The following is a 46,656-nucleotide window of genomic DNA, read 5'->3' as shown; positions in this document are numbered from 1 at the left end:
GGCTCGGCACCGGCAAAGTAGCCACCGCCCAGGTCGCCGCCGAGCAGGCGCAGCGCGGCGGCCGCCAGCGCCGTGCCCAGCGCAATGCCGGCGGCGCTGCCCACCAGGCCCAGCAGCAGCGACTCGGCCAGCACCAGCTGCAAACGCTGGCGCGGCGTGGCGCCGAGCACCGCCAGCAGCGCGAACTGCGGCGCGCGCTGGGCCACGCTCAGCGCCAGCACCGAAAACACCAGATACGCGCCCGTGAACAGCGCCACCAGCGCCAGCACCGTGAGGTTGACGCGGTAGGCGCGCGAGAGGTTGCCCACGCTCTGCGCGGCATCGCCGGGCTCGGCCCAGACCAGGCCGGCAGGCCAGCCGGGGGTGGCCTCGAGCGCCTGGCGGAAAGCGCTGCGCACGGTGCCCTGCCGCAGCTGCAGGTCGATGCGGCTGAGTTCGCCGCCGCGGCCCCACAGGTCTTGCGCAGCGCCGATGTCCATCACCGCCAGTGGTGCGCCGCCGGCCGCCACGCTGCCGGCCACGCGCACCGCCACGCGCTGCAGGCCCGATTGCAGTTCCAGCCGGGGGGCCGTGCCGGGCTGGCTGGGCAGGCCGAGCGCCTGCAGCGCGGCGGCATTGAGGAACACGGTGGCAGGCGCAAACAGCGCAAAGCGGTCGGGCGGCAGGCTCGCAAAAGGACGCGGCATGAGCGCGGGCGCCATGGCCGGCAGCAGCAGCGCATCGGCACCGACCACGCGCAGCGCCACAGGCCGCGCCGCGCTGGCCGCCGCGCCGGCGGCCGCGGGTAGCGCCAGCACCGACTGCTCGAGCACCGGGCCGGCGCGCGCCACCTCGGGCCGCGTGGCCAGGCGCTCGAAGAGCGCTTCGTTGAAGCCGCCCTGCACGGCGCGCAGCTCCAGATCGGGCTGGCCGTTGATGCTGCGCACCGCCTGCGCAAACTCGTCCAGCGCCGAGGCGTTGATGGTGTGCACGGCAAAGGCCAGCGCCACGCCCAGCATCACGGCGCAGGCGGCGGCCGCGCTGCGCCAGGGGTGGTGGCGCAGTTCCTGCAGGGACCAGGTGCGAAGCAAGGCGAGCATGGGGCCATTGTGGCGCTGCAGCACGGCGGCAGCGCGCACGGCTCGCACGCCGCCCGGTTTGCGCTGCATCAACGCCACGGCACGCCACGGCTTGAACTCGCGCGGCGCGGCCTTACGTAAGAAAAAGGGGCTGGTGGCTAGCGGTCCTCGCCAATTTTTTCTTTGTTTCTAGCCATTACTGGAAGGAGCACTGTCATGAACGCATTGGTCGGCCGTGGTGGCCTGTTTGACGAATTTTTCAAGGACGTGAACCCGGGCTTCTATGTGCGCCCGCTGCACGGCGATCCGCTGCCCACGCCGGGCCAGATGAAGGTCGACGTGAAGGAAAACGACAGCGGATACACGGTCTGCGCCGAGGTGCCGGGCGTTCCCAAGGAGGACATCCAGGTCTCAGTCGAGGGCAACGTGGTCAGCCTGCGCGCCGAGGTGCGCCAGCAGGACCAGCAGACCGAGGGCGAGAAGGTGCTGCGTTCGGAGCGCTACTTCGGCGCCGTCGCGCGCAGCTTCCAGCTGCCGGCCGACATCGACGCCGCGCAGTGCAAGGCCAAGTACGACAACGGCGTGCTCACGCTGACGCTGCCCAAGAAGCAGGGCGGCAACGCGCAGCGCCTGTCCATCGAGTAAGGCGGCAGCGGGCGCGGCTTGCTAATTTGATAGCTGCCAGCGCAGGCTGGAAAAGCGTTTGAAGCACTTTTGACGTGATACAAGCGCCCCGGTGCGGCCATCGCCCCCGGGGCGTTTACGCGCCTGCAGCGCGGCCGCGTCAGGCCGGCGCAATGCCCTGGGCCGTGAGCCGCAGCACGCGGTCGGCGCGCGCTGCGGCCGCGTCCGAGTGCGTGACCAGCACCAGCGCGGCGCCGTGTTCGCGCGTCTGCGCCAGCAGCAGGTCGAGCGTGCGCCGCGCCGTGCCGGGGTCGAGGTTGCCGGTCGGCTCGTCGGCCAGCAGCAGGGCCGGGCGGTGCACCAGGGCGCGCGCAATGGCCACGCGCTGCAGCTGCCCGCCGCTGAGCTGCTGCGGCAGCCGCGCGCCCAGGTCGCCCAGGCCGACGGCGGCCAGCATCTGCTGCACGCGCGCCGCGTCGTTCTGGCCCAGCAGCATCAGCGGCAGGGCCACGTTCTGCGCCACGTCCAGGTGCGGCAGCACATGGAAGGCCTGGAACACGAAGCCGACGTGCGCGCGGCGCCACAGTGCGCGCGCGGTGCCGTCGAGCTGGGCCAGATCGGTGCTGCCGTGCACGATGCGCCCGCTGTCCCAGTTGTCGAGCCCGGCCAGGCAGTTGAGCACGGTGGACTTGCCCACGCCCGAGTCGCCGACGATGGCGACGAACTCGCCGGGCTGCACCGCAAAGCTCACGTCGGCAAACACCGGCGTGGCGCCGTAGTGCTTGGCCAGCGCCTGCACCTGCAGCACGGCCGGCGCCGCGCTCATGCGGGTCGCTCCAGCCGCTGCAGCACCGCCTGCACCAGCTGCGCCGTGGCGCCGGGCGCGTCGCAGGCCACCACGTGGCGCTGCGGCATGCTGCGCAGCCAGGTGACCTGGCGCTTGGCCAGCTGGCGCGTGGCGGCCAGGCCGCGTTCGCGCAGCCGAGCGAGGTCGAGTGCGGCGCCGGCCGGGCCGCTGGCCTGGGCCTCGAGCTCTTCCCACGCCTGGCGGTAGCCGACGCAGCGCATCGCGGGCAGGTCGGGGTGCAGGTCGCCGCGTGCGCGCAGGCCCTGCACCTCGTCGACAAAGCCTTCGGCCAGCATCGCGTCAAAGCGCAGCGCGATGCGCGCGTGCAGCCAGGCGCGGTCTTGCGGTTCCAATGAAAATAACGCTCCAGCGCTGATGGAGATTTCGCTGTTAGCTATGGTTTTTGAAGTGTGAAAGCTCGACAGCGGCCGGCCCGACACCTGCCATACCTCGAGCGCACGCTGGATGCGCTGGCTGTCGGCGGGCGCCAGGCGCGCGGCGGTCGCGGGGTCGACGCGCGCCAGCTCGGCGTGCAGCGCGGGCCAGCCGAGCTCGGCGGCGCGCGCTTCGAGCGTGGCGCGCACGGCAGGGTCGGCAGCGGGCATGTCGTCGATGCCATCGATCAGCGCCTTGAAATACAGCATGGTGCCACCGACCAGCAGCGGCAGCGCACCGCGCGCCCGGATCTCGGCGATCAGCCGCGTCGCGTCGTGCACGAATTCAGCGGCGCTGTAGGCCTGCAGCGGGTCGCGGATGTCGATCAGGTGGTGCGGCGCGGCAGCGCGCTCGGCCGGCGTGGGCTTGGCCGTGCCGATGTCCATGCCGCGGTACACCAGGGCCGAGTCGACGCTGACGATCTCGACCGGCAGGCGGGGCGCCAGCGCCGCGGCCACGGCCAATGCACCGGCGGTCTTGCCCGAGGCCGTGGGGCCGGCGATGGCAATGCAGGGCGGGGGCGGCGGCGTCATGGAGCGGCCACCGCAGCGGTGAGCGCCGAGAGGCCGGCAACGGAAACATCAGCCGCGAGCGCGGCACGAAAGGCGGTGAAAAAAGGCATGGCCGTTCGAGCGTAGCAGATGGCCCGCCGCCGCCAGCGTGCGCCCGCGCCGCCGCTTCAGCCGAGCTTTTTCAGCAGCGCATGGGCGGCAGGCTCCGACGAGGCAGGGTTCTGCCCGGTGATGAGCAGGCCATCGGTCAGCACATGCGGCTGCCAATCGCCGGCCTTCGAATAGTGCGCGCCCTGGCCCTTGAGCATGTCTTCGACCAGGAACGGAACGATGTGGGTCAGGCCGGCCGCTTCTTCCTCGGTGTTGGTGAAGCCCGTGACGTTCTTGCCGCGCACCACGGGCTGGCCTTCGGCCGTCTGGGCGTGGCGCAGCACGGCGGGCGCATGGCAGACGGCGGCGACCGGTTTGCCGGCGGCCAGCAGCTGCTCGATCAGCGCGATCGAGGCGCGGTCCTCAGCCAGGTCCCACAGCGGGCCGTGGCCGCCGGGGTAGAACACGGCGTCGAAGCCACCGGCCGAGACGTCGGCAAGCTTGAGCGTATGGGCAAGGGCCTTCTGGGCGGCAGCGTCGGCCTTGAAACGGCGCGTGGCCTCGGTCTGCGCGCCCGGGTCGTCGCTCTTGGGGTCGAGCGGCGGTTGGCCGCCCTGGGGCGAGGCCAGCGTGACCTCGGCGCCCGCGTCCTGGAACACGTAATAGGGCGCGGCAAATTCTTCGAGCCAGAAGCCGGTCTTGTGGCCGGTGTTGCCCAGCGCACTGTGCGAGGTCAAAACCATCAGGATCTTTTTTGCCATGGTGCGGTGCCTTTCTGAAGCGGTGGGGGAAGTGGGAACGACGCCAAGATGGTGCGCCTGGCGCGGGCCGCACGCCGTAAGACAAACCGCCGAACGCATGCATGCCATGGCAGCGACACCGGCACAAAAAAAGGAGCCGAAGCTCCTTTTTGTGGCACGGCCGCAGGGCTGGCTCAGACCACGCCCTGCGCCAGCATGGCGTCGGCGACCTTGACGAAGCCGGCTACGTTGGCGCCGTCGATGTAGCTCACGCTGCCGTCGGCGCGCTGGCCGTGCTGGAGGCAGGCCGCGTGGATGCCCTGCATGATCATCAGCAGGCGCGCATCGACTTCCTCGGCGGTCCAGGAGAGGCGCATGGCGTTCTGGCTCATTTCCAGGCCCGAGGTGGCCACACCGCCGGCGTTGCTGGCCTTGCCGGGCGCGTAGAGCACGCCCGCGGCCTCGAAGGCCTTGGCCGCTTCGTTGGTCGAGGGCATGTTGGCGCCTTCGGCCACGCAGAGCACGCCATTGCGGATCAGCGTGGCGGCGTCTTTCTCGTCCAGCTCGTTCTGCGTGGCGCAGGGCAGGGCGACGTCGACCGGCACGTGCCAGGGACGCACGCCGGCTTCGAAGCGCGTGCCGGTGCGCTCGGCGTAGTCGCTGACGCGGCCGTACAGGTGGTTCTTGACTTCCATCAGGATGGCGAGTTTCTCGGGTGTGAAGCCCTCTTCGTCGATCACCGTGCCGCTCGAATCGGACACCGTCACCACCTTGGCGCCCATGGCCATGGCCTTTTCAATCGCGTACTGCGCGACGTTGCCGGCGCCCGAGACCGACACGCGCAGGCCGTCGAAGCTGCGGCCCTTTTGCTTGAGCATCTCCTGCGCGAAGTAGACCGTGCCGTAGCCCGTGGCCTCGGGGCGGATCAGCGAGCCGCCGAACGAGAGGCCCTTGCCGGTGAAGACGCAGTCGGCGCGGTTGCTGAGCTTCTTGTACATGCCGGCGATGAAGCCGACTTCGCGGCCACCCACGCCAATGTCGCCGGCCGGAACGTCGGTGTCGGCGCCGATGTGGCGGAAGAGTTCAGACGCAAAGGCCTGGCAGAAGCGCATCACTTCGCCGGGGCTCTTGCCCTTGGGATCGAAGTCCGAGCCGCCCTTGCCGCCGCCCATGGGCAGCGTGGTGAGCGCGTTCTTGAAGGTCTGCTCGAACGCCAGGAACTTCAGCACCGACAGGTTGACCGAGGGGTGGAAGCGCAGGCCGCCCTTGTAGGGGCCGATGGCCATGCTGTGCTGGATGCGGTAGCCACGGTTGACCTGCACGCTGCCGTGGTCGTCGGTCCAGCAGACGCGGAACATGACGGTGCGCTCGGGTTCGATCAGGCGCTCGAGCAGGCCGTGGTCGGCGTATTTTGGGTGCTTTTCAATGAAGGGCCACAGGCTTTCCATCACTTCGGTCACGGCTTGCAGGAACTCGGGCTGGCCGGGGTTGCGCTGGGCAACCTGTTCAAGGAATTGGCCTACGGACGCGTACTTCATAACAACGGGCTTTCTTCAAAAAATCGGGATCGGGGGCACTGCAGCGCGAGATTATGCCAAAAAGTTATGCATTCATGCATAAGGCAGATTGTGCCGTTGCATTGCCGCAGCGCCGGAGGCAGCGGGAGCGCGGCCCTGCCGGCGCGGCGCCGATGGCGTGCCTGTGGGCCCGACCGGGCCACGGCTGCCCCAGGCAGTGGGTCTGCACGGCACGCGCCCATGAAAAAACCCGCACGCAGCGGGTTTCTGGGGGAGCCACCGGGGCACTCAGCGCCCGCGCAGGAACAGCGCGTCGAGTTCGCGCATGCCCATCTGGCGCCAGGTGGGCCGGCCGTGGTTGCACTGGTCCGAGCGCTCGGTCACCTCCATCTGGCGCAACAGGGCGTTCATCTCGTCGAGCGTCAGGCGCCGGTTGGCGCGCACCGCGCCGTGGCAGGCCATGGTGCCCAGGATCTCGCTCTGCGCGCGCTGCACCACGGTGCTGGCGTCGTGCACGGCCAGCTCGGCCAGCACGCTGCGCGCCAGTTCGACCGCGTCGCCCTGGGCCAGGGTGGTCGGCACGGCGCGCACGGCCAGGGTCTTGGGCGAGAACGGCACGATTTCCAGGCCCAGCAGGGCCAGCGTGTCGGCGCAGGCCTCGGCGCAGGCCACTTCCTCGGCGGTGGCGGCAAAGGTCGCCGGAATCAGCAGCGGCTGGCTGGCGATGCGCGCGTTTTGATCGACCTGGGCCTTGAGCCGCTCGTACACGATGCGCTCGTGCGCAGCGTGCATGTCGACCAGCACCAGGCCCTGGGCGTTCTCGGCCAAGATGTAGACACCATGCAGCTGCGCCAGCGCACGGCCCAGAGGCCAGGTGGGGGCTGGAGCGGTGTTGTCTGGGGTTCCTGGCGCGGCGTCGGGTGCGGCGCTGGCCACGGCGGCACGAGGCTGCGCCGTGCCGGTGCTTTCGGGGGCGGCGCCGCCGCTGCCCGCGGCTGCGCGCCACAGCGGCGGCGCTGCGCTGGACGCGGCCGGGCTGCCCCACAGGGCCTGCAGGTCGTTCACGCGGTGGCCGCTGTTCTCATCAAAATGCATAGCTTCTTGCGCTTGCCAGACGGGCGTTTGAGGTCGATTTGACGCATATTCTGGCGTGGCAGACGGGGCGGCGGCGGGGCTGTGTTCTGCGGCCAGGGCCGCGGCCGCCAGCGCGGCAGCGCGCGGCGCCGCCAGGGCGTTTTCGACCGCGTGGCGCACGGCCTGGTGCACTTCGCGGCTGTCGCGAAAGCGCACCTCGATCTTGGTCGGGTGCACGTTCACGTCCACGCGCGCCGGGTCGATCTGCACATACAGCGCATACACCGGCTGGCGCTGGCCGTGCAGCACATCCTCGTAGGCGCTGCGCGCGGCGTGCGTGAGCACCTTGTCGCGCACGAAGCGGCCATTGACGTAGCTGTACTGCTGGTCGGCGCGCGAGCGCGCGGCGTCGGGCACGCCGGCACGCCCGGTCACGCTGACGCGGCCCACGCTGTACTGCACGGCCACCGACTGCGCGACGAAGTCTTCGCCCAGCACGTCGGCCAGGCGCCGCGCAAGTGCTTCCGCCAGGTCGCCGCCCGCGGCCAGCGTGGCGCGCCACTGCTCGACTAGCTTGCCCTCGTGCCAGATGGCAAAGCCGACGTCGGGGCGCGCCAGCGCATGGCGGCGCACCGATTCGATGCAGTGCGCCAGTTCGGTGGCATCGGACTTGAGGAACTTGCGCCGCGCCGGGGTGGAGAAGAACAGCTCTTTGACCTCGACCGTGGTGCCGGTGCTGCGCGCCACCGGGCGCAGCTCGCCGCTGCGCGCGTCGAGCAAAAAGGCGCTGGCCTGGTCGGCCGGGCGCGAGAGCAGCGCCATCTCCGAGACCGAGGCAATGGCCGCCAGGGCCTCGCCGCGAAAGCCCATCGTGGCCACGGTCTCCAGGTCGTGCAGGTCGGTGATCTTGCTGGTGGCGTGGCGGCGCAGCGCCACCGGCAGCTCGGCCTGGGCAATGCCGCCGCCATCGTCTTCGACCGCGATCAGGCGCACGCCGCCGGCCGACAGGCGCACGGTGACCTGGGTGGCGCCGGCGTCGAGCGCGTTGTCGACCAGTTCGCGCACGACGGAGGCGGGGCGCTCGACCACTTCGCCCGCCGCGATCTGGCTGATGAGTTCGTCGGGCAGGTCGCGGATGGGGCGGCGTGCGGGCGGGGCAGGGGCGGGTACGGGAGGGGTGGCGTTCACCGGGCCGATTTTAGGCGGGGCGTCGGCCGTGCCCGCCGCCGTCGCGGTGGCAGCAGGCCGCCGGCCCACAAAAAAGGCTGCCCGTGGGCAGCCTGGGTGAGCGAGGCGGCGCAGACCGTGCCGGTCAGCGCGGCAGCCGCATCAGCGGCGGCCGCGCCGGTTGTTGCGGTCGCTGTTCTTGCCCATCTCGTTGCCGATGAGCGCCCCGGCGGCTGCGCCGCCGACTGTGCCCAGGGTCGAGCCAAACAGGGCGTCGCCCACCACGCCACCGGCGACCGCGCCGACGCCGGTGCCAATCTGTGCGTTGGTCGGGTGGCTGGCGCAGCCGCCCAGGGCGAAGGCGGCGGTGACTGCGCAGACGGTGCTGAGAATTTTGTGTTTCATATTGATTCCTCTTGGTATGGATGGAACTGCATGCCGTGCGGGTCGCATGGCTTGGGGCATACCTGGGCGTTGCCCCTGCAGTCCATGACCAGACTATTGCTGAAAATCCGGCGGTCCCCTGTGTGGTGTGTGTAGATATTTATAGCTATATGTAACAAACACGCGGCGATCGCGAGCCCGTGTAGCTATCGGAAAGGGCATGTATCCGGTGGCGCGCCCGGGCCCGCTGCCGCCCGGGTGTGCTCGCGCTGCTCCAGCGCCTGGCCCATGGCGGCGCGCATTACATTACGGGCCTTGCCCAGCGCGGCGATCGGTGCCGCGTCGGAGCCGATTCGGAAGGACCTTCTCTTGGAAATCATTGCGTTTTTGATCGACTTCATCCTGCATGTCGACAAGCACCTGGAGGCCTTCGTCGTGGCCTACGGGCCCTGGGTCTATGCGCTGCTGTTTGCGATCGTGTTCGTGGAGACCGGCCTGGTGGTGATGCCGTTTTTGCCGGGCGATTCGCTGCTGTTCATCGTGGGGGCGCTCAGCGGCGCGGGGCTGATGAGCTTTCCGGTCGCCTGTGCGGTGCTGCTGGTGGCGGCGGTGCTCGGCGACCAGTGCAACTACAGCATCGGCCGCTATTTCGGGCCCAAGGTGTTCCAGTGGGAGAGTTCGCGCTGGTTCAACCGCCGCGCCTTCGATCAGGCGCATGCGTTTTACGAGCGCTATGGCGGCATCACCATCGTGCTGGCGCGCTTCATGCCGTTCATCCGCACCTTTGCGCCCTTCGTGGCCGGCGTGGCGGCCATGGACAGGGGCAAGTTCACGGCCTTCAATGTCGGCGGCGCCGTGCTGTGGGTGCTCGGGATCTGCAGCGCCGGCTATTTCTTTGGCAACTTCGCCTGGGTCCAGCGCCATCTGGACAAGGTCATCTGGGCGATGATCTTTATCCCGGGTTTCATTGCGATCCTTGGCGCCTGGCGCGCGGGCCGCGCCGAGCGCATCGGCCGCACACGCTGACAGGCGCAGGGCGCACCGGTCCGGTGTCGTCCTGCGCCTAAAGGCATCCGGGGGTTCAGCGACGACGGTCGCGGTCCTTGCCCAGCTCGTTGCCGATGAGCGCCCCGGCGGCCGCACCGCCCACGGTGCCCAGCGTGCTGCCGCCGCCGATGGCATTGCCGGCCACGCCGCCGATCACGGCGCCCGCGCCGGTGCCGATCTGTGCATTGGTGGGGTTCGATGAGCAGGCGCCCAGGGCGAGTGCCGCTGCGCAGCTGCCTGCAATCAGAAAATGTCGGATGGTCATGGCAAAAGTCCTTTCAGTGGTCTGTGCAAGGCCGGTGGTGCGGAGCGCACCGTGGCTTGGCGTGTGAACTCCACTGTGCCTGCGGCGCCCGGCGGGAGGCGTAGTCCGGTGGGGGCAAGGCCTGTCAGACAAGGCCGCCCACGGCGCCAGGGTCTGCTGCTAGCGACCCGGCCAGGCAGAGGGTGGACCGCAGTGCTGCGTCTTTCCCGAGCGCGTGGGTGCATGGCCTGGCAGGTGCACGACATCGCCAGTGCGCGCAGCTTGCCATCCGGCGATATCCTTCCCGTGGCGCTAAAGCGAGCGGCTGCGCGCCAGCGGCGGGTTCTTGGCAAAGTAGCGCGTGATGCCGCGCATCAGCGCATCGGCCAGCTGCTCCTGGTAGGCGCTGCTGCGCAGCTTCGCCTCTTCCTCGGGGTTGCTGATGAAGGCGGTCTCGACCAGCACGCTGGGGATGTCGGGCGCCTTGAGCACCGCAAAGCCGGCCTGCTCGACGCGCGGCTTGTGCAGCTTGGCCATGCCGCCGATCTCGCCCAGCAGCACGCTGCCGAGCTTGAGGCTGTCGTTGATCTGCGCCGTGGTGCTCATGTCGAGCAGGGCGCGCTGCACATGCTGGTCCTTGGCGCGCACATTGATGCCGCCGACCAGATCGGCCTGGTTTTCCTTGTTCGCAAGCCAGCGCGCGGCGGTGCTCGAGGCGCCGCTCTGGCTGAGCGCGAACACGCTGGCGCCGCGCGCGCTGGGCGTGGTGAACGCGTCGGCGTGGATGCTGACGAACAGGTCGGCCTGCACGCGCTGGGCCTTTTGCACGCGCGTGCCCAGCGGCACGAAATAGTCGCCATCGCGCGTGAGGTAGGCGCGCATGGGGTTGCCGCCCACGGTGGTGGCATTGATGCGATCGCGCAGCAGGTGGGCCACCTTGAGCACCACGTCTTTCTCGCGCGTGCCGCTGGGGCCGATGGCGCCGGGGTCTTCGCCGCCGTGCCCGGGGTCGAGCGCAACGATGATGATCCGGTCGGTGCGCTGGGAGGTCGCGGCGAGGGCGGGCTGGAGGGGCGCGGCGGGCGCTGCCGCTGTTTGCGTGGGCGGCGCTGCGGGTGCCGCCGGCGCAGCGGCGGGGCGCGCCGTTTGCCGTGCGATCAGTTCGCCCAGCGGGTCGGGGGCGCCGGGCGTGGCCGGTGCAGCAGTGCCCGCGTGCGCCATCGCCACGCCCGGGGGGGCTGCGGGCTCGCGTAACCGCTCGGCGATCAGCGCTTCGAGCGGGTCCACGGGCTCGGCCGGGTACAGGTCGAACACCAGGCGGTGCTGGTAGGCGGCCACCGGCGGCAGCGTGAACACCTGGGGCAGGGCGGCGCGTTTGAGGTCGATTACCAGCCGCACCACGCCGGGAGCGTTCTGGCCGACGCGGATGCCCGCGATGTTGGGGTCGTCCGAGCGCAGTTGGGCCACCAGCTCGCGCAGCGCGGGGTTGAGCTCGATGCCCTCGATGTCCACGGCCAGGCGCGGCGGCGTGGCGACGAAGAACTGCTTGGCACTGAGGGCGCCGTCGGACTCGATGGTCACGCGCGAATACTCGGGCGCAGGCCAGATGCGCACGGCCATGATGGTGGCACCGCGCGCAATCTGCTGCGCACCGAGCAGCAGCACCAGGCTGCCGGCCTGCAGCATGGCGCGGCGCGACGGCGTGCGCAGCGGGGTCTGTGAAGGAGGAAAGGGGAGGGTCATGCGTCCATTCCGTGCAACAGTTGGCGCCCGCGGGCGGTGTGCGCTTGCAGCGTCACGCACCGCTCGTGGTCGTCCAGTGCTTCAATGTGGATAGCAATATCCGCAGGCGGGATAAGGGCAGCAGCCTTTTGCGGCCATTCTGCCAGCTTGAGGCCCGGGCCCGCGAAGATGTCCCTAAAACCCGCATCTTCCCATTCGCGCGGATCGCTGAAGCGGTAGAAGTCAAAGTGCCAGATGGCCAGGCCCTGCGCCTCGTGGGGTTCGACCACGGCGTAGGTCGGGCTCTTGATGCGGCCCGTCACGCCGAGCGCGCGCAGCAGGTGGCGCACCAGCGTGGTCTTGCCCGCGCCCAGCTCGCCGTGCAGCGTGATGAAGGCGTCGGCCAGCAGGGGCTGTGCGGCCAGCTGGCGGGCGAAAGCGGCGGTATCGTCCTCGCTGTGCCAGGTGGCTTTGCGCAGGTCGTGCGCGGGGGCGCTTTCTACAATCGGGCGATGGTGGTGTGCAGCAGTCAACTCGTTCCTCAAATTCAGCAGTGGGCGCGCGAACTGGGATTTTCCCAAATTGGCGTGGCCGGCGTGGACCTGTCCGCCGCCGAACCCGGATTGGTGCAGTGGCTGGCGCAGGGGTTCCATGGCGAGATGCATTACATGGCGGCGCACGGCCTGAAACGCGCACGCCCGGCCGAACTGGTGCCAGGCACGGTGAGCGTGGTCACGGCGCGCATGGACTACCTGCCGCGCGAGACGCCCCCCGGCTGGCAGGCGGTGGAGTTTGCGCGCTTGGCGGATGCGGCGCAAGGCGCGGTGTCGGTCTATGCCCGGGGGCGCGATTACCACAAGGTGCTGCGCGCGCGCCTGCAAAAGCTCTGTGACCGCATCGCGCAGGAGGTCGGGCCGCTGGGCCACCGCGTGTTCACCGATTCGGCGCCGGTGCTCGAAGCCGAGCTGGCGGCGCGCAGCGGTCAGGGCTGGCGCGGAAAGCACACCCTGGTGCTGAGCCGCGACGCGGGCTCGATGTTCTTCCTGGGCGAGATCTATGTCGACATGGTGCTGGCGCCCACGCCGCCCGTGAGCGCGCACTGCGGCAGCTGCCAGGCATGCATCGACGTCTGCCCCACGCAGGCCATCGTGGCCCCCTACCGGCTTGATGCGCGCCGCTGCATCTCCTACCTGACCATCGAGCACGGCGGGCCGATTCCGCTCGAACTGCGCCCGCTCATCGGCAACCGCGTCTACGGCTGCGACGACTGCCAGCTGGTCTGCCCCTGGAACAAATATGCGCAGGCCAGCCGCCTGCCCGACTTCGATGCGCGCGCCGGCCTGTCGGGCCAGCAGCTGGTGCAGCTGTTCGCGTGGGACGAAGCGGCCTTTCTGCGCCTGACCGAGGGCGGCCCGATCCGCCGCATCGGCCACGAGCGCTGGCTGCGCAACGTGGCCGTGGCGCTGGGCAATGCGCTGCGCGCCACGGGCAGCGCCGAGGTGCGCGCGGCGCTGCTCTCGCGCGCCGACGACCCCAGTGCGATGGTGCGCGAGCACGTGGCCTGGGCTTTAAGCCAAAATGGTCTCTAGCCCTTTCTGGATAAGCGCAGGCAGCTACTAAAGTAATAGCTTCCGTGGGCATGCGGTGCACCGCGCCGCGCGCCGGCAGCGCGGACGCGCTCACATCTCGATGTCGAGCTTTTCAACCATTTCCTTCCAGCGCTTTTGCTCGCCCTCTACAAAAGCGACGAAGTCGGCGCCGGTTTTCAAGGTCGGAGAGGCGCCTACATCCTTGATCGACTTGACGAATTCCGGCTTGACGTAGATCTTCGCCAGGGCCTTGTTGAGGTCATCGACCATGGCTTTGTCGCTTCCCTTGGGCAGCCAGAAGCCAAACCAGGAGATCACTTCATAGCCCTTGAAGCCTGACTCGTCCATGGTGGGGATGCCCGTGGCCTGGTGCGATCGCTCCTTGCTGGTCACGGCCAGACCGCGCAGCTTGCCGGACTGCACCTGGGGCAGGATGCTGGAGATATTGTCAAAAACGAAATCAATCTGGCCACCGAGCAGGTCCATGTTCGCCGGGTTTGCGCCCTTGTAGGGGATGTGGGTCACCTGCATTTCAGGGCGCATCATCGCCATGGTCTCCGCAGACAGGTGTGCCGACGAGCCGGTGCCTGCCGAGCCGAAGGTGAGATTGCGTTTTTTCCCCTCGGCCGCCAAGTCCTCGACCGACTGGATGTTCGACTTGGCATTGACGGCCAGCATGTTCTGCAAGCTCAGCACCATGGCCACGGGCGTGAAGTCCGTCTTGGCGTTGTAGTTGATGTTCTTGTAGAGATAGGGGTTGATGGCGTGCGTACTGATCGTCCCGAGGAAGATGCTCCGAGTGTTTTTTGGCAGCCTGGAGAAGGCGGCCGCACCGACGCTGCCGCCAGCGCCCGGACGGTTTTCAACGATGACCGGGACGCCCAGCTCCTGGTTGAGCTCTCTGGCAACAATTCGGGCAAAGGAATCGCTGGCGCCGCCTGGGGTGAACGGGACAACGATCGTGTACGGAGCGGAAGACGCACTGGCAGCCAGAACCACCGTGCCGAGGGCCACGCCGGTGAGAAATTTCTTCAACATCATGCTTCTTCCTTCTTGAAGACATTCTTCATCAGGGCCGCTTTGGGCTGGGTAAACACTTCCTTGACCATCGGGGCAAAAAACTCCACTGGGTAAAACTTGGCATCCTGGTCGAACGCAGGTGCGTCGTACTTTTCGCAGAAGTCGATCGTGTACTGGTAGTGGTCCTGGTCCCGGAACTGCTCGCGTTTGCGGGGCGGCAGCCCAATGTGGTGGCCGTAGTAGTGCGACTGAAAGACGCCGTGGTACTTGACCATGTTGTAGTTGAGCTCAGACACGAAGGGCTGCAGCAGCGTGGCTGCGTACTCCGGGTGGTTGAAGCTGCCCAGCGTGTCGCCGATGTCGTGCAGCAAGGCGCAGACGACGTATTCGGTATCGCGGCCATCGTCGAAGGCCAGGGAGGCGGTCTGCAAGGAATGCGTCAGCCGGTCCACGGGAAAGCCCGCGAAGTCGCCGGCCAGTTCCATCAGATGCTTCATGATGCGCTCGTGCAGTTGGAACTTGTAGGGCGTGAGCACAGCAACGATCTTTTCCCAATCCTCCTTGCTGCTGTGTTGGATGTTTTTGAAATTTGTCAAAGCTTCATTCACCGAAATCTCCTAAGAAGAACTTGATAAAATATATTTGATAATTTATAAAACAGTGTTGGTGTAAACCCCAGTAAGGGTGGTGGAGAGAGCTGCATGACCATTGAAAATATCGACTTGACGGCGCGTGTTTTTACGCATATCCGCGACGCCATCACCGCCGGGAAGTACGAGCAAGGCACGCCGATGAAGCTGCCTCAGCTGTCCAAGGAGCTGGGCGTGAGCCAGACGCCGATCCGAGAGGCGCTGATCCGCCTGGCTGAAAAGGAATACCTGGAAAAAGCGGGGTCCAGGTCCTACGTGATCCGTGCTGTGTCCAAGCAGCAGTACTTCAAGCTGTCGGAAATTCGCGCCGAACTGGAGGCCAGCATCATCCAGCAGATCCTCAAAGAGGAGCTTCCCTTCAATTTGAGCGGGTGGCAGGACATCTATGACCTGCAGGCGGAGGCCATGGAGTCCGGCGACTACGAGCAAGGACTCATCCTCAACCGAAACTTCCATGGCTATTACCTGAGCCAGTCCAACATTCCCCAGGTGGCAGAGTTCGTTGAGAACATTTGTGTCATCGCCGGCCCCATACTCCACAGCCTCAAGGGAAACCGCTTCACCACAGACAAGGAAAAGCACTTTCACGCCCACATGCTCAAGGCGTTCGAGAAGCGTGATCCGGTCATGGCGGCAGACGCCGTGAGAAGCGACATCATGGTCAATGCCGAGCGGATCTGCAGCCTGATGCGCCATTGACGCGCCCTGACTGGCAGGGAACCCCGCACGAGCGTTCCAGGGAAAACCGGACCAAACCCTTGCTGGGTCAGCGCAAGAAGCTATCCAAACAGTAGCAACCGCCAGCCCTCAGCGCAGCAGGCCCAGCGCCAGCGGCAGGCTCGCCAGCCCGAGCACCGTGGACACCGTCACCAGCCCCGCCACATAGGGGCCGTTGTAGCCCATGCGCGCCGCGAGCACGTAGCACGACGAGGCCGTCGGCAAGGCCGAGAACGCGAGCAGCACGGTGGTCTGTACCGCGTCGAGCTGCAGCGCGCGCGCAATCGCCCACGCGCACAGCGGCTGCAGCAGGTGGCGGATCGAGAGCACGGAGGCCGACAGCGCCTTGCTGCGCGTGAGCAGGCCAAACTGCATGCCCGCGCCCGCGGCCATCAGGCCCAGCGCCAGCGAGGCCGCGCCGATGCGCTGGACGGTGGGCTCGATCCAGCCTGGGATCTGCAGGCCCAGCAGGTTGCAGGCCAGCGCCGTGGCCGTGGCGACGATCAGCGGGTTGCGCAGCAGCTCGCGCGCAAAGCTGTGCTGCCCTTGCCGCGCCATCGGCCAGACCGCGGCCACGTTGAGCAGCGGCACGCACACGCCGATCAGCACGGCAATCATCTGCAGCCCCTGGGGTCCGGCCAGGCGCTCGGCCAGCGCCAGGCCGATGAACGAATTGAAGCGGAACGCCACCTGCGCGCTGGCCGCATGGTCGCGCAGGTCCAGGCGCCGCCCGATCCAGGGAATGCGCGGCAGCGAGTAGGCCAGCGCAATGCCCGCCAGGCTCAACAAAATGCCCGCGGCCATCAGCCCCGAGGCCGCGCCCGGGTCGATCGGGCTCTTGAGGATGGACCGGAACAGCAGCACCGGAAACAGCAGGTAGTACACCAGGCTCTCTACGGGCTGCCAGACGGAGCGGTTGAGGGCCGTGTAGCGGCAGATCAGGTAGCCGCACAGGATCAGGGAGAAATCGGGGAAGAGGAGCTGCGCGTAATTCACGGCGTGCAGGATACCGTGCGGGCATGCGCTGGCGCGGCAGCGCAGCTGCGCGTGGGCCGGCGCGGTCGCCCTGCGGCGCCCCTCCTGCGGGTTTTTCCGGAGAGGGAAACTGCGCCTGGCCCGGCGATCGGCGACCTGCAGCGCTTAGGATCAAAGGTCTTTTTTGCACACATCCGGAGACCGTCTACATGCACCCGAAAAACTGGCTGGGCCTGGCCCTGGCTCTCGCCGCTGGCACCACCCTGGCCCAGGGCTATCCCAACAAGGTCATCAAGCTGCAGGTGCCTTTTGCGCCGGGCGGCACCACCGACATCATCGCCCGCGTGATCGCCGACCCGCTGGGCCGCGCGCTGGGGCAGAGCGTGATCGTGGAAAACAAGTCCGGCGGCGGCGGCATCGTGGGCGCCAACGAAACGGCCAAGTCCGCGGCCGATGGCTACACCCTGGGCGTGGCCACGGTCTCGACCACGGCGGCCAACCCGGCCATCAACCCCAAGACGCCGTACAACCCGCTGACCGACTTCACGCCCATCATCAACATCGCGGCCACGCCCAACATCATCGCGGTCAACCCGAACTTTCCGGCCAAGGACTACAAGTCCTTCCTCGCCGAAGTGAAAAAGAACCCCGGCAAATACTCGTTCGCCTCGTCGGGCACGGGCGGCATCGCGCACCTGCAGATGGAGCTGTACAAGAACCTGAGCGGCACCTTCATCACGCACATCCCCTACCGCGGCTCGGGCCCTGCGCTCAACGACACGGTCGCGGGCCAGGTGCCAATCATTTTCGACAACCTGCCGTCGACCCTGGCCTTTGTGCGCGACAAGCGCCTGGTGCCCATCGTGGTGGCCGCGCCGCAGCGCGTGGCCGCCCTGCCCGACGTGCCCACCTTCAAGGAAGTGGGTCTGGAGCCGGTGAACCGCATGGCCTACTACGGCATCGTCGGACCCAAGGGCCTGCCCAAGGAGGTCGTGGACAAGGTCAATGCCGCCGTGCGCAAGGCGCTTGAAGAGCCTGCCGTGCGCAAACGCATCGAGGACACCGGCTCGATCATCATCGGCAATACGCCCGAGCAGTTCAGCGAGCAGATCAAGGCCGAATTCGCGGTCTACAAAAAAGTGGTCGACGAGCAAAAGCTCGCCATCGACTGAGCCTTGCCGGCGCCCGCCGGCCCCGGCCCGGTTCGCAGGGGCGGCCGGGCTTTTTGTTTTGCCAAGGTGTTTACATGTTGCCCGCCAGCCAGACCGCCATCGACAGCTTTGTGGACACCCTCTGGCTCGAGGACGGCCTGTCGCGCAACACGCTGGCCGCCTACCGCCGCGACCTGGCGCTGTACGCCCAGTGGCTGGCCATGCAACCCCAGCCGCTGGCGCTGGACGACACGGCCGAGCCGCATCTGCAGGCCTATTTCGCGGCGCGCCACGAAGACACCCGTGCCACCACCGCCAACCGGCGCCTGACCGTGCTGCGCCGCTACTTCCACTGGGCGCTGCGCGAGCAGCGCATCGGCGCCGATCCCACCGTGCGCCTGCTGGCCGCGCGCCAGCCGCCGCGCATTCCCAAGACGCTGTCGCAGGCGCAGGTCGAAGCCCTGCTGCAAGCGCCCGATGCCGCCACCGCCCTGGGCCTGCGCGACCGCGCGATGCTGGAGCTGATGTACGCCAGCGGCCTGCGCGTGACCGAGCTGGTGACGCTCAAGACCTACCAGCTGGGCATGGCCGAATGCGTGCTGCGGGTCATCGGCAAAGGCGACAAGGAGCGCTTGGTGCCGTTTGGCCAGGAGGCCCACGCCTGGATCGAGCGCTACCTGCGCGAAGCGCGCAGTGCCATTCTGGGCGGGCAGCAGACCGATGACCTGTTTGTGACCGCGCGCGGTGCGGGCATGACGCGCGTGATGTTCTGGATGCTGGTGAAGAAGTACGCGCTCGCCGCCGGTATCACGGCGCCGCTGTCGCCGCACACGCTGCGCCATGCTTTCGCCACGCACCTGCTCAACCACGGTGCAGACCTGCGCGTCGTGCAATTGCTGCTGGGCCATGCCGACATCTCCACCACCACCATCTACACCCATGTCGCGCGCGAGCGCCTCAAAGCACTGCATGCCCAGCACCACCCGCGCGGGTAGGCCGGGCCGCGCGCCGCGGGCCCGGCTGCCCCTCATTTTTGTGACCACCAGAGGAGACAAAGCATGAAGAAAATACTGATCGCCGCGACATTGCTGGGCGCTGCCGGCTTGGCCCTCGCCCAGGCGTGGCCGCAGGCCAAGCCCATCCGGCTGCTGGTGGGCTATACCCCCGGTGGGGGCATCGACTTTGCCGCGCGCACGGTGCAGATCCCGCTGCAGGAAGCGCTCAAGCAGCAGATCGTGATCGAGTACAAGCCGGGGGCTGGCGGCACGATCGCTGCGAGCGAACTGGCGCGCACGCCGGCCGACGGCTACACGCTGCTCCTGGCCAACACCGGCCCGTTCGCGATCGCCCCCTACCTGCAGCAGAAGATGCCCTACGACCCGGTCAAGCAGTTCAGCTACGTGGGGCAGATCAGCCAGGGCAGCTACATCGCGGTCACGCGGCCCGACCACCCCGCCAGGAACCTGCAGGATTTCGTGGCCTGGGCACGTGCCAACGCCGGCAAGGTCAATTTCGCCTCTGGCGGCGCCGGCACCTCGACCCATCTCAATGGCGAGCTCATGAACCAGGTCACGGGGCTGGACATGACACATGTGCCCTACAAGGGCAGCGCGCCTGCGGTGCAGGAACTGATCGGCGGGCAGACGCAGATCCTGATCGACGCGGGCAGCGTGCTGCTGCCGCAGATCAAGGGCGGCAAGCTCAAGGCCCTGGCCGTTACGGGCCCGAAGCGCGATCCCCAGCTGCCCGACGTGCCGACGGTGCGTGAGCTGGGGCTGGGCGGCATGGAATCGGTCGGCTTCCAGGGCTTGGTCGGGCCGGCCGGATTGCCGCCCGAAGTGGTCGAACGGCTGTCGGCCGAACTGGCCAAGGTGCTGGCCCAGCCTGAACTCAAGGCCAAGTTCGCCACCGCCGGGGCCGAGGTGCATGCGCTGGGTGCGCGCGAATTCGCGGGTTTCGTGAAGGCCGACAACGAAAAATGGGCCAAGCTGATCAAGGAGCGCAAGCTGCAGCTGGACTGAGGCGCGCGGGCTGGCCGTGCCCGCACGCTGCGAAGGGCCCGCGCCCTGGGAAAAGGGCGCGCCAGGTCGACCGCCCGAACGGCGGGCCGTTTATTCCTCGCCCAGGTTCTCGGCCCAGGTCAGGGCCTGCAGGTGGGCCCAGTTGACCTGGCGGTTGGACAGGTGCAGCAGCTCGGCATTGTGCGCAAAAGTCGCTTCGTCCCCGGTTTCGCAGGCGATGGTGAGCGCCAGGAACGGCGCGAACACGCCGCTGTGGTGCAGCAGCGCATCGACCACGGGCTGGGGCAGCGCGACCGATTCGAGCGCCTTTTCCAGGGGCACGCCGAGCATGGTGTCGAGCAGCGAAAACACACCGACGACGAACGCGTTGTCGCATTCCTCGGGCGGCAACAGCTCGGCCGCCAGCAGCTCCATGAGCCGCCCGCGCACCACCGCCGTGGTGCCCACGGCCGGCGGCGTGCCGCCGGCGCGCGACGTGGTCAGCAGCAGCGCGGCCCAGCGGAACAGTTTCTTGAGGCCCAGGATCATCACCGCATGGCGGAACGAGGTGACTTCGCACGACAGGCCAAATCCCGACGAGTTGATGAAACGCAGCAGGTTGAACGAGAGCGTGGGGTCCTTCTTGAGCAGGTCCTCGATCTCGGCCGTGCTGGCCTGCTTGCGCACCAGGTTGATGAGCTGGATGACGGTGGCCTGCGAGGGGCGGATGGTCTGCGCCTTGACCAGGGACGGCCGGGCAAACCAGTAGCCCTGGAAGAGCTTGACGCCCAGGCCGGCCATCAGCTGGTGCTGCTCGGCGCTTTCGACCTTTTCGGCCACGATCGCAGCCTGGGTGTGGGCGCGCGCAAACTTCACCAGGGCTTCGGCTAGCTCGGGCCTGAAGGCCGTCATGTCGAGCTTGATGAACGAGGCCAGCGGCAGCCAGGACGCGTAGGGGCGGCGCAGCACCTGTTGGTTGAAGGCCAGGCGAAAGCCGCGCTTGCGCAGGCCGTCGAGCGCGGCGATGCGGCCCTCGATCTCTTCGGGCGTGGCCTCATGGGCCAGCGTGGGCACCTCCAGCACCACCTTCTCGGGGTGGATCAGCTCCAGGTGGCCGCCGGCCAGGCTCTCGTGCGTGCAGTTGATGAACACCGTCTTCTTGCCCACCAAGGCTTCGGTGCCCGCATACGAGAGCGCATTGAACAGCAGGGCCGCGTCGCTGGCGGCGGTGTGGGCGTGGGTGGCGGTGGAGCGGTCAAACAGCTCGTAGCCGTAGACCGCACGCTGCTCGTCCAGGATGGCCTGGCGCGCGATCACGGCCACGTTGTCGGATTCGGCCACTGCGCTGTTGTCGGCGCCATGGATGGGGGCAAGGGATTCGGGGGAGAAGGTGCTGGACATGGCTCGGGCGCAGGGGTGGGGCTTTGATTCTAGGCGGCGGGGCGGGCGGCCCTGTCAGTCGCTGACGTGGTCGGCCCAGGCCAGGGCCTGCAGATGGGCGCCGTTGATTTGCGCGCTGCTCAGGTGCAGCATGCCTGCCGCGCTGTCAAACGCCGCATCGTCATTGGACTCGCAGGCCTGCGCCAGTCGCAGCAGCTGGCCGAGCGTGCCCTCGTGGCGCAGCAGCGCAGCTTCGACGTTGTCGCCCACGCTCAGCAGGTTCAGTGCCGATGCCATCGGCAGGCCCAGCATGGTGTCGAGCAGTGAGAAGATGCCGACGACAAAGGCCTGGTCGGCCTCGTCCTGCGACATGGTCTCCAGCGCCAGCAGTTCCATCAGCCGGCCGCGCACCACGGCGGTGTGGCCCACCGACGAGGGCGTGCCGCCAGCGCGCGAGGTGGTCAGCAGCAGCGCGGCCCAGCGGAACAGCTTCTTGAGGCCCAGCAGCATCACCGCCTGGCGGAACGAGGTGATCTCGCGCGTGAGGCCGAAGCCCGAGGAGTTGATGAGCCGCATCAGGTTGAAGGCCAGGCCCGCGTCCTTCTTGAGCACTTCCTCGATCTCGTCGGTGCTGGCCTGCTGGCGCACCAGGTTGATGAGCCCGAGGATGCTGGCCTGCGCCGGCGTCACCAGCTTGGCGTGCACCAGGGCAGGGCGCGCGAACCAGTACCCCTGGAACAGCTGCACGCCCTGGCTCGATACCGTGTCGTACTGCTGCGCGGTCTCCACTTTCTCGGCGATCAGTTCGGCCTTGGAGTGGCGCTGGGCATAGCGGATCAGCACCGCCAGCTGATCGGCCGCCAGCAGCGACAGGTCGAGCTTGATGTAGTCGGCCAGCGGCAGCCACGCGGCATAGGCGGACTGCAGCACCGTGTGGTTGAACGCGAGGTGAAAGCCGCGCTCGCGCAGCTGCGCGAGGATGGGCAGGCGCGCGCCCACCTCTTGCGTGGCGACATGGCCCAGCGGCGGGATCTCCAGCACCACCTTGTCGGGGTCGACGAGTTCGAGGTGGCCGCCGGCCAGGCTTTCGTGCGTGCAGTTGACGAAGATGAGCTTCTTGCCCACCAGCTCGTCGGTGCCGGCGTGCGAGAGCGCGGTGAAGACCAGTGCGACGTCGGTGGCCGCCGTGTGCGTGGGGCCGGTGCGCGACCGGTTGAACAGCTCGTAGCCGATCACGGCCTGCTGCGCGTTCACGATGGCCTGGCGGGCAATCAGGGCCACGGAGGACTGGCCAGCGTCTGGCGAAAGTGTGTAGGGAATCCCGGTGGCGGGGGTGCTCGGCATGTTCAGTGGCTTCAATCGGGTGGGGGCAGGGGTGCGGGCTATTTTAGGAAGGATCGGTGGACCGGCAGGGGCGCGCGCGTCAGCCGTGCTGCAGCCATTGCAGCTCGGCTTCGCTGAAGCCGGCCAGGCGCCGCGCCGCCTCGTTGAACGGCGGCTTGGGGCGCGGCGCCTCGTAGCGTTGTACCAGAGTCGCGTAATGCGGCTCGGGCTCCAGCCCTTCGCGGGCGCACAGCCAGCGGTACCAGTGGTTGCCGATGGCGACATGGCCCACTTCCTCGCGCAGGATGGTGTCCAGGATGTCGGCGGCGGCCAGCGCGTCGGGCGTGCCCACCTGGCGGAGCTTGCGCTGGATGAGCGGCGTGGCGTCCAGCCCGCGTGCCTCGAGCGTGCGCGGCACCAGCGCCATGCGCGCGACGATGTCGTGCTGGGTTTTTTCGCACATGGTCCACAGGCCCTGGTGGGCCGGAAAGTCGCCGTAGTCGTGCCCCATGCTGCGCAGGTGGGCGCGCAGCAGGTTGAAATGCTGGGCCTCTTCCGCGGCCACGCGCAGCCAGTCGAGGTAATAGGCGCGCGGCATGCCGCCAAAGCGCCAGATGGCATCGAGCGCCAGGTTGATGGCATTGAACTCGATGTGCGCAATGGCGTGGATGAGCACCGCCCGCCCTTCCAGCGTGGCGGGCGAGCGCCGTGCCACCTCGGTGTGGCGCAGCAGCGCCGGGCGCGCGGGGCGGCCCGGCAGGGCCTGCGCATCGGTGGGCGCCGCCGGCGCCTGCTCTGCTATTGAATAAAGAGCTGCTTGCGCATGTGTGTCAAGGGCTGAGGCTGCTTTTTGCTCAGGGTCTGCAAGGCACAAGACCTGCAAGGCGCGGTGGCGAAGTTCCATCCCTACAATTGTAGGAAAACCCTGGGGCCACGGATTCTGCCGTGCCAGGGCGGCTTTTTTCGCCTTTCAAGACAGGACAGGTCCATGGCAATTTATGAACTCGATGGGGTCGCCCCGACCCTGGCTGCGACGGCCTGGGTGGCCGACAGCGCGCAGGTGATGGGCAACGTGGAGCTGGGCAGCGACGCCAGCGTGTGGTTCGGCGCCGTGGTGCGCGGCGACACGGAGTGCATCCGCATCGGCGCGGGCTCGAACATCCAGGATGCCAGCGTGCTGCACGCCGACGTGGGGCAGCCGATGGTGGTGGGCGAGCGCGTGACCGTGGGCCACAAGGTGGTGCTGCACGGCTGCACCATCGGCGACGAGTCGCTGATCGGCATTGGCGCCGTGGTGCTCAATGGCGCCAAAATCGGCAAGAACTGCCTTGTGGGCGCGGGCGCCCTGGTCACCGAAGGCAAGGAATTCCCCGACGGCTCGATGATCATCGGCAGCCCCGCCAAGGCGGTGCGCCAGCTCACGCCCGAGCAGATCGAGGGCCTGCGCCAGAGCGCCCAGCACTACATCGACAACGCGCGGCGCTTCCAAAGCGGCCTGCGCAACACCGGCTGAACGCGGCCGCTTCATTCCAGGAAACCCTTGCGTGTCTGAACTTCACCGATTTCTTTTTGACGGCCAGCCCGTGCGCGGCGCCATCGTGCGCCTCACCGATGCCTGGACCGAAATGCTGCGCCGGCGCGCAGACAACACCGCTTCGGGCGCCTACCCCGTGCCCGTGGGCGAGCTGCTGGGCGAGATGGCGGCGGCCGGCGTGCTGATGCAGTCGGGCATCAAGTTCAACGGCGCGCTGGTGCTGCAGATTTTTGGCGACGGTCCGGTCAAGCTGGCCGTGGCCGAGGTCCAGTCCGACCTGAGCCTGCGCGCGACGGCCACGCTCAAGGGCGACGTGGCGGACGACGCCGCGCTCGGTGCGCTGGTCAACGTGGGTGGCGGCGGGCGCTGTGCCATCACGCTCGACCCCAAGGACAAGTTCCCGGGCCAGCAGCCCTACCAGGGGGTGGTGCCGCTGGTGGATGCCCAGGGGCGCAAGCTCGAGCGCCTGAGCGACGTGCTGTCGCACTACATGCTGCAGTCCGAGCAGCTCGACGCCACGCTGGTGCTGGCTGCCAACGACCGCGTCGCCGCGGGCCTGCTGGTGCAGCGCATGCCGGTCAAGGGCGAGGGCAACATTGCGGGCGGTGCGGCGCGGCGCGACGAGGAAGACCAGATCGGCCGCAACGAGGACTACAACCGCATCGCGCACCTGGCGGCCAGCCTGACGCGCGAGGAACTGCTCACGCTCGACGTGGAGACCATCCTGCGGCGCCTGTTCTGGGAAGAGAAGCTGCTGCGTTTCGAGCCCCAGCAAGGCGCCACCGGCCCGCGCTTTGCCTGCACCTGCAGCCGCGAGCGCGTGGGCCGCATGCTGCAAAGCCTGGGCGTGGAGGAGGCCGAGAGCATCCTGGCCGAGCAGGGCCGGATCGAGGTGGCGTGCGAATACTGCGGCAAGCAGTACCACTTCGATCCCGTGGATGCGGCGCAGATTTTCGCTGGCCCGCCCGTGCGCCAGCCGCCCGCGCCCTCGGCAGTGCAGTGACACCGGGCCGGCGTGGAGCGCGGCGTGCGCGCGGCACCGGCATCCCCGCACGGCTTGCTTTTTTGATCAAATAGCGTTGTAGCGCTGATGGATCAAGCGCTTGCAGCTATTGAAAAAATAGCATGCAGCGCGCTCTTTCGCCGTTCCGCATTGGCGGCGCCACCGGGCGGCGCATGCCGCGTCCGTTTCAGGGCGTGTACTGTACGAAGATTTCGTGCGGCTTGACCATGCCCAGCTCGCTGCGCGCCTTCTCCTCGACCATGTCGAGGCCTTCCTTGAGGTCGTGCACCTCGGACATGAGGCGCGCATTGGCGGCGCTGGCGCTGGCGTTGGCGGCTTTCTGCGCGGTGATCTGGCGCTGCATCTCCTGCACGCGCAGCACGCTGCCCCGCCCGAGCCAGAGCTGGGCGTGCAGTGCCGTCAGCAGGACCAACAGCACCAGGGTGACCAGGCGGGAGACCATGGCTTCGCAATACGGCTAGGCGCGGCGTTCGGCCAGCGGCGCGGCTCAGCGCAGGTTGTAGAACGCGCGGCGGCCGGGGTAGTGGGCGATGTCGCCCAGGTCTTCCTCGATGCGCAGCAGCTGGTTGTACTTGGCCATGCGGTCCGAGCGGCTCAGCGAGCCGGTCTTGATCTGCCCGGCGTTGGTGCCGACCGCGATGTCGGCGATGGTGCTGTCCTCGGTTTCGCCCGAGCGGTGGCTGATCACGGCGGTGTAGCCGGCGCGCTTGGCCATTTCGATGGCGGCGAAGGTCTCGGTCAGCGTGCCGATCTGGTTGATCTTGATCAGGATCGAGTTGGCAATGCCCTTGTCGATGCCTTCCTGCAGGATCCTGGTGTTGGTGACGAACAGGTCGTCGCCGACCAGCTGCACGTTCTTGCCCAGGCGCTCGGTGATGTGCTTCCAGCCGTCCCAGTCGCCCTCGTGCATCGCGTCTTCGATGCTGATGATCGGGTACTTGTCGCACCAGGTGGCCAGCATGTCGGTCCAGGCTTCGGCGCTGAGCGCCAGGCCTTCGCCGGCCAGGTGGTATTGGCCGTCCTTGTAGAACTCGCTGGCGGCGCAGTCCAGGGCCAGGGCGATCTGCTCACCGGCGGTGTAGCCGGCCGCGTCGATGGCCTGCAGGATCAGCTGGATGGCGGCTTCGTGGCTTTCCACGGAAGGCGCAAAGCCGCCTTCGTCGCCCACGGCGGTGCTCATGCCCTTGTCGTGGATGATCTTCTTGAGCGCGTGGAACACCTCGGCGCCCCAGCGCACGGCTTCGCGGAAGCTCGGCGCGCCCACGGGCACGATCATGAATTCCTGGATGTCGAGCGTGTTGTTGGCGTGCGCGCCACCGTTGATCACGTTCATCATGGGCACGGGCAGCTGCATGCCGCCCATGCCGCCGAGGTAGCGGTACAGCGGCAGGCCCGACTCTTCGGCAGCGGCGCGGGCCACGGCCATCGAGACGGCCAGCATGGCGTTGGCGCCCAGGCGGCTCTTGTTGTCGGTGCCGTCGAGGTCGATCAGGATCTTGTCGAGAAAGGCCTGCTCGGAGGCGTCCAGGCCCAGCACAGCCTCGGAGATCTCGGTGTTGATGTGCTCCACGGCCTTGAGCACGCCCTTGCCCAGGTAGCGGCCCTTGTCGCCGTCGCGCAGCTCGATGGCTTCGCGGCTGCCGGTGGAGGCGCCCGAGGGCACGGCCGCGCGGCCCATCACGCCCGATTCGAGCAGCACGTCGCATTCGACGGTGGGGTTGCCGCGGCTGTCCAGCACTTCGCGGCCTACGATGTCAACAATGGCACTCATGGTCTTCCTTGGGGAGTTTTTGAAAAGAAACTGGCACGTTATCGGGGCGCCAGTTTATTGATGAAAATAGCCTCTGGCGCAATGCTGGCGTGCGCTGGCAGCTATCAATAAAGGAATGGCTGCAGCGCCTGGCACGGCGGTCCGCAGCGCAGCGGGAACGTTATCAGACGCCTTCGACGCAGACCATGCGCATCACGGCAGCGCCTTCGCGCGCGGCCCTGGCTTTGCGGTACTCGGGCGTGTCGTGGAAGGCGCGGGCCGCCTCGAAGCTGGGGAACTTGAGGATCACGGTGCGGCCGGGATTCCAGTCGCCTTCGAGCACCTCGACCTTGCCGCCGCGCACGCACACCTCGGCGCCGTGCACGCGCATGGCCTCGGAGCTCCACTTGCGGTACTCCTCGTACTGCGTGGGGTTGGTGACGGTGACCGATGCGATGACGTAACCACTGCTCATGTCTTCAGGCTCCAAAGTTGTTTTCGAGGAATCCGTTTTTCTTGGTGACAGCGTCCAGGGCGACCAGCGTTTCCAGCAGCGCCTGCATGTGCTGCAGCGGCACGGCGTTGGGGCCGTCGCTCAGCGCCTTGGAAGGGTCGGGATGGGTCTCCATGAACAGCCCCGCCACGCCCACGGCCACGGCCGCACGCGCCAGCACCGGCACCATCTCGCGCTGGCCGCCGCTGGTGGTGCCCTGGCCGCCGGGCAGCTGCACGCTGTGCGTGGCGTCGAACACGACCGGCGCAGCGGTCTCGCGCATGATGGCCAGGCTGCGCATGTCGCTGACCAGGTTGTTATAGCCAAAGCTGGCGCCGCGCTCGCAGGCCATGAAGCTGTCCTCGGGAAGGCCGGCTTCGCGCGCTGCGGCGCGGGCCTTGTCGATCACGTTCTTCATGTCGTGCGGCGCGAGGAACTGTCCCTTCTTGATGTTCACCGGCTTGCCCGACTGCGCCACGGCGCGGATGAAGTCGGTCTGGCGGCACAGGAAGGCAGGCGTCTGCAGCACGTCGACGACCTGGGCGGCCGCGGCGATGTCGTCCTCGGTGTGCACATCGGTGAGCACCGGCACGTTCAGTTCGCGGCGGATCTTGGCCAGGATCTCCAGGCCCTTGTCGCGGCCGGGGCCCCGAAAGCTGGTGCCGGACGACCGGTTGGCCTTGTCGAAACTGCTCTTGAAGATGAACGGGATGCCCAGGCTGGCGGTGATCTCCAAAAGCCGCCCCGCCACGTCCATCTGCAGCTGCTCGGACTCGATCACGCAGGGGCCCGCGATCAGGAAGAAGCGCTGGTCGAGGCCGACGTCAAAGCCGCAGAGTTTCATGCTGGCACCTCTTGGGGGTGGGCGGCCGCAGCGGGCGCGGGCTTCTGGTGGGCGATGGCGGCCTTGATGAAGGCGTTGAACAGCGGGTGGCCGTCCCACGGGGTCGACTTGAACTCGGGGTGGAACTGCACGCCCATGAACCACGGGTGCACGGCCTGGGGCAGCTCGACGATTTCGGTCAGGTGCTCGCGCTGGGTCAGCGCCGAGATCACCAGCCCCGCCTTGCGCAGCTGCTCAAGGTAGTTCACGTTGGCTTCGTAGCGGTGGCGGTGGCGCTCGGTCACCACGCTGCCGTAGATGCGGTGCGCCAGCGTGCCCGGTTCCACGTCCGAGCTTTGCGCGCCCAGGCGCATGGTGCCGCCGAGGTCGGAGTTGGCGTCGCGCGTCTGGATGGAGCCGTCCGCGTCCTTCCACTCGTTGATCAGTGCGATCACCGGGTACGGGGTGGCGGGGTCGAATTCGGTGGAGTTGGCGCCCTCGAGGCCGGCCACATGGCGGGCGTACTCGATGGTGGCGACCTGCATTCCCAGGCAGATGCCGAGGTAGGGCACCTTGTGCTCGCGGGCGTACTGGGCCGTGCTGATCTTGCCCTCGACGCCGCGCGAACCGAAGCCACCGGGCACGAGGATGGCGTCGTACTGCGCGAGCTTCTCGGCGGCATGGCCTTCGATGGTCTCGGAGTCGATGTGGTCGATCTTCACGCGCACATGGTTCTGCATGCCGGCGTGGCGCAGCGCCTCGTTGACCGACTTGTAGCTGTCCGACAGCTCGACGTATTTGCCCACCATGGCAATGCGCACTTCGCCTTGCGGGCTTTCGGTCTCGTGCACGAGCGCGTCCCAGCGCTTGAGGCTGGTGGGCGGCGTGTTCAGGCGCAGCTTATCGCAGATCAGGCCGTCGAGGCCCTGCTCGTGCAGCATGCGCGGCACCTTGTAGATGGTGTCCACGTCCCACATGGAGATCACGCCCCATTCCTGCACGTTGGTGAACAGCGAGATCTTTTCGCGCTCTTCCGACGGCACGGGGTGGTGCGCACGGCACAGCAGGGCGTCGGGCTGGATGCCGATCTTGCGCAGCTCCTGCACCGTGTGCTGGGTGGGCTTGGTCTTGAGCTCGCCGGCCGTGGCAATCCAGGGCAGGTAGGTCAGGTGCACGAAGGCGGTGTTGTTGGGGCCCATGCGCAGGCTCATCTGGCGCACGGCTTCAAGGAAAGGCAGCGATTCGATGTCCCCCACCGTGCCACCGATCTCGACGATGGCCACATCGACCGCGTCGGGCGTGTCCATGCCGGCACCGCGCTTGATGAATTCCTGGATCTCGTTGGTGACGTGCGGAATCACCTGCACCGTCTTGCCGAGGTAGTCGCCGCGGCGCTCTTTCTCGAGCACCGACTGGTAAATCTTGCCGGTGGTGAAGTTGTTCGACTTCTTCATGCGCGTTTCAATGAAACGCTCGTAATGGCCCAGGTCGAGGTCGGTTTCGGCGCCGTCGTCGGTCACGAAAACTTCGCCGTGCTGGAATGGCGACATGGTGCCCGGGTCCACGTTGATGTACGGGTCGAGCTTGATGAGGGTGACTTTGAGGCCCCGCGATTCGAGGATCGCGGCAAGGGAGGCTGAGGCGATTCCCTTGCCCAGGGAAGACACCACACCGCCGGTGACGAAGACAAATTTGGTCATGTCATTTATAGGTGGTGGGAAATTGGGATTATAGGTGTCACCCCTGCGGGCCTGCCGGCCGCCGCACGCTTGGCCCCATGGCAGCGTCTGCTAAATTGCAGGCCATGAATGAGCTTGCTGGCAAACACGTGCTTCTGGGCCTCAGCGGAGGGGTCGCTTGTTACAAATCGGCCGAACTGTGCCGCCTGTTGATCAAGGAGGGCGCCACCGTGCAGGTGGTCATGACCGAGGCCGCCGAGCGCTTTATCACGCCCGTGACGATGCAGGCGCTGTCGGGCCGGCCCGTGTACGGATCGCAGTGGGACGCGCGCGAGTCCAACAACATGCCGCACATCAACCTGGGCCGCGAGGCCGATGTGGTCCTGATCGCTCCCTGCAGCGCCGACTTCGTGGCACGGCTGGCGCAGGGCCGGGCCGACGAGCTGCTGAGCCTGCTGTGCCTGGCGCGGCCGCAAGAGCGCGTGCCGCTGCTGCTGGCGCCGGCCATGAACCGTGAAATGTGGGCGCACCCGGCCACGCAGCGCAACCTGGCGCAGGTCGCCGCGGACGGCGCCGCGGTGCTGGCCGTGGGCCACGGCGACCAGGCCTGCGGCGAGACCGGCGACGGGCGCATGCTCGAGCCCGCCGAACTGCTCGAAGAAACCATCGCCTTTTTGACGCCCAAGCGCCTGGCGGGGCAGAAGGTCCTGGTCACCGCCGGCCCGACGTTCGAAGCCATCGACCCGGTCCGCGGCATCACCAACCATTCGAGCGGCAAGATGGGCTTTGCGATTGCGCGCGCGGCGCGCGAGGCTGGCGCCGAGGTCACGCTGGTGGCCGGCCCGGTGCACCTGCCCACGCCGCGCGGCGTCCACCGCGTGGACGTGCAATCTGCACAAGAAATGCTCGAAGCGGTTATCCCGCGTGCGCAGACAGCTACCGTATTCATAGCAACTGCCGCGGTGGCCGACTGGCGGCCGGCCTCGCAGTCGCAGCAGAAGATCAAGAAGGATGGCTCGGGCCGGACGCCGGTGCTCGGCTTTGTCGAGAACCCCGACATCCTGGCGACCGTGGCGCAGTCGCAGCATGCGCTGGTCGGCGACCTGTTTTGCGTCGGTTTTGCCGCCGAGAGCCACGACCTGCTCGCGCACGCCAGCGCCAAGCGCGCGCGCAAGGGCGTGCCGCTGCTGGTAGGCAACATCGGCCCGGCCACCTTTGGCCTGGACGACAACGCGCTGCTGCTGGTCGACGCGCAAGGCCACCGCGAGCTGCCGCGTGCTTCCAAGCGTGCGCTGGCGCGGCAGCTGGTGGAAGACCTGGCCACCCGCCTGCCACCCCGCCCCGCGGCCTGACGGGAGCGCGCATGGCCGCACCGTCGCCATCCCGCTGGGACCCGCCCGCTGACGGGGACTTTGCGCGCTATGTGGAGCAGCTGATGGCGCAGCAGGCTGCGGCCCTGGGCGCTGCCACCCGGGCCAGCAAGCCGCACCACGGCCTGGACGAAACCGCCCGCGGTGCGTCGGCGCACCCCGCCGCGCATGCGCCCGCCGGCATGGTCCGCCCCGATGGCTCAGACAAGGTGGTGGGCCGCCCCCCGCATGCCAGTCCCGCTGCGGCACTGTCTGGCATGTCGGCCGAATGGGTGCGGCGGCTGCGTCCGATCGCTATCGCCTGGCCTTGGCTGGTGGCGTTCCAGGCGCTGGCCCTGTTCGCTTGGGGGCGGGGGTCGCTGTGGGCACTGCTGGCCACCGCGCTGGCCGGCTGGGGTGTGCGTTCGGCGCAGGCGCTGTTGGCGAGGTTACAGTCGCGGTCCCCGGTCCATGCACCCATGGACATTGCCGTCGCCATCGACCGCTTGCAGCAGAGGCTGCGCGAGCGGACGCGACACGCCGCAAAGACCCCCACAAGCCATGAAAATTGATCTCAAAATTCTCGATGCGCGCCTGGCGCAGCAACTGCCCGCCTATGCCACGCCCGGCAGCGCCGGCCTCGATTTGCGCGCCTGTCTGGACGCGCCGCTCACGCTCGAGCCCAATGCCTGGCAGCTGGTGCCCACCGGCATCGCCATCTACCTCAAAGACCCCGGCTATGCCGCGCTGATCCTGCCGCGCTCGGGCCTGGGCCACAAGCACGGCATCGTGCTGGGCAACCTGGTCGGGCTCATCGACAGCGACTACCAGGGGCAGCTCATGGTCAGCGCCTGGAACCGCAGCGGCGCGCCGTTCACGCTCGAGCCGATGGAGCGCCTGGCCCAGTTGGTGATCGTGCCGGTGGTGCAGGCCCGGTTCAACGTGGTGAGCGAATTTCCCGCCACCCTGCGCGGCGAAAACGGCTACGGCTCCACCGGCAAGGCCTGAGCCTGTAGGCCCCGGCCCACCGGGGCGCGGCGTTCTGGCCGACCTGAGGGCCCGCCATCGCCCGGCGCGGGGAATGCATGGGGTCTGCTGAAATCGGTCTCTCGTGCCACCTGCCGGGAGTCCTCCCGCTGGCGGCACTCTCACAAGGAGTTTGTCATGCACACCACCATCACCCGCGGCGCCCATGTGGCCGCATCCGTCCTGCTGCTGGGCACGTTGGCAGCCTGCGCACCGTATCCCGCCCAGTCGCCGGTCTATCAGCAACCGTCATACCCGCAAACCTCTTATCCCCAGCAGCCTGCCTATCCCTCGGGCGGATACCAGACATATCCCGCACAGCAGGGCGCGCCGGTCGGCACCGAGTACGGCCGGGTGGCAAACATCGAGCTGCTGCAACCGCAGGCGCAGCAACGCGGCCAGACCTCGGGCGGCGGGGCCTTGCTGGGTGCGGTGGTGGGCGGTGTGCTGGGCAACCAGATCGGCGGCGGCAGCGGGCGTGCCGCGGCTACGGCCGTGGGCGCCCTGGGAGGCGCCGTGGTGGGCAATACGGTGGAAGGCCGCAACAATGCCGCCAATGCGGGCAGCTATGACCAGGCCTATCGCATCACCATCCAGCTGGACCAGGGCGGGCTGCGCGCCTATGACGTGAGTTCGCCGGGCGACCTGCGCATAGGCGACCGGGTGCGCCTCTACAACGGCCAGATTTCTCGCATGTGATCGCGAGGCGGGTGCGGGGGGGGGGCTGCCCCGTCCCCGTCGCCACAGATGCGCTCAGTGCAGCAGGTCGTTGCCTGGCGCGTGGGGTTCGATGCGGAAGAAACCTGTGCCGGCGGTGCCGCTGCCAATTTCTTCTTCGGTCGCCTCGCGCACGCCGCATACGGTGAGGTGCAGGCGGATGGCGATGCCCGCCAGCGGGTGGTTTCCGTCCAGCACCACATGGTCGGGGTAAATCTCCGACACCGTGTAGAGCGCCTCGCGAGGCGCGTCAGGGTTGCAGCCGGCGGGCAGGGCGTTGCCGTCGAAGGTCATGCCTTCCTCCAGCTCGGCGGGGAAGAGAGCGCGCGGTTCCAGAAACAGCAGCTGGTCGTTGTAGTCACCGAATGCCTCTTCGGGCTCGATGTGCAGCGAGAGCTTGTCGCCGATGGTGTGGCCCTGCAGCGCCTCCTCGATGCGCGCCAGCAGGTCGTCGCCTCCGACCAGGAACTCCACCGGCTCTGCCAGCACGTCCAGTTCCTCGCCGAGGGTGTCTTTGAGGGTCCACGTCAGTGCGACCACACATTGTTCTGTAATTTCCATAGGAGAATTGTCGCAGTTTGACCAACAGCCCTTCTTGTGGGGCCGATAAGTTTCCATGGACATCCACCATCCCCTGGCCCTTCTGGGCGGATTGACGCCAACGCAGTTCATGCGCCGCCACTGGCAGAAGAAACCCCTGCTGGTGCGCCAGGCGATCCCCGGCTTCCAGCCCGCGCTTTCGCGGGCACAGCTGTTTGCGCTGGCGGGGCAGGAGGGCGTGGAGTCGCGCCTGGTGCAGCAGATCGGTGCGGCATGGAAGCTGCAGCACGGCCCGCTGCCGCGCCGCGCGCTGCCGCCGCTGCAGCGCCCCGATTGGACGCTGCTGGTGCAAGGGGCGGACCTGCATGACAACGGCGTGCATGCGCTGATGCAGCAGTTTCGCTTTGTGCCCGATGCCCGGCTCGATGACCTGATGATCAGCTATGCCAGCGATGGCGGCGGCGTGGGGCCGCACTTCGACAGCTACGACGTGTTCCTGCTGCAGGCCCATGGGCGCCGGCGCTGGCGCATCGGCCGGCAGAAGGACCTGAGCCTGCGCGACGACGTTCCGCTGAAAATTCTCGCGCACTTCGAGCCCGAGGAAGAGTACGTGCTGGAGCCCGGCGACATGCTCTATCTGCCCCCGCGCTGGGCGCACGACGGCATTGCCGAGGGCGAGTGCATGACCTATTCGGTGGGCTTTCGCGTGCCCGAACGCACCGATCTCGCGCAGGAGCTGCTGGTGCGGCTGGCCGATGGCGACGACGGCGAAGGCGGGGCGCCGCTGCTCTACCGCGACGCCCAGCAGGCCGCCGTGGCACAGCCGGGCGAGATTCCGCTGGCCCTGCAGGATTTTGCCCGCGCCGCCCTGCAGCGCGCGCTCGCGCAGCCGCGCGTGCTGGAGCGTGCGCTGGGCGAGTACCTGACCGAGCCCAAAGCCAATGTCTGGTTCGAGCCGGGGCCGGACGGCGTCATGCTGGAAGAGTTGGCGCTGGACCGGCGCACGCGCATGCTGTACGACGCAGACCATGTCTTCATCAACGGCGAGAGCTACCGCGCCGCCGGGCGCGATGCTCGGTTGATGCGCCAACTGGCCGACCAGCGCAGGCTGCAGGCGCACGAGCTGGCGCAGGCCAGCGACGGCGCGCTCGAACTGCTCTCGTCCTGGTGCGATGCCGGCTGGGCGCACGCCCACCCCTCTGGCGAAGCCCGCTGACATGCCCGTATCACCGAACCTGTACGAGGGGTTGGAGGCTCCACTGCCCCAGGGCCGGTTCAGTGGGCGCACGCAATTCCAGCAACGGGTGCGCGATGCGTTTGCCACCGCCGCCCGCGAGGGGTGGCGCGAGATCACCATCAGCGATGCGAATTTTCACGACTGGCCGCTGGGCGAGCGAGCGGTGGCCGACGCGCTGCAGGCATGGTCCCGCACGGGGCGGCGCTTCAACGTGCTGGCGCGCAGCTACGACGAGGTGGTGCGGCGCCACGCCCGCTTCGTGTCCTGGCGCCGCACCTGGGACCACATCGTGACCTGCCGTGCCTGCGCTGCGGCGGACCCGCTGGACATTCCCAGCGCCATCTGGTCGCCGGGCTGGACGCTGCAGCGGTGGGACCCGGAGCGCTGCACTGGCATCAGCGGCAGCGAGCCCGAGCGGCGTGTCCTGCTGGGCGAGGCACTGTGCGGATGGCTGCGCAACAAGAGCGCACCGGGCTTTCCGGCCAGCACATTGGGGTTGTAGGCTGCCCCTGCGGAAAAGCGTCCGATGCACGCAACGTTTGGTAGCAGCAAGGGGGCGTCAGTGTTAGTCAGGATTGACGAATTCCCAATATAATCATCGATCGAGTAGAAAACGCGCGTTGCGCAAACTCTGCCAGAGCGTAGCCTAGCTGCAAGAGCGCTGGCGTTGTGGCATCCAATTTTTTGTACGTCCACCAAGGAAACCTGAAATGAACAAGACCCTCGTCCTGGCCTCCCTGATCGCTGTCGCCGCCCTCGCTGCCTGCGGCAAGAAGGAAGAGCCCGTTTCTGCGCCTGCACCTGCTCCCGTCGAAGTGCCTGCACCTGCACCCGCACCCGCAGAAGCTCCTGCCGCTGCACCCGCTGCCGATGCCACCGCTCCTGCGGCCGCTGCTGCTGACGACGCTGCCAAGGCTGCTGCTGAAGCTGCCGACGCTGCCAAGGCTTCTGCCGACGCTGCTGCAGCAGCCGCTGCTGCACCTGCCCCTGCTTCCAAGTAAGTCGCAGCGGTCCGGGCGCCAGGCCTCTGCGGCTGGCGCTCTGGCACAAACCCCGCACCCCTTTGGGTCGGGGTTTTTTTTCGCCAGTGCGCAAGGGGCATCAGCCTAAGGGCACGCTCAGCCAGTCGGTGCCGGACAGCGGATGGGCAATGCCGATGTCCGAGGGACTCCAGCCCATGGCAGCGGCGAGGGCTGCCTGTACCAGCTCGGCGCGGTTGTTGTGGGCACTCAGGTGCGCCCCGACCACGCATTGCAGTCCGGGATGGCACACCGCACGCAGGATGTCCGCTGCGGCGGCATTCGCAAGGTGACCATAGGCGCCGCCCACCCGGCGCTTGAGGAAGGCTGGATACCGCGACGCCTCCAGCAACTCGGGATCGTGGTTCGATTCCAGCAGCAAGGCATGGCAGCCTGCGAGTTCGCGCAGTACGTGGTCGGAGGCATGGCCCAGATCGGTCACCACGCCCAGGTGCGATGCGCCGTCGCTGCAGCGCAGCTGCAGGGGCTCGCGCGCATCGTGCGGCACGGTGAAGGGCCGGGCCTCGAAGCTTCCGAGGTCGATGGCCTCGCCGTCGCAGGCGAGGTGGAGCAGGCCGTCGAACTCGGGCTCGCCCAACGCGGCATACGTGCCCGCACTCATCCAGACGGGGATGCGCTCGCGCAGGGCGAGCGCCCGCGCGCAGCCGATGTGGTCCGAGTGCTCGTGGGTGATGAAAAGGGCGTCGATCTGGTCCAGCGCCAGACCCGCCAGCCCCAGGCGGGCCTGCAGCTGGCGCAGCCCCAAGCCGCAGTCGACCAGCAGGCGCTGCACCAGGGCGCCGCTGCGCCCCTCGACCACGGTGGCATTGCCTGAGCTGCCGCTGCCCAGGCTCCTGAAGCGCAGCATGGCGCCGCGCTTTACTTCAGGTCGGCGGCGAGAACGCGCACGATGCTTTGGGCATTGGCCGAGGTTTCCGGCGCACCGGCCGCATTGAGCACCGACACCGTGCTGGCATTGCCTTCGCTGCGCACCACCACGCGGTACTTGAGCGGGGGCGTCGCACCCTTGGAGCCAAACAGCTTGCTGAAGAAGCCTTCTTTCTCCTTGTCGGTGCCCGGTGCCACGTAGCGCACGAAATACACGCCCTGGCTGCGGTCGCGGTCTTCGACGGTGAAGCCGGTGCGGTCCAGGGCCAGCCCGATGCGGCGCCAGGCGCGGTCAAAGCCTTCGTCGAGCTGCAGTACCGGGGCGCCCGCCACGGTGGCCATGCGCGCGCTCGGCGGCAGTTGCACCGGCGCGGCCGCAATCGCCTTGGATTGCTCTTCGCTCACGCCGAGCTTGACCATCAGGCGGCGCAGGAATTCGGTTTCCAGCTCGGGGCTCACCGGGCGCGGCTGCCAGATGGTGCTGTCCTTGGCTGCGCTGGTGTAGACCTCGACCATGCCGCGGTGGCTGATGTAGATCTCGGTGCTGCCGTCGGCAGCGCGTTCCAGGCGGGTGCGGAACTTGTCGCGCTCGCCGGTGGAATACAGAGACTCGAACACCTTGCCAAGCGTCGAGCGGATGATGTCCTGCGGCAGCTTGGCGCGGTTTTCGGCCCAGTCGGTTTCCATGATGCCGACGTTGGACTGGTCGAGCGCGAGCGTGAAGCCGTTCTCGGTCCAGAACTCGCGCACCGGGTCCCAGAGCTGGTCGGCGGGGCGCTTGACGACCAGCCAGCGCTGGTTGCCGTCGCGCTCGATGCGCACGTCGCCCAGCGCGGCGGCGGCCGCAGTGCTGGTGGCCGACGGCTGGGCGGCCTGGCCGGCCTGCAGCGCGTTGGCAGACACCACGCCGCCCGGAACCGTGTAGCGGCTCTCGCGCGAGAGTTGTTGCAGGTCGGGCGGCACTTCGAGGGTGGGGCCTTTGGTGGCACTCTTGTAGTCGATTTTTTCGCCATCCAGCGCCGAACAGGCGGACAGCGCAATGGTCAGGCCCAGCAGGCCCAGTCGTGCAGTAGGGTTCACGCAGAAATCCTTGGAAATGCGGACAAGAGCGAAGGGTGTGTCAGAGCAGGCCGCTGTCGCGCAGCGCGCCTTCGACCACGGCTTCGTTGTGGGGGGCGAGCGGCGTCATGGGCAGGCGCATGGTGCCGCCGCACAGGCCCATGCGGGCCATGGCCCACTTGAGGGGGATGGGGTTGGCCTCGATGAACAGGTTCTTGTGCACGGGCATCAGCTGGAACTGGATCTCCATGGCGCGGCGCACGTCGCCGGCCAGGGCGGCCTGGCACAGCTGGCTCATCAGGCGCGGCGCCACGTTGGCGGTGACGCTCACGTTGCCATGGCCGCCGCACAGCATCAGCGCGACGGCGGTGGGGTCGTCGCCCGAGTACACGGCGAAGTTTTTCGGCAGGTCGCGGATCAGCCACTGCGCGCGCTCGATGTTGCCCGTGGCCTCCTTGATGCCGATGATGCCCGGCACCTGCGCCAGGCGCAGCACGGTGTCGTGCTGCATGTCGGCCACCGAGCGGCCGGGCACGTTGTAGAGCACGGTGGGCAGGTCGCCCGTGGCCTCGGCGATGGCCTTGAAGTGCTGGTACTGGCCCTCTTGCGTGGGCTTGTTGTAGTAGGGCACGACCTGCAACTGGCTGTCGGCGCCGACCTTCTTGGCGAACCGGGCCAGCTCGATGGCTTCGGCGGTGGAGTTGGCACCGCAGCCGGCCATGATGGGCACGCGCTTGGCGGCCTGCTCGACGCTGACGCGGATGATCTCGCAGTGCTCCTCGACGTTGACCGTGGGGGACTCGCCCGTGGTGCCCACCACGCCGATGCAGTCGGTGCCTTCGGCAATGTGCCAGTCGATCAGTTTGCGCAGGGCGGGGTAGTCCACGCTGCCATCCGCGTGCATGGGGGTGGCGAGGGCGACGATGCTGCCGGTGAGGGGGGCGCTAGGTAGGGTCATGTCCGCAGTGCAAAACGGTAAAAGGGCATTCTAACTAGAGCCGCCGGCCAGCCCGTGGCGCGCGGGCGCAGCGGCCTCGGAGGAGGCCCGCACGGCGGCGATGCGCTGCACGAAGCGCGCGGGCGCGTCCAGGTAGCCGTCTTCGTAGGCCACCACGCGCAGGCCTGCGCAGGTGGAGAGCAGCTCGCCTGGCTGGAGCAGAAAGTCCGGGCGCGAGGGCCTGCCGACGGTTTCGTTGCCGCTGGCAAAGGTCTCGCAGAGCAGCACGCCGCCCGGCGCCACGCTGGCGACCAGCGTGGGCCACAGCGGCCGCCAGAGGTAGTTCGTCACCACCACGGCGCCGAACTGGCGTCCGGCAAACGGCCAGGGGCCGTTCTCGATGTCGGCGCAGACCGCCTCGCCCACGGCCGCCGCGGCCTCGGCGGCTTGCGGTGCACGGTCCACGCCCGTGACCGGGTGGCCGCGCAGGGCAAACCAGCGCAGGTGGCGGCCCAGGCCGCAGGCGACGTCGAGCACCGGGGCGCCGGGCGGCACCAGATGCGACCAGCGCCGCACCCAGTCGGAAGGGGTTTCAGAGCCGTGCATGCAGGTCCTTACTATTGTTTATGTAGCTGCCAGCGTTTTATGGATAAGCGCTGGAGGCTGTTTTCATGGGAAATGCGTCAGAAGCAGGCCCACATCTGGTCTGCGAGCATCACCATGAAGCCGGGCTCGGAATACAGCGCAAACACCGCGAGCGACGCCGCCAGCGCGAGCACGCCCAGCCCCCAGCCGCGCCAGGCGGGGCGGCGGGCGTGCGGGGCGGTGGGCAGGCGGTCGGTGGACATGTCAGGCGGGCAGCGGGGCGGTGCGCTGGATGGCGTGCTCCTTGACCGGCAGGTTGATCAGCCCGGCCACGACGCCGAGCACGATCGCGAGGATCCAGACGGTATCGTAGCTGCCGGTGCGGTCGTACAGGTAGCCGCCGAGCCACACTCCCATGAAGCTGCCCAGCTGGTGGCTGAAGAACACGAAGCCGCCGAGCATCGACAGGTGCTGCACGCCAAAGATCTGCGCAATGGTGGCATTGGTCGGCGGCACCGTGGACAGCCACAAGGCGCCCATCACGGCGGAGAAGATGTAAACGCTGGCGGGCGTGAGCGGCGCCAGCAGGAAGATGCCGATAACCACGGCACGCGCGAAGTAGATGAACGCCAGGATGTTGCGCTTGGGCATGCGCTGGCCCAGCGTGCCGGCGATGTAGGTGCCGAACACGTTGAACAGGCCGATCAGCGCCAGCGCATAGCTGGCGACCTGGGGCGACAGGCCGTGGTCCTTGAGGTAGCTGGGCATGTGCACGCCGATGAACACCACCTGGAAGCCGCAGACAAAGTAGCCTGCCGTCAGCAGCAGGAAGCTGGGGTAGCGGAAGGCCTCGGCCAGCGCCTGGCCCACCGTCTGGGCGCGGCGCACGGGCGCCGTGCCCTTGAAGCCCGGCTCGCGCAGGCCGAACGCCAGCGGCACCACCAGCAGCACCATCAACGCCAGGGCCAGCAGGGCGTCCTGCCAGCCCAGGCGCGTGATCAGAAAGCCCTCGACGGGCACCATCAGGAACTGGCCGAACGAGCCTGCGGCCGCGGCCACGCCCATGGCCCACGAGCGGCGCTCGGGCGCAATCTGGCGCCCCAGCACGCCATAGATCACCGCATAGGTGGTGCCGGCCTGGGCCGCTCCGATCAGCACCCCGGCCGTGAGCGCAAACAAGGTGGTGCTGGGCGACAGCGCCATGCCCGCCAGGCCCAGCGCATAGAGCAGCGCGCCGCCGACGAGCACGCGAAAGGCGCCGAAGCGGTCGGCCACCATGCCGGCGAAGATGCCCATGACGCCCCACGACAGGTTCTGGATCGCCAGCGCCAGCGCAAACGATTGCCGCGTCCAGCCCATCTCCTGCGTGATCGGCTGCAGCCACAGGCCAAAGCCGTGGCGGATGCCCATCGACAGGGTGACGATGGCGGCGCCGCAGGCCAGCACCTGGAACATCGAAAGTTTGCGCGGTTCGGTTTGCATCGGGCGAATGTAGCCAATTGCGTCGGGGTTTGCTTGACGCCTGCATGACGCGTGCACGCCCCGGGGGCCGGGCCGGGACGGCCCACGGGCCTGTCTTTATATCCAGCTATTGCGGCAGCGCAGCACTACAATCCGCCACCATGGCAGCCAAACCCACCCCCATAACCCCCCCCGAATATTCCGAAAGCTCGATCCGCGTGCTCAAGGGCCTGGAGCCCGTCAAGCAGCGCCCGGGCATGTACACGCGCACCGACAACCCGCTGCACATCATCCAGGAAGTGCTCGACAACGCTGCCGACGAGGCGCTCGCCGGGCATGGCAAGAAGATCCGCGTCACGCTGCACACCGATGGCTCGGTCAGCGTGGACGACGACGGCCGCGGGATCCCGTTCGGCATGCACCCCGAAGAACAGGCCCCCGTGGTCGAGCTGGTGTTCACGCGCCTGCACGCCGGCGGCAAATTCGACAAGGGCAAGGGCGGCGCCTACAGCTTCTCGGGCGGCCTGCACGGCGTCGGCGTGTCGGTGACCAACGCGCTCTCGCAGCGGATGGAGGTGACCAGCCACCGCGAAGGCCAGGTCGCCACTCTGGTGTTTTCAGCGGGCGATGTGATCGAGCCGCTGGCCCTGCGTGCCCAGGGCCCGGGCGACCGCCGCCAGGGCACGAGCGTGCGCGCCTGGCCCGACGCCAAGTACTTCGAATCGGCCCACCTGCCCATGGCCGAGCTGACGCACCTGCTGCGCAGCAAGGCGGTGCTGATGCCCGGCGTGTCGGTCACGCTCACGGTCGAGAAAACGCGCGAGGTCCAGACCTGGCAGTACAAGGGCGGCCTGCGCGACTACCTGATGCAGACGCTGGTCACCGACCCCGTGATCCCGCTGTTCGAGGGCGAGGGCTTTGCCGACAGCGGCCACGACAGCTTCGCAGAAGGCGAGGGCGCCGCCTGGTGCGTGGCCTTCACCGAAGAGGGCGCGCCGGTGCGCGAGAGCTACGTCAACCTGATCCCCACCAGTGCCGGCGGCACGCACGAGAGCGGCCTGCGCGACGGCCTGTTCCAGGCCGTCAAGAGTTTCATCGAACTGCATAGCCTTTTACCGAAGGGCGTCAAGCTCATGCCGGAAGACGTGTTTGCGCGCGCCAACTACGTGCTCTCGGCCAAGGTGCTCGATCCGCAGTTCCAGGGCCAGATCAAGGAGCGGCTGAACTCGCGCGACGCCGTGCGCCTGGTGTCGAGCTTCGTGCGCCCCGCGCTCGAGCTCTGGCTGCACCAACATGTCGAATACGGCAAGAAGCTGGCCGAGCTCGCGATCAAGGCCGCGCAGACGCGCCAGAAGGCCGGCCAGAAGGTCGAGAAGCGCAAGGGATCGGGCGTGGCCGTGCTGCCGGGCAAGCTCACCGACTGCGAAAGCCGCGACCTCGCCTACAACGAGGTCTTCCTGGTCGAGGGCGACTCGGCCGGCGGCAGCGCCAAGATGGGCCGCGACAAGGAAACCCAGGCCGTGCTGCCGCTGCGCGGCAAGGTGCTCAACACCTGGGAGGTCGAGCGCGACCGGCTGTTCGCCAACAACGAGATCCACGACATCGCCGTGGCCATCGGCGTCGACCCGCACGGGCCCAACGACACCCCCGACCTTTCGGGCCTGCGCTACGGCAAGATCTGCATCCTCAGCGACGCCGACGTCGACGGCTCGCACATCCAGGTGCTGCTGCTGACGCTGTTCTTCCGCCATTTCCCCAAGCTCATCGAGACCGGCCATGTCTATGTGGCGCGGCCGCCGCTGTTCCGCGTCGATGTGCCGGCGCGCGGCAAGAAGCCTGCCGCCAAGATGTACGCGCTCGACGAGGGCGAGCTCACCGCCATCCTCGACAAGTGCGCCAAGGACGGCGTGGCGCGCGAGAAATGCGCCATCAGCCGCTTCAAGGGCCTGGGCGAGATGAACGCCGAGCAGCTCTGGGAGACCACGCTCAACCCCGACACGCGGCGCCTGCTGCCGGTGCAGCTGGGCGCGCTCGACTTCGCGGCCACCGAGGGCCTGATCACCAAGCTCATGGGCAAGGGCGAAGCCGGCGCGCGGCGCGAGCTGATGGAGCTGCACGGCGACAGCGTGGAAGTCGATATTTAAGTGTTTTTGGCCTCCAGCCCTTACTGGGTAAGCGCTGATAGCTATCAAAAATAGAGTGATCAATCTGGTGGCCCGGCCCCGCGCCGCGCGCCAACGACGGAATGCCCCGCATGAGTGACCAACCCACCCTCGAATTTTCTGCCCCCGAAACGCCCGACGAGCCGGGCCTGGGCACCTACGCCCAGCGCGCCTACCTCGAATACGCCCTGAGCGTGGTCAAGGGCCGCGCCCTGCCCGATGTGTGCGACGGCATGAAGCCCGTGCAGCGGCGCATCCTGTATGCGATGGAGCGCATGGGCCTGGGCCACTCGGGCAACACCGCGCCCAAGCCGGTCAAGAGCGCGCGCGTGGTCGGCGACGTGCTCGGGCGCTTCCACCCGCACGGCGACCAGTCGGCCTACGACGCGCTGGTGCGCATGGCACAGGACTTCTCGCAGCGCTACCCGCTGATCGACGGCCAGGGCAACTTCGGCTCGCGCGACGGCGATGGCGCAGCGGCCATGCGCTACACCGAGGCGCGGCTGTCCAAGATCACCAGCCTGCTCACGGGCGAGATCGACGAAGGCACCGTCGACTTCATTCCCAACTACGACGGCTCCACCGTCGAGCCGCGCCAGCTGCCGGCGCGCCTGCCGTTCACGCTGCTCAACGGCGCCAGCGGCATCGCCGTGGGCCTGGCCACCGAAATCCCCAGCCACAACCTGCGCGAGGTGGCCGATGCCTGCGTGGCGCTGATCAAGAACCCGCAGTTGTCCGAGGCGGACCTGCTGGCGCTGGTGCCCGGCCCCGACTACCCCGGCGGCGGCCAGATCATCAGCGCCGCCAGCGACATCGCCGATGCCTACCGCAGCGGCCGCGGCAGCCTGAAGGTGCGCGCGCGCTGGAAGATCGAAGAGCTGGCGCGCGGCCAGTGGCAGCTGGTCGTGACCGAGCTGCCGCCCGGCGTGAGCACACAAAAGGTGCTCGAGGAAATCGAGGAGCTGACCAACCCCAAGATCAAGACCGGCAAGAAGGCGCTCACGCAGGAGCAGACGCTGCTCAAGGCCAGCGTTCTGGCCGTGCTCGACGTGGTGCGCGACGAGTCGAGCAAGGACGCGCCCGTGCGCCTGGTGTTCGAGCCCAAGACCGGCAAGACGCCGCAGCAGGAGTTGATCACGGCGCTGCTCGCGCACACCAGCCTGGAGACGTCGTCGTCCATCAACCTCACCATGGTCGGCATCGATGGCAAGCCGGTGCAGAAGTCGCTGCGCCGCATGCTCGAAGAGTGGATCGCGTTCCGCCAGGGCACGATCACGCGGCGCTCGCAGCACCGTTTAACCAAGGTGCTGGACCGCATCCATATCCTCGAGGGGCGGCAGACCGTGTTGCTCAACATCGACGAGGTCATCGCCATCATCCGCGCCGCCGAGGAGCCCAAGGCGGCGCTGATCGCGCGCTTTGCCCTGAGTGAGCGCCAGGCCGAGGACATCCTTGAAATCCGCCTGCGCCAGCTCGCGCGGCTCGAAGCCATCAAGATCGAGCAGGAGCTCAAGGACCTGCGCGAGAGCCAGGGCAAGCTCGAGGAAATCCTAGGTAGCCCGGCCGCGCTGCGCCGCCTGATGACCAAGGAAATCGAGCAGGACGCCAAGCAGTTCGCCGACGCGCGCCGCACCCTGATCCAGGCCGAGAAGAAGGCCGTGGTCGAGGTCAAGGTGGTCGATGAGCCGGTCACCGTCGTGGTGTCGCAAAAAGGCTGGGTGCGCGCGCGCAACGGCCACGGCCACGAGGCCGCCAGCTTCGCCTTCAAGGCCGGCGATGGGCTGTATGGCACGTTTGAATGCCGCACCGTCGACACCTTCCTGGTGTTCGGCAGCAATGGCCGCGTGTATTCGGTGCCGGTGGCGCAACTGCCCGGCGCGCGCGGCGACGGCCAGCCCGTGACCACGCTGATCGAGCTGGAGCCCGGCAGCCAGATCGCGCACTACTTTGCCGGCCCGCCCGCCGCCACGCTGCTGCTGGCCAGCACCGGGGGCTATGGCTTCGTGGCGACGGTGGAGGCCATGGTCTCGCGCAACAAGAGCGGCAAGGCCTTCCTCAGCCTCGGCGAGGGCGAGGCCGTGTGCGCACCCTCGCACGCAGCGCACACCAGCGGCAGCGCGCCGCTCGCCGCCGCCACGCATGTGGCCTGCGCATCGGTGGGCGGGCGCATCCTGACCTTTGAAATCAGCGAACTCAAGCGCATGGACAAGGGCGGGCGCGGCCTGATGCTGATCGACCTGGAGGCCAAGGACCAGCTCGCGGGCGCGACGGCCTACACGCGCAGCATCCGCATCGAGGGCGTGGGGCGCGGCGGCAAGCCGCGCGAAGAAACGCTGGAGATCCGCTCGCTCAACAACGCCCGCGCTGCGCGGGGGCGCAAGGGCAAGGCGGCGGATCTGGGCTTCAAGCCGGGTTCGGTGGTGCGCGTGGAATAGACAGACCTTTGATCTAGCGCAAGGGCGTGTCGGGCGGCTTGGGTGTAATGGCGGGTTGACTAGCGACGACTTTTACATGTCGACATAACAAAAAGGCCCCTGATGAAGCAACTCCGCATTGCCCACAAGCTGTGGTTGTCCGTCCTTGCCATCGTGCTGCTGCTGGCCGCTGTGCTGGGGTGGGCCGGCCTGCGGTCGGCCCAGGTGCAGGCCGAGAGCGACACGGCCACTGCGGCGATGGCACGGCGCGTGGAAGCCGCCATCCGCTGGGCGGGCCTGACGGAGACCAACGCCGCGCGCACCCAGGCGGTCATCGTCAGCAGCGACCCGAGGGTCGAGACGGTGTTCCAGGACGCGATGGCGGCCACCACCGCGCAAATCGGTGAGGTGCAGAAATCGATCGAGGCCATGGCGCTGGCGCAGGCCGACCGGGCGCAGATGGCCAAGGTGGCTGCGGCCCGCAAGGCCATGGCCGATGCGCGCACGCAGGCCCGCCAGCTCAAGGCCGGCGGCCAGCACGACGAGGCCATCGCGTTCGTGGAGAAGACCTACAACCCGGCGTCGGCCGCCTACCTGCAAACCCTGCGCGACTTCGTGGAAATGCAGCACCAGGCAGCGCAAGCCCAGCAGCAGAGCATCGCAGCCTCGCGCACCGCGACGCTGCAAATCGCCGCCGCGGCGGTGGCCCTGGTGCTGCTGGCCGTCGCGGCGGGAGCGTTTCTGCTCATCCGCAGCATCCAACAGCCGCTGGCGCAGGCCAACGCACTGGCCGCGCGCATTGCCGGGGGCGACCTGAGCGCGCGCAACGAGGTGGGCCGGGGTGACGAGTTTGGCGAGTTGCTGCACTCGCTCTATGCCATGAGCGCCTCGCTTGGGCGCATGGTGCACCAGGTGCGCCAGAGCACCGACAGCATCGCCGTGGCCAGCTCCGAGATCGCCAGCGGCAATCACGACCTGTCGGCGCGCACCGAGCAGACCTCGAGCAACCTGCAGGAAACCGCTGCCGCCATGGAGCAGTTCACCAGCACCATCGCGCAAAGCGCCAGCAGCGCACAGCAGGCCAGCAGCCTGGCAGCGGGTGCCTCGGGCGTGGCGCGGCGCGGCGGCGAGGTGGTGGCCCAGGTCGTGGCCACCATGGAAGAGATCAACGACAGCAGCCGCAAGATCTCCGACATCATCGGTGTGATCGACGGCATCGCCTTCCAGACCAACATCCTGGCGCTCAACGCCGCGGTGGAGGCCGCGCGCGCGGGCGAGCAGGGCCGCGGCTTTGCGGTGGTGGCCAGCGAGGTGCGCAGCCTGGCGCAGCGCAGCGCCGAGGCTGCCAAGGAAATCAAGAACCTCATCGGCGTGTCGGTCGACAAGGTGGGCGCAGGCACGCGCCTGGTCTCGGACGCCGGCACCACCATGGGCGACATCGTGCAGTCGGTGCAGCGCGTGACCGACATGATCGGCGAGATCACTGCCGCATCGACCGAGCAGAGCGCGGGCATCTCGCAGGTCAACCAGGCCGTGGGCCACCTGGACCAGATGACGCAGCAAAACGCCGCGCTGGTCGAGCAAAGCACCGCGGCGGCGCAAAGCCTGCGCGAGCAGGCCCAGCAGCTCACGCAGGTCGTGGCGATGTTCAAGATCCAGGAGTCGGCCGTGGGCGCCAGCGTGCCGGCGCAGC

At 68.0% G+C, this 46,656-nt stretch carries 47 protein-coding genes; 19 read left to right on the top strand and 28 right to left on the bottom strand.

Annotation, left to right across the window (positions count from 1 at the left end):
• Positions 1-1,079, bottom strand: a 1,079-nt coding sequence (locus tag B2J86_RS15040) for an ABC transporter permease (protein WP_173026012.1), incomplete at its 3' end; no start/stop codon positions are given.
• A gap of 195 nt (positions 1,080-1,274) precedes the next feature.
• On the opposite strand from B2J86_RS15040, the gene B2J86_RS15035 reads away from it, so the two are divergent.
• Positions 1,275-1,703, top strand: coding sequence for an Hsp20/alpha crystallin family protein (locus B2J86_RS15035; protein ID WP_169169348.1), 429 nt, complete (start codon positions 1,275-1,277; stop codon positions 1,701-1,703).
• A 139-nt stretch (positions 1,704-1,842) separates the two neighbouring features.
• Here the strand turns inward: B2J86_RS15035 and B2J86_RS15030 are convergent, their stop codons facing one another.
• From B2J86_RS15030 to B2J86_RS15005, 6 genes are all read right to left on the bottom strand, one after another.
• Complete coding sequence (locus B2J86_RS15030) at positions 1,843-2,508, bottom strand: ABC transporter ATP-binding protein (protein ID WP_173026011.1); 666 nt, start codon at positions 2,506-2,508, stop codon at positions 1,843-1,845.
• Positions 2,505-3,497 (bottom strand): tRNA (adenosine(37)-N6)-dimethylallyltransferase MiaA, encoded by a 993-nt coding sequence (gene miaA / locus B2J86_RS15025; RefSeq protein WP_169169346.1) that lies wholly within the window; start codon positions 3,495-3,497, stop codon positions 2,505-2,507. The genes B2J86_RS15030 and miaA overlap by 4 nt, the downstream gene beginning before the upstream one ends.
• Positions 3,498-3,643: 146 nt before the next feature.
• Positions 3,644-4,327, bottom strand: a complete 684-nt coding sequence (locus B2J86_RS15020) for a type 1 glutamine amidotransferase domain-containing protein (RefSeq protein WP_169169345.1) — start codon at positions 4,325-4,327, stop codon at positions 3,644-3,646.
• 173 nt (positions 4,328-4,500) lie between these two features.
• Entirely contained in the window at positions 4,501-5,844 is a 1,344-nt protein-coding gene (gdhA, locus tag B2J86_RS15015) for an NADP-specific glutamate dehydrogenase (protein ID WP_169169344.1), read from the bottom strand.
• A 267-nt stretch (positions 5,845-6,111) separates the two neighbouring features.
• On the bottom strand, positions 6,112-8,085 hold the full coding sequence (gene mutL / locus B2J86_RS15010) for a DNA mismatch repair endonuclease MutL (RefSeq protein WP_169169343.1): 1,974 nt from the start codon (positions 8,083-8,085) through the stop codon (positions 6,112-6,114).
• Between the two features lie 141 nt (positions 8,086-8,226).
• A complete protein-coding gene (locus B2J86_RS15005) occupies positions 8,227-8,469 on the bottom strand; it encodes a glycine zipper 2TM domain-containing protein (RefSeq protein WP_169169342.1) in 243 nt (80 codons plus the stop codon).
• A 348-nt stretch (positions 8,470-8,817) separates the two neighbouring features.
• Between B2J86_RS15005 and B2J86_RS15000 the strand changes: the two genes are divergently transcribed.
• Positions 8,818-9,474, top strand: coding sequence for a DedA family protein (locus tag B2J86_RS15000; protein ID WP_169169341.1), 657 nt, complete (start codon positions 8,818-8,820; stop codon positions 9,472-9,474).
• A 55-nt stretch (positions 9,475-9,529) separates the two neighbouring features.
• Here the strand turns inward: B2J86_RS15000 and B2J86_RS14995 are convergent, their stop codons facing one another.
• From B2J86_RS14995 to tsaE, 3 genes are all read right to left on the bottom strand, one after another.
• Positions 9,530-9,760, bottom strand: coding sequence for a glycine zipper 2TM domain-containing protein (locus tag B2J86_RS14995; protein WP_169169340.1), 231 nt, complete (start codon positions 9,758-9,760; stop codon positions 9,530-9,532).
• Between the two features lie 291 nt (positions 9,761-10,051).
• Positions 10,052-11,482, bottom strand: a complete 1,431-nt coding sequence (locus B2J86_RS14990) for an N-acetylmuramoyl-L-alanine amidase (RefSeq protein WP_169169339.1) — start codon at positions 11,480-11,482, stop codon at positions 10,052-10,054.
• Positions 11,479-11,994, bottom strand: coding sequence for a tRNA (adenosine(37)-N6)-threonylcarbamoyltransferase complex ATPase subunit type 1 TsaE (tsaE, locus tag B2J86_RS14985; RefSeq protein WP_173026010.1), 516 nt, complete (start codon positions 11,992-11,994; stop codon positions 11,479-11,481). Before tsaE ends, B2J86_RS14990 begins: the two co-directional genes overlap by 4 nt.
• 12 nt (positions 11,995-12,006) lie before the next feature.
• Here tsaE and queG point away from each other — a divergent pair, with 12 nt between their 5' ends.
• Positions 12,007-13,050, top strand: coding sequence for a tRNA epoxyqueuosine(34) reductase QueG (queG, locus tag B2J86_RS14980; protein WP_169634826.1), 1,044 nt, complete (start codon positions 12,007-12,009; stop codon positions 13,048-13,050).
• A gap of 90 nt (positions 13,051-13,140) precedes the next feature.
• Here queG and B2J86_RS14975 read toward each other — a convergent pair whose 3' ends face one another.
• Together B2J86_RS14975 and B2J86_RS14970 are read right to left on the bottom strand one after the other, a co-directional pair.
• Positions 13,141-14,091 (bottom strand): tripartite tricarboxylate transporter substrate binding protein, encoded by a 951-nt coding sequence (locus B2J86_RS14975; protein WP_169169337.1) that lies wholly within the window; start codon positions 14,089-14,091, stop codon positions 13,141-13,143.
• Positions 14,088-14,678 carry an HD domain-containing protein gene (locus B2J86_RS14970; protein WP_371736584.1) on the bottom strand — a complete coding sequence of 197 codons (591 nt, stop codon included), beginning with the start codon at positions 14,676-14,678 and terminating at the stop codon, positions 14,088-14,090. Before B2J86_RS14970 ends, B2J86_RS14975 begins: the two co-directional genes overlap by 4 nt.
• A 93-nt stretch (positions 14,679-14,771) precedes the next feature.
• On the opposite strand from B2J86_RS14970, the gene B2J86_RS14965 reads away from it, so the two are divergent.
• Positions 14,772-15,419, top strand: coding sequence for a GntR family transcriptional regulator (locus B2J86_RS14965; protein ID WP_173026009.1), 648 nt, complete (start codon positions 14,772-14,774; stop codon positions 15,417-15,419).
• Positions 15,420-15,527: 108 nt separating this feature from the next.
• On the opposite strand, the gene B2J86_RS14960 is transcribed toward B2J86_RS14965, so the two are convergent.
• A complete protein-coding gene (locus B2J86_RS14960; protein ID WP_173026008.1) occupies positions 15,528-16,433 on the bottom strand; it encodes an AEC family transporter in 906 nt (301 codons plus the stop codon).
• A gap of 188 nt (positions 16,434-16,621) precedes the next feature.
• Here B2J86_RS14960 and B2J86_RS14955 point away from each other — a divergent pair, with 188 nt between their 5' ends.
• The 3 genes from B2J86_RS14955 (at position 16,622) to B2J86_RS14945 (ending at position 19,584) form a co-directional block, all read left to right on the top strand.
• Positions 16,622-17,584: a tripartite tricarboxylate transporter substrate binding protein BugE gene (locus B2J86_RS14955; protein WP_169169334.1), complete on the top strand. Its 963-nt coding sequence runs from the start codon at positions 16,622-16,624 to the stop codon at positions 17,582-17,584.
• A gap of 74 nt (positions 17,585-17,658) precedes the next feature.
• On the top strand, positions 17,659-18,558 hold the full coding sequence (xerD, locus tag B2J86_RS14950) for a site-specific tyrosine recombinase XerD (protein WP_169169333.1): 900 nt from the start codon (positions 17,659-17,661) through the stop codon (positions 18,556-18,558).
• Between the two features lie 63 nt (positions 18,559-18,621).
• On the top strand, positions 18,622-19,584 hold the full coding sequence (locus B2J86_RS14945; protein ID WP_169169332.1) for a tripartite tricarboxylate transporter substrate binding protein: 963 nt from the start codon (positions 18,622-18,624) through the stop codon (positions 19,582-19,584).
• Positions 19,585-19,674: 90 nt separating this feature from the next.
• Here B2J86_RS14945 and B2J86_RS14940 read toward each other — a convergent pair whose 3' ends face one another.
• The 3 genes from B2J86_RS14940 to B2J86_RS14930 form a co-directional block, all read right to left on the bottom strand.
• Entirely contained in the window at positions 19,675-20,964 is a 1,290-nt protein-coding gene (locus B2J86_RS14940; protein WP_169169331.1) for an EAL and HDOD domain-containing protein, read from the bottom strand.
• Between the two features lie 54 nt (positions 20,965-21,018).
• Entirely contained in the window at positions 21,019-22,287 is a 1,269-nt protein-coding gene (locus B2J86_RS14935) for an EAL and HDOD domain-containing protein (RefSeq protein ID WP_169169330.1), read from the bottom strand.
• Between the two features lie 79 nt (positions 22,288-22,366).
• Complete coding sequence (locus B2J86_RS14930) at positions 22,367-23,170, bottom strand: ferritin-like domain-containing protein (protein ID WP_169169329.1); 804 nt, start codon at positions 23,168-23,170, stop codon at positions 22,367-22,369.
• Positions 23,171-23,254: 84 nt separating this feature from the next.
• Here B2J86_RS14930 and B2J86_RS14925 point away from each other — a divergent pair, with 84 nt between their 5' ends.
• Both B2J86_RS14925 and B2J86_RS14920 read left to right on the top strand, forming a co-directional pair.
• Positions 23,255-23,779 (top strand): gamma carbonic anhydrase family protein, encoded by a 525-nt coding sequence (locus B2J86_RS14925; RefSeq protein ID WP_169169328.1) that lies wholly within the window; start codon positions 23,255-23,257, stop codon positions 23,777-23,779.
• Positions 23,780-23,810: 31 nt separating this feature from the next.
• Positions 23,811-24,803 carry an Hsp33 family molecular chaperone HslO gene (locus tag B2J86_RS14920; RefSeq protein WP_169169327.1) on the top strand — a complete coding sequence of 331 codons (993 nt, stop codon included), beginning with the start codon at positions 23,811-23,813 and terminating at the stop codon, positions 24,801-24,803.
• A gap of 187 nt (positions 24,804-24,990) precedes the next feature.
• Here the strand turns inward: B2J86_RS14920 and ftsB are convergent, their stop codons facing one another.
• The 5 genes from ftsB to B2J86_RS14895 all read right to left on the bottom strand — a co-directional run bounded on the left by ftsB (position 24,991) and on the right by B2J86_RS14895 (position 29,590).
• Positions 24,991-25,266: a cell division protein FtsB gene (ftsB, locus tag B2J86_RS14915; RefSeq protein ID WP_169169326.1), complete on the bottom strand. Its 276-nt coding sequence runs from the start codon at positions 25,264-25,266 to the stop codon at positions 24,991-24,993.
• Between the two features lie 45 nt (positions 25,267-25,311).
• Entirely contained in the window at positions 25,312-26,595 is a 1,284-nt protein-coding gene (eno, locus tag B2J86_RS14910; RefSeq protein WP_169169325.1) for a phosphopyruvate hydratase, read from the bottom strand.
• Positions 26,596-26,758: 163 nt separating this feature from the next.
• Entirely contained in the window at positions 26,759-27,049 is a 291-nt protein-coding gene (locus B2J86_RS14905) for a DUF1330 domain-containing protein (RefSeq protein WP_169169324.1), read from the bottom strand.
• Positions 27,050-27,053: 4 nt separating this feature from the next.
• The gene (kdsA, locus tag B2J86_RS14900; protein ID WP_169169323.1) at positions 27,054-27,911 is read right to left on the bottom strand and encodes a 3-deoxy-8-phosphooctulonate synthase; all 858 of its coding nucleotides are present in this window, start codon (positions 27,909-27,911) and stop codon (positions 27,054-27,056) included.
• Positions 27,908-29,590, bottom strand: coding sequence for a CTP synthase (locus tag B2J86_RS14895; protein WP_169169322.1), 1,683 nt, complete (start codon positions 29,588-29,590; stop codon positions 27,908-27,910). Before B2J86_RS14895 ends, kdsA begins: the two co-directional genes overlap by 4 nt.
• Positions 29,591-29,694: 104 nt before the next feature.
• Here B2J86_RS14895 and coaBC point away from each other — a divergent pair, with 104 nt between their 5' ends.
• The 4 genes from coaBC (at position 29,695) to B2J86_RS14875 (ending at position 32,643) form a co-directional block, all read left to right on the top strand.
• On the top strand, positions 29,695-30,921 hold the full coding sequence (coaBC, locus tag B2J86_RS14890; protein WP_169169321.1) for a bifunctional phosphopantothenoylcysteine decarboxylase/phosphopantothenate--cysteine ligase CoaBC: 1,227 nt from the start codon (positions 29,695-29,697) through the stop codon (positions 30,919-30,921).
• A gap of 11 nt (positions 30,922-30,932) precedes the next feature.
• Positions 30,933-31,490 carry a hypothetical protein gene (locus tag B2J86_RS14885; RefSeq protein ID WP_169169320.1) on the top strand — a complete coding sequence of 186 codons (558 nt, stop codon included), beginning with the start codon at positions 30,933-30,935 and terminating at the stop codon, positions 31,488-31,490.
• Positions 31,480-31,926, top strand: a complete 447-nt coding sequence (dut, locus tag B2J86_RS14880) for a dUTP diphosphatase (RefSeq protein ID WP_169169319.1) — start codon at positions 31,480-31,482, stop codon at positions 31,924-31,926. Before B2J86_RS14885 ends, dut begins: the two co-directional genes overlap by 11 nt.
• A gap of 156 nt (positions 31,927-32,082) precedes the next feature.
• Positions 32,083-32,643, top strand: coding sequence for a glycine zipper 2TM domain-containing protein (locus B2J86_RS14875; protein ID WP_169634790.1), 561 nt, complete (start codon positions 32,083-32,085; stop codon positions 32,641-32,643).
• 54 nt (positions 32,644-32,697) lie between these two features.
• On the opposite strand, the gene B2J86_RS14870 is transcribed toward B2J86_RS14875, so the two are convergent.
• Positions 32,698-33,222: a peptidylprolyl isomerase gene (locus B2J86_RS14870; protein WP_169169317.1), complete on the bottom strand. Its 525-nt coding sequence runs from the start codon at positions 33,220-33,222 to the stop codon at positions 32,698-32,700.
• A 55-nt stretch (positions 33,223-33,277) separates the two neighbouring features.
• On the opposite strand from B2J86_RS14870, the gene B2J86_RS14865 reads away from it, so the two are divergent.
• The 3 genes from B2J86_RS14865 (at position 33,278) to B2J86_RS14855 (ending at position 35,439) form a co-directional block, all read left to right on the top strand.
• The gene (locus B2J86_RS14865; RefSeq protein WP_169169316.1) at positions 33,278-34,417 is read left to right on the top strand and encodes a cupin domain-containing protein; all 1,140 of its coding nucleotides are present in this window, start codon (positions 33,278-33,280) and stop codon (positions 34,415-34,417) included.
• A gap of 1 nt (position 34,418) precedes the next feature.
• Positions 34,419-34,940: a hypothetical protein gene (locus tag B2J86_RS14860; RefSeq protein ID WP_173026007.1), complete on the top strand. Its 522-nt coding sequence runs from the start codon at positions 34,419-34,421 to the stop codon at positions 34,938-34,940.
• 208 nt (positions 34,941-35,148) lie between these two features.
• On the top strand, positions 35,149-35,439 hold the full coding sequence (locus B2J86_RS14855; RefSeq protein ID WP_169169314.1) for a hypothetical protein: 291 nt from the start codon (positions 35,149-35,151) through the stop codon (positions 35,437-35,439).
• A 100-nt stretch (positions 35,440-35,539) separates the two neighbouring features.
• Here the strand turns inward: B2J86_RS14855 and B2J86_RS14850 are convergent, their stop codons facing one another.
• From B2J86_RS14850 to B2J86_RS14825, 6 genes are all read right to left on the bottom strand, one after another.
• Positions 35,540-36,325: an MBL fold metallo-hydrolase gene (locus tag B2J86_RS14850; RefSeq protein ID WP_169634788.1), complete on the bottom strand. Its 786-nt coding sequence runs from the start codon at positions 36,323-36,325 to the stop codon at positions 35,540-35,542.
• A gap of 11 nt (positions 36,326-36,336) precedes the next feature.
• Entirely contained in the window at positions 36,337-37,425 is a 1,089-nt protein-coding gene (gene bamC / locus B2J86_RS14845; protein ID WP_169634787.1) for an outer membrane protein assembly factor BamC, read from the bottom strand.
• A 40-nt stretch (positions 37,426-37,465) separates the two neighbouring features.
• A complete protein-coding gene (gene dapA / locus B2J86_RS14840) occupies positions 37,466-38,362 on the bottom strand; it encodes a 4-hydroxy-tetrahydrodipicolinate synthase (RefSeq protein WP_169634786.1) in 897 nt (298 codons plus the stop codon).
• A 30-nt stretch (positions 38,363-38,392) separates the two neighbouring features.
• On the bottom strand, positions 38,393-38,947 hold the full coding sequence (locus B2J86_RS14835; RefSeq protein ID WP_173026006.1) for a bifunctional 2-polyprenyl-6-hydroxyphenol methylase/3-demethylubiquinol 3-O-methyltransferase UbiG: 555 nt from the start codon (positions 38,945-38,947) through the stop codon (positions 38,393-38,395).
• Positions 38,948-39,024: 77 nt separating this feature from the next.
• Positions 39,025-39,189: a hypothetical protein gene (locus B2J86_RS14830; protein WP_169169305.1), complete on the bottom strand. Its 165-nt coding sequence runs from the start codon at positions 39,187-39,189 to the stop codon at positions 39,025-39,027.
• Between the two features lies 1 nt (position 39,190).
• Positions 39,191-40,408, bottom strand: a complete 1,218-nt coding sequence (locus B2J86_RS14825) for an MFS transporter (protein WP_169169309.1) — start codon at positions 40,406-40,408, stop codon at positions 39,191-39,193.
• A 140-nt stretch (positions 40,409-40,548) separates the two neighbouring features.
• Here B2J86_RS14825 and B2J86_RS14820 point away from each other — a divergent pair, with 140 nt between their 5' ends.
• From B2J86_RS14820 to B2J86_RS14810, 3 genes are all read left to right on the top strand, one after another.
• Complete coding sequence (locus tag B2J86_RS14820) at positions 40,549-42,531, top strand: DNA topoisomerase IV subunit B (protein ID WP_173026005.1); 1,983 nt, start codon at positions 40,549-40,551, stop codon at positions 42,529-42,531.
• 110 nt (positions 42,532-42,641) lie between these two features.
• Entirely contained in the window at positions 42,642-44,984 is a 2,343-nt protein-coding gene (gene parC, locus B2J86_RS14815; RefSeq protein ID WP_173026004.1) for a DNA topoisomerase IV subunit A, read from the top strand.
• A gap of 102 nt (positions 44,985-45,086) precedes the next feature.
• The coding region (locus B2J86_RS14810) for a methyl-accepting chemotaxis protein (protein WP_173026003.1) at positions 45,087-46,656 on the top strand (1,570 nt) is incomplete at its 3' end.

The organism is Acidovorax sp. SRB_14 (assembly GCF_012932145.1).
Taxonomy (GTDB): Bacteria; Pseudomonadota; Gammaproteobacteria; order Burkholderiales; family Burkholderiaceae_C; genus Simplicispira.
Note: the sequence above shows the minus strand (reverse complement) of the source record. Positions and strands in the feature narration are given on the sequence as shown.

Excerpts from the sequence above, each read along its gene's own strand:
- B2J86_RS14850 (WP_169634788.1), bottom strand. The coding sequence starts at position 36,325 with ATGCTGCGCTTCAGGAGCCTGGGCAGCGGCAGCTCAGGCAATGCCACC.
- B2J86_RS14885 (WP_169169320.1), top strand. The coding sequence starts at position 30,933 with ATGGCCGCACCGTCGCCATCCCGCTGGGACCCGCCCGCTGACGGGGAC.
- dut (WP_169169319.1), top strand. The coding sequence starts at position 31,480 with ATGAAAATTGATCTCAAAATTCTCGATGCGCGCCTGGCGCAGCAACTG.
- B2J86_RS14995 (WP_169169340.1), bottom strand. The coding sequence starts at position 9,760 with ATGACCATCCGACATTTTCTGATTGCAGGCAGCTGCGCAGCGGCACTC.
- B2J86_RS14965 (WP_173026009.1), top strand. The coding sequence starts at position 14,772 with ATGACCATTGAAAATATCGACTTGACGGCGCGTGTTTTTACGCATATC.
- B2J86_RS14990 (WP_169169339.1), bottom strand. The coding sequence starts at position 11,482 with ATGACCCTCCCCTTTCCTCCTTCACAGACCCCGCTGCGCACGCCGTCG.
- B2J86_RS14955 (WP_169169334.1), top strand. The coding sequence starts at position 16,622 with ATGCACCCGAAAAACTGGCTGGGCCTGGCCCTGGCTCTCGCCGCTGGC.
- B2J86_RS14925 (WP_169169328.1), top strand. The coding sequence starts at position 23,255 with ATGGCAATTTATGAACTCGATGGGGTCGCCCCGACCCTGGCTGCGACG.
- B2J86_RS14945 (WP_169169332.1), top strand. The coding sequence starts at position 18,622 with ATGAAGAAAATACTGATCGCCGCGACATTGCTGGGCGCTGCCGGCTTG.
- B2J86_RS14875 (WP_169634790.1), top strand. The coding sequence starts at position 32,083 with ATGCACACCACCATCACCCGCGGCGCCCATGTGGCCGCATCCGTCCTG.
- B2J86_RS14930 (WP_169169329.1), bottom strand. The coding sequence starts at position 23,170 with ATGGAACTTCGCCACCGCGCCTTGCAGGTCTTGTGCCTTGCAGACCCT.
- B2J86_RS14830 (WP_169169305.1), bottom strand. The coding sequence starts at position 39,189 with ATGTCCACCGACCGCCTGCCCACCGCCCCGCACGCCCGCCGCCCCGCC.
- B2J86_RS14895 (WP_169169322.1), bottom strand. The coding sequence starts at position 29,590 with ATGACCAAATTTGTCTTCGTCACCGGCGGTGTGGTGTCTTCCCTGGGC.
- B2J86_RS14905 (WP_169169324.1), bottom strand. The coding sequence starts at position 27,049 with ATGAGCAGTGGTTACGTCATCGCATCGGTCACCGTCACCAACCCCACG.
- B2J86_RS14855 (WP_169169314.1), top strand. The coding sequence starts at position 35,149 with ATGAACAAGACCCTCGTCCTGGCCTCCCTGATCGCTGTCGCCGCCCTC.
- xerD (WP_169169333.1), top strand. The coding sequence starts at position 17,659 with ATGTTGCCCGCCAGCCAGACCGCCATCGACAGCTTTGTGGACACCCTC.
- B2J86_RS14940 (WP_169169331.1), bottom strand. The coding sequence starts at position 20,964 with ATGTCCAGCACCTTCTCCCCCGAATCCCTTGCCCCCATCCATGGCGCC.
- ftsB (WP_169169326.1), bottom strand. The coding sequence starts at position 25,266 with ATGGTCTCCCGCCTGGTCACCCTGGTGCTGTTGGTCCTGCTGACGGCA.
- parC (WP_173026004.1), top strand. The coding sequence starts at position 42,642 with ATGAGTGACCAACCCACCCTCGAATTTTCTGCCCCCGAAACGCCCGAC.
- B2J86_RS14865 (WP_169169316.1), top strand. The coding sequence starts at position 33,278 with ATGGACATCCACCATCCCCTGGCCCTTCTGGGCGGATTGACGCCAACG.
- B2J86_RS14835 (WP_173026006.1), bottom strand. The coding sequence starts at position 38,947 with ATGCACGGCTCTGAAACCCCTTCCGACTGGGTGCGGCGCTGGTCGCAT.
- B2J86_RS15035 (WP_169169348.1), top strand. The coding sequence starts at position 1,275 with ATGAACGCATTGGTCGGCCGTGGTGGCCTGTTTGACGAATTTTTCAAG.
- B2J86_RS14870 (WP_169169317.1), bottom strand. The coding sequence starts at position 33,222 with ATGGAAATTACAGAACAATGTGTGGTCGCACTGACGTGGACCCTCAAA.
- miaA (WP_169169346.1), bottom strand. The coding sequence starts at position 3,497 with ATGACGCCGCCGCCCCCGCCCTGCATTGCCATCGCCGGCCCCACGGCC.
- B2J86_RS14860 (WP_173026007.1), top strand. The coding sequence starts at position 34,419 with ATGCCCGTATCACCGAACCTGTACGAGGGGTTGGAGGCTCCACTGCCC.
- B2J86_RS14935 (WP_169169330.1), bottom strand. The coding sequence starts at position 22,287 with ATGCCGAGCACCCCCGCCACCGGGATTCCCTACACACTTTCGCCAGAC.
- B2J86_RS15030 (WP_173026011.1), bottom strand. The coding sequence starts at position 2,508 with ATGAGCGCGGCGCCGGCCGTGCTGCAGGTGCAGGCGCTGGCCAAGCAC.
- B2J86_RS14975 (WP_169169337.1), bottom strand. The coding sequence starts at position 14,091 with ATGATGTTGAAGAAATTTCTCACCGGCGTGGCCCTCGGCACGGTGGTT.
- gdhA (WP_169169344.1), bottom strand. The coding sequence starts at position 5,844 with ATGAAGTACGCGTCCGTAGGCCAATTCCTTGAACAGGTTGCCCAGCGC.
- kdsA (WP_169169323.1), bottom strand. The coding sequence starts at position 27,911 with ATGAAACTCTGCGGCTTTGACGTCGGCCTCGACCAGCGCTTCTTCCTG.
- B2J86_RS14825 (WP_169169309.1), bottom strand. The coding sequence starts at position 40,408 with ATGCAAACCGAACCGCGCAAACTTTCGATGTTCCAGGTGCTGGCCTGC.
- B2J86_RS15020 (WP_169169345.1), bottom strand. The coding sequence starts at position 4,327 with ATGGCAAAAAAGATCCTGATGGTTTTGACCTCGCACAGTGCGCTGGGC.
- B2J86_RS15005 (WP_169169342.1), bottom strand. The coding sequence starts at position 8,469 with ATGAAACACAAAATTCTCAGCACCGTCTGCGCAGTCACCGCCGCCTTC.
- dapA (WP_169634786.1), bottom strand. The coding sequence starts at position 38,362 with ATGACCCTACCTAGCGCCCCCCTCACCGGCAGCATCGTCGCCCTCGCC.
- B2J86_RS14820 (WP_173026005.1), top strand. The coding sequence starts at position 40,549 with ATGGCAGCCAAACCCACCCCCATAACCCCCCCCGAATATTCCGAAAGC.
- coaBC (WP_169169321.1), top strand. The coding sequence starts at position 29,695 with ATGAATGAGCTTGCTGGCAAACACGTGCTTCTGGGCCTCAGCGGAGGG.
- eno (WP_169169325.1), bottom strand. The coding sequence starts at position 26,595 with ATGAGTGCCATTGTTGACATCGTAGGCCGCGAAGTGCTGGACAGCCGC.